At 72.1% G+C, this 57,141-nt stretch carries 51 protein-coding genes, 3 tRNA genes and 1 pseudogene (1 of these 55 only partly in view); 18 read left to right on the top strand and 37 right to left on the bottom strand.

Features of this window, described 5'->3' with window-relative positions:
* Positions 1-836: the 5' portion of a DUF8083 family protein gene (locus TR48_RS26260; RefSeq protein ID WP_042371689.1), read on the bottom strand. Its footprint begins 154 nt before the window's first position; 836 of the gene's 990 nt are visible here — the first part of the coding sequence; it begins with the start codon at positions 834-836; its stop codon lies off the left edge, out of view.
* Between the two features lie 312 nt (positions 837-1,148).
* Here TR48_RS26260 and TR48_RS26255 point away from each other — a divergent pair, with 312 nt between their 5' ends.
* Entirely contained in the window at positions 1,149-2,276 is a 1,128-nt protein-coding gene (locus TR48_RS26255) for a Glu/Leu/Phe/Val dehydrogenase dimerization domain-containing protein (protein ID WP_042371687.1), read from the top strand.
* Positions 2,277-2,640: 364 nt separating this feature from the next.
* Complete coding sequence (locus tag TR48_RS26250; RefSeq protein WP_042371685.1) at positions 2,641-2,889, top strand: DUF3073 domain-containing protein; 249 nt, start codon at positions 2,641-2,643, stop codon at positions 2,887-2,889.
* A 127-nt stretch (positions 2,890-3,016) separates the two neighbouring features.
* Here TR48_RS26250 and purM read toward each other — a convergent pair whose 3' ends face one another.
* From purM to TR48_RS26235, 3 genes are all read right to left on the bottom strand, one after another.
* The gene (purM, locus tag TR48_RS26245) at positions 3,017-4,093 is read right to left on the bottom strand and encodes a phosphoribosylformylglycinamidine cyclo-ligase (protein WP_042371683.1); all 1,077 of its coding nucleotides are present in this window, start codon (positions 4,091-4,093) and stop codon (positions 3,017-3,019) included.
* 118 nt (positions 4,094-4,211) lie between these two features.
* A complete protein-coding gene (purF, locus tag TR48_RS26240; protein ID WP_042371681.1) occupies positions 4,212-5,789 on the bottom strand; it encodes an amidophosphoribosyltransferase in 1,578 nt (525 codons plus the stop codon).
* A gap of 90 nt (positions 5,790-5,879) precedes the next feature.
* Complete coding sequence (locus tag TR48_RS26235; RefSeq protein ID WP_042371679.1) at positions 5,880-6,683, bottom strand: sterol carrier family protein; 804 nt, start codon at positions 6,681-6,683, stop codon at positions 5,880-5,882.
* A gap of 112 nt (positions 6,684-6,795) precedes the next feature.
* On the opposite strand from TR48_RS26235, the gene TR48_RS26230 reads away from it, so the two are divergent.
* Positions 6,796-7,773 carry a DMT family transporter gene (locus TR48_RS26230; RefSeq protein ID WP_084729781.1) on the top strand — a complete coding sequence of 326 codons (978 nt, stop codon included), beginning with the start codon at positions 6,796-6,798 and terminating at the stop codon, positions 7,771-7,773.
* Positions 7,774-7,792: 19 nt separating this feature from the next.
* Here TR48_RS26230 and TR48_RS26225 read toward each other — a convergent pair whose 3' ends face one another.
* The 5 genes from TR48_RS26225 to purS form a co-directional block, all read right to left on the bottom strand.
* Positions 7,793-8,728 carry an RNA polymerase sigma-70 factor gene (locus TR48_RS26225; protein ID WP_042371676.1) on the bottom strand — a complete coding sequence of 312 codons (936 nt, stop codon included), beginning with the start codon at positions 8,726-8,728 and terminating at the stop codon, positions 7,793-7,795.
* Complete coding sequence (locus TR48_RS26220) at positions 8,704-9,261, bottom strand: carboxymuconolactone decarboxylase family protein (protein ID WP_042371674.1); 558 nt, start codon at positions 9,259-9,261, stop codon at positions 8,704-8,706. Before TR48_RS26220 ends, TR48_RS26225 begins: the two co-directional genes overlap by 25 nt.
* Before the next feature lie 600 nt (positions 9,262-9,861).
* Positions 9,862-12,117 (bottom strand): phosphoribosylformylglycinamidine synthase subunit PurL, encoded by a 2,256-nt coding sequence (gene purL / locus TR48_RS26215; protein ID WP_042371672.1) that lies wholly within the window; start codon positions 12,115-12,117, stop codon positions 9,862-9,864.
* Positions 12,117-12,797: a phosphoribosylformylglycinamidine synthase subunit PurQ gene (purQ, locus tag TR48_RS26210; protein WP_042371670.1), complete on the bottom strand. Its 681-nt coding sequence runs from the start codon at positions 12,795-12,797 to the stop codon at positions 12,117-12,119. The genes purL and purQ overlap by 1 nt, the downstream gene beginning before the upstream one ends.
* The gene (gene purS / locus TR48_RS26205) at positions 12,794-13,045 is read right to left on the bottom strand and encodes a phosphoribosylformylglycinamidine synthase subunit PurS (RefSeq protein ID WP_042371668.1); all 252 of its coding nucleotides are present in this window, start codon (positions 13,043-13,045) and stop codon (positions 12,794-12,796) included. The genes purQ and purS overlap by 4 nt, the downstream gene beginning before the upstream one ends.
* A 374-nt stretch (positions 13,046-13,419) precedes the next feature.
* On the opposite strand from purS, the gene TR48_RS26200 reads away from it, so the two are divergent.
* The 4 genes from TR48_RS26200 to TR48_RS26185 all read left to right on the top strand — a co-directional run bounded on the left by TR48_RS26200 (position 13,420) and on the right by TR48_RS26185 (position 14,244).
* Positions 13,420-13,749, top strand: coding sequence for a histone-like nucleoid-structuring protein Lsr2 (locus tag TR48_RS26200; protein ID WP_042371667.1), 330 nt, complete (start codon positions 13,420-13,422; stop codon positions 13,747-13,749).
* A gap of 142 nt (positions 13,750-13,891) precedes the next feature.
* A tRNA-Gly gene (locus tag TR48_RS26195) sits at positions 13,892-13,963 on the top strand.
* 93 nt (positions 13,964-14,056) lie between these two features.
* A tRNA-Gly gene (locus TR48_RS26190) sits at positions 14,057-14,132 on the top strand.
* A 39-nt stretch (positions 14,133-14,171) separates the two neighbouring features.
* Positions 14,172-14,244: transfer RNA gene (locus TR48_RS26185), tRNA-Gly, on the top strand.
* A 136-nt stretch (positions 14,245-14,380) separates the two neighbouring features.
* Here the strand turns inward: TR48_RS26185 and TR48_RS26180 are convergent.
* From TR48_RS26180 to purD, 4 genes are all read right to left on the bottom strand, one after another.
* Positions 14,381-15,286, bottom strand: coding sequence for a phosphoribosylaminoimidazolesuccinocarboxamide synthase (locus TR48_RS26180; protein WP_042371665.1), 906 nt, complete (start codon positions 15,284-15,286; stop codon positions 14,381-14,383).
* A 110-nt stretch (positions 15,287-15,396) separates the two neighbouring features.
* Positions 15,397-16,893 (bottom strand): N,N-dimethylformamidase beta subunit family domain-containing protein, encoded by a 1,497-nt coding sequence (locus TR48_RS26175; protein ID WP_042371663.1) that lies wholly within the window; start codon positions 16,891-16,893, stop codon positions 15,397-15,399.
* Positions 16,894-17,184: 291 nt separating this feature from the next.
* On the bottom strand, positions 17,185-18,723 hold the full coding sequence (locus TR48_RS26170; RefSeq protein ID WP_042371660.1) for a M48 family metalloprotease: 1,539 nt from the start codon (positions 18,721-18,723) through the stop codon (positions 17,185-17,187).
* Between the two features lie 633 nt (positions 18,724-19,356).
* Positions 19,357-20,613: a phosphoribosylamine--glycine ligase gene (purD, locus tag TR48_RS26165; RefSeq protein ID WP_042371659.1), complete on the bottom strand. Its 1,257-nt coding sequence runs from the start codon at positions 20,611-20,613 to the stop codon at positions 19,357-19,359.
* Between the two features lie 400 nt (positions 20,614-21,013).
* On the opposite strand from purD, the gene TR48_RS26160 reads away from it, so the two are divergent.
* Complete coding sequence (locus TR48_RS26160; RefSeq protein WP_042371657.1) at positions 21,014-21,805, top strand: SLATT domain-containing protein; 792 nt, start codon at positions 21,014-21,016, stop codon at positions 21,803-21,805.
* Positions 21,806-21,905: 100 nt separating this feature from the next.
* On the opposite strand, the gene TR48_RS26155 is transcribed toward TR48_RS26160, so the two are convergent.
* The 6 genes from TR48_RS26155 to TR48_RS26130 form a co-directional block, all read right to left on the bottom strand.
* Positions 21,906-22,553, bottom strand: coding sequence for a putative DNA-mimic protein (locus TR48_RS26155; protein ID WP_042371654.1), 648 nt, complete (start codon positions 22,551-22,553; stop codon positions 21,906-21,908).
* A gap of 75 nt (positions 22,554-22,628) precedes the next feature.
* Complete coding sequence (locus TR48_RS26150) at positions 22,629-23,435, bottom strand: GntR family transcriptional regulator (RefSeq protein WP_063771064.1); 807 nt, start codon at positions 23,433-23,435, stop codon at positions 22,629-22,631.
* A gap of 187 nt (positions 23,436-23,622) precedes the next feature.
* The gene (locus TR48_RS26145; protein ID WP_042371652.1) at positions 23,623-24,978 is read right to left on the bottom strand and encodes an aspartate aminotransferase family protein; all 1,356 of its coding nucleotides are present in this window, start codon (positions 24,976-24,978) and stop codon (positions 23,623-23,625) included.
* A gap of 90 nt (positions 24,979-25,068) precedes the next feature.
* Positions 25,069-25,515, bottom strand: a complete 447-nt coding sequence (locus TR48_RS26140; RefSeq protein WP_042371708.1) for a GNAT family N-acetyltransferase — start codon at positions 25,513-25,515, stop codon at positions 25,069-25,071.
* 11 nt (positions 25,516-25,526) lie between these two features.
* Positions 25,527-26,123, bottom strand: coding sequence for a GNAT family N-acetyltransferase (locus TR48_RS26135; RefSeq protein ID WP_042371651.1), 597 nt, complete (start codon positions 26,121-26,123; stop codon positions 25,527-25,529).
* A 130-nt stretch (positions 26,124-26,253) separates the two neighbouring features.
* The gene (locus TR48_RS26130; RefSeq protein ID WP_042371649.1) at positions 26,254-27,537 is read right to left on the bottom strand and encodes an adenylosuccinate synthase; all 1,284 of its coding nucleotides are present in this window, start codon (positions 27,535-27,537) and stop codon (positions 26,254-26,256) included.
* Between the two features lie 132 nt (positions 27,538-27,669).
* Between TR48_RS26130 and TR48_RS26125 the strand changes: the two genes are divergently transcribed.
* Entirely contained in the window at positions 27,670-28,461 is a 792-nt protein-coding gene (locus TR48_RS26125) for a hypothetical protein (protein ID WP_042371647.1), read from the top strand.
* Between the two features lie 460 nt (positions 28,462-28,921).
* Positions 28,922-29,341: a DUF3151 domain-containing protein gene (locus TR48_RS26120; protein WP_042371643.1), complete on the top strand. Its 420-nt coding sequence runs from the start codon at positions 28,922-28,924 to the stop codon at positions 29,339-29,341.
* Positions 29,342-29,440: 99 nt separating this feature from the next.
* Here TR48_RS26120 and fbaA read toward each other — a convergent pair whose 3' ends face one another.
* Complete coding sequence (gene fbaA, locus TR48_RS26115; RefSeq protein WP_042371641.1) at positions 29,441-30,463, bottom strand: class II fructose-bisphosphate aldolase; 1,023 nt, start codon at positions 30,461-30,463, stop codon at positions 29,441-29,443.
* 214 nt (positions 30,464-30,677) lie between these two features.
* Here fbaA and TR48_RS26110 point away from each other — a divergent pair, with 214 nt between their 5' ends.
* Positions 30,678-31,406: a DedA family protein gene (locus TR48_RS26110; protein ID WP_042371639.1), complete on the top strand. Its 729-nt coding sequence runs from the start codon at positions 30,678-30,680 to the stop codon at positions 31,404-31,406.
* A 19-nt stretch (positions 31,407-31,425) separates the two neighbouring features.
* Here the strand turns inward: TR48_RS26110 and pyrE are convergent, their stop codons facing one another.
* The 5 genes from pyrE to TR48_RS26085 form a co-directional block, all read right to left on the bottom strand.
* Positions 31,426-31,962, bottom strand: a complete 537-nt coding sequence (pyrE, locus tag TR48_RS26105; RefSeq protein ID WP_042371637.1) for an orotate phosphoribosyltransferase — start codon at positions 31,960-31,962, stop codon at positions 31,426-31,428.
* Between the two features lie 11 nt (positions 31,963-31,973).
* Positions 31,974-32,819, bottom strand: coding sequence for an aldose epimerase family protein (locus TR48_RS26100; RefSeq protein ID WP_042371635.1), 846 nt, complete (start codon positions 32,817-32,819; stop codon positions 31,974-31,976).
* Between the two features lie 123 nt (positions 32,820-32,942).
* Positions 32,943-33,860, bottom strand: a complete 918-nt coding sequence (locus tag TR48_RS26095; protein WP_152628193.1) for an SRPBCC family protein — start codon at positions 33,858-33,860, stop codon at positions 32,943-32,945.
* Between the two features lie 94 nt (positions 33,861-33,954).
* On the bottom strand, positions 33,955-35,457 hold the full coding sequence (locus TR48_RS26090; protein ID WP_084729778.1) for a polyamine aminopropyltransferase: 1,503 nt from the start codon (positions 35,455-35,457) through the stop codon (positions 33,955-33,957).
* A 124-nt stretch (positions 35,458-35,581) separates the two neighbouring features.
* Positions 35,582-36,100 carry a DUF2617 family protein gene (locus tag TR48_RS26085; RefSeq protein WP_042371629.1) on the bottom strand — a complete coding sequence of 173 codons (519 nt, stop codon included), beginning with the start codon at positions 36,098-36,100 and terminating at the stop codon, positions 35,582-35,584.
* Between the two features lie 537 nt (positions 36,101-36,637).
* On the opposite strand from TR48_RS26085, the gene TR48_RS26080 reads away from it, so the two are divergent.
* Positions 36,638-37,252: an FHA domain-containing protein gene (locus TR48_RS26080; RefSeq protein WP_042371706.1), complete on the top strand. Its 615-nt coding sequence runs from the start codon at positions 36,638-36,640 to the stop codon at positions 37,250-37,252.
* Here the strand turns inward: TR48_RS26080 and TR48_RS26075 are convergent.
* Positions 37,176-38,258, bottom strand: a complete 1,083-nt coding sequence (locus TR48_RS26075) for an Lrp/AsnC family transcriptional regulator (protein WP_042371627.1) — start codon at positions 38,256-38,258, stop codon at positions 37,176-37,178. The two genes, TR48_RS26080 and TR48_RS26075, sit on opposite strands and share 77 nt — an antisense overlap.
* Before the next feature lie 183 nt (positions 38,259-38,441).
* Here TR48_RS26075 and TR48_RS26070 point away from each other — a divergent pair, with 183 nt between their 5' ends.
* A complete protein-coding gene (locus TR48_RS26070) occupies positions 38,442-39,884 on the top strand; it encodes an MFS transporter (RefSeq protein ID WP_052443042.1) in 1,443 nt (480 codons plus the stop codon).
* Between the two features lie 56 nt (positions 39,885-39,940).
* On the opposite strand, the gene TR48_RS40900 is transcribed toward TR48_RS26070, so the two are convergent.
* The 3 genes from TR48_RS40900 to TR48_RS26055 all read right to left on the bottom strand — a co-directional run bounded on the left by TR48_RS40900 (position 39,941) and on the right by TR48_RS26055 (position 42,413).
* On the bottom strand, positions 39,941-40,147 hold the full coding sequence (locus TR48_RS40900) for a hypothetical protein (protein WP_084729777.1): 207 nt from the start codon (positions 40,145-40,147) through the stop codon (positions 39,941-39,943).
* Between the two features lie 28 nt (positions 40,148-40,175).
* A complete protein-coding gene (locus TR48_RS26060) occupies positions 40,176-41,345 on the bottom strand; it encodes a pyridoxal phosphate-dependent aminotransferase (RefSeq protein WP_042371624.1) in 1,170 nt (389 codons plus the stop codon).
* 330 nt (positions 41,346-41,675) lie between these two features.
* On the bottom strand, positions 41,676-42,413 hold the full coding sequence (locus tag TR48_RS26055) for a hypothetical protein (protein WP_042371622.1): 738 nt from the start codon (positions 42,411-42,413) through the stop codon (positions 41,676-41,678).
* A gap of 214 nt (positions 42,414-42,627) precedes the next feature.
* Here TR48_RS26055 and TR48_RS26050 point away from each other — a divergent pair, with 214 nt between their 5' ends.
* The 3 genes and pseudogenes from TR48_RS26050 to TR48_RS26040 all read left to right on the top strand — a co-directional run.
* Positions 42,628-44,601: an N-6 DNA methylase gene (locus TR48_RS26050; RefSeq protein ID WP_063771063.1), complete on the top strand. Its 1,974-nt coding sequence runs from the start codon at positions 42,628-42,630 to the stop codon at positions 44,599-44,601.
* Between the two features lie 141 nt (positions 44,602-44,742).
* The gene (locus tag TR48_RS26045; protein WP_042371620.1) at positions 44,743-45,390 is read left to right on the top strand and encodes a hypothetical protein; all 648 of its coding nucleotides are present in this window, start codon (positions 44,743-44,745) and stop codon (positions 45,388-45,390) included.
* A pseudogene (locus tag TR48_RS26040) lies at positions 45,387-46,616 on the top strand (serine/threonine-protein kinase); the annotation flags it as partial. The gene TR48_RS26045 and the pseudogene TR48_RS26040, both read left to right, overlap by 4 nt.
* Before the next feature lie 92 nt (positions 46,617-46,708).
* Here TR48_RS26040 and TR48_RS26035 read toward each other — a convergent pair.
* The 6 genes from TR48_RS26035 to TR48_RS26010 form a co-directional block, all read right to left on the bottom strand.
* The gene (locus TR48_RS26035) at positions 46,709-47,662 is read right to left on the bottom strand and encodes a L,D-transpeptidase (protein ID WP_439654495.1); all 954 of its coding nucleotides are present in this window, start codon (positions 47,660-47,662) and stop codon (positions 46,709-46,711) included.
* A 168-nt stretch (positions 47,663-47,830) separates the two neighbouring features.
* Positions 47,831-48,394: a type III secretion system chaperone family protein gene (locus tag TR48_RS26030; protein WP_042371616.1), complete on the bottom strand. Its 564-nt coding sequence runs from the start codon at positions 48,392-48,394 to the stop codon at positions 47,831-47,833.
* Positions 48,395-48,653: 259 nt separating this feature from the next.
* Positions 48,654-50,285, bottom strand: a complete 1,632-nt coding sequence (locus tag TR48_RS26025) for an IPT/TIG domain-containing protein (protein ID WP_161789911.1) — start codon at positions 50,283-50,285, stop codon at positions 48,654-48,656.
* Positions 50,286-50,743: 458 nt separating this feature from the next.
* On the bottom strand, positions 50,744-53,341 hold the full coding sequence (gene clpB, locus TR48_RS26020; RefSeq protein ID WP_042371614.1) for an ATP-dependent chaperone ClpB: 2,598 nt from the start codon (positions 53,339-53,341) through the stop codon (positions 50,744-50,746).
* Positions 53,342-53,504: 163 nt separating this feature from the next.
* Positions 53,505-54,011 (bottom strand): LURP-one-related family protein, encoded by a 507-nt coding sequence (locus tag TR48_RS26015; protein ID WP_042371612.1) that lies wholly within the window; start codon positions 54,009-54,011, stop codon positions 53,505-53,507.
* A 62-nt stretch (positions 54,012-54,073) separates the two neighbouring features.
* Positions 54,074-54,529, bottom strand: a complete 456-nt coding sequence (locus TR48_RS26010; RefSeq protein WP_152628192.1) for a hypothetical protein — start codon at positions 54,527-54,529, stop codon at positions 54,074-54,076.
* 84 nt (positions 54,530-54,613) lie between these two features.
* Here TR48_RS26010 and TR48_RS26005 point away from each other — a divergent pair, with 84 nt between their 5' ends.
* The gene (locus tag TR48_RS26005) at positions 54,614-55,207 is read left to right on the top strand and encodes a pyridoxamine 5'-phosphate oxidase family protein (protein ID WP_042371610.1); all 594 of its coding nucleotides are present in this window, start codon (positions 54,614-54,616) and stop codon (positions 55,205-55,207) included.
* 504 nt (positions 55,208-55,711) lie between these two features.
* Here the strand turns inward: TR48_RS26005 and TR48_RS40895 are convergent.
* On the bottom strand, positions 55,712-55,990 hold the full coding sequence (locus TR48_RS40895) for a hypothetical protein (RefSeq protein WP_084729774.1): 279 nt from the start codon (positions 55,988-55,990) through the stop codon (positions 55,712-55,714).
* Between TR48_RS40895 and TR48_RS26000 the strand changes: the two genes are divergently transcribed.
* On the top strand, positions 55,935-56,336 hold the full coding sequence (locus TR48_RS26000) for an NUDIX domain-containing protein (protein ID WP_042371608.1): 402 nt from the start codon (positions 55,935-55,937) through the stop codon (positions 56,334-56,336). The two genes, TR48_RS40895 and TR48_RS26000, sit on opposite strands and share 56 nt — an antisense overlap.
* 176 nt (positions 56,337-56,512) lie before the next feature.
* Here the strand turns inward: TR48_RS26000 and TR48_RS43610 are convergent.
* Positions 56,513-57,141 (bottom strand): tetratricopeptide repeat protein (locus TR48_RS43610; RefSeq protein WP_042371606.1); only part of this gene is annotated, 629 nt, incomplete at its 5' end.

Here is a 57,141-nt window from a genome sequence, read left to right as displayed (position 1 = left end):
ATCGCGTGGACCAGGCCGCCGTAGTCCAGCTCGACCAGCGAGCGCGGGTGGAACTCCTCCAGCCAGCGCCCGACCTCCTCGACGCCGTCGACCAGCGGACCCGCGTCGAGCGTCTCGCGCAGCACCCGGAAGCCGCGAGCCACCCGGCGGCGGGCCTGGGCCATCGGCGTGCGGTAGCGCAGCACCGGCGCGGGGCGCCGCTTCGCGCCGTCGTTCTGCTGCCGAGCATCCGCCTCCTCCCGTCCGTCCGCCGAGGCGTCCTCCCCAGGGCCGTCCTGGCCCTCTCCGCGGCTGTCACGGAGGCCGTCGGGGTGGCCGTCCGTGCCCTCGACGGCAAGCTCGGAGCGGGAGGGGATGTACTCGCGCTCCTCGTCGCCGAAGAGCAGGAACCAGCGCACCGGGATGCTCCAGGTGCTGGTCAGGATCCACGGGCGGCCGTCAGGGTGCCGGGTGCGCCAGCTGTCCCAGTCCGCCTCGGCCTGGGCCCGCACCACCGGCGGCACCGCAGCGTCCAGCAACGGCGCGGGCAGCTCCTCGCGCAGCTCCGCCAGCGCGAGCCAGCTGCGCAGCCGGGTGCGCCAGGGACAGAGATAGAGGACGCCGTCGGCCTCGTGCACGAACGCGTCGCGGCTCTCCTGCTCCGGGACGGCCAGCGGCGGTACGGCGGTCAGGTCGGCCAGCCGCCCCCGGTGCTCGTCGACCGCGGTCAGCCTCGGGCCCTCCGCGGCGTAGCTCTGCCAGTACGAGCGCTCCGGCTCCGCGAACGCGGCCAGCGGCTCGTAGACGCGCAAGTAGGCGGCGTAGGGGGGATGCACCGAGGTCCGCAAGGTAGGCACCTTGGCATCGTCGCACGCCCTGCCCCTCCGGCGCCCCGGAAGCACGGGGTCCGTTCCCGGGCCCGTCCCCGAGGCCGACCGCTGCCTCGCCGGGACCGCCCCGGCGGCGCGGTCGAGCCCGCGCCGACCACCCGCCGACCACCCGCCGACCGCACGAACCGGCCCGCGAGCAGCGCGGCGACCGGGTCGCGACCACGGCACGACTGTCCGCCAGCCGGACCCCGTACCGCACTGCCGGGCGGCCGTCCTACGCTTCAGACAGAACGTCCGCACCACAGCAAGCGGACGCCAGTCGACAATGGAGTCACCACCGTGACTGATGTCAGTGAGCGTTCCGGCGTACTGCGCCGGATCTTCGCGAACGACCCCGATGCGGCGCCCGGCGACAGCCATGAGCAGGTCGTCCTGTGCCACGACCGCGACACCGGCCTGAAGGCCGTCATCGCGATCCACTCCACCGCCCTGGGCCCCGCCCTCGGCGGCACCAGGTTCCACCCCTACGCGACCGAGGAAGAGGCCGTCCAGGACGCCCTCAACCTCTCCCGCGGCATGTCCTACAAGAACGCCATGGCCGGGCTCGACCTCGGCGGCGGCAAGGCCGTCATCATCGGCGACCCGAACAAGATCAAGACCGAGGCGCTGCTGCGCGCCTACGGCCGCTTCGTGCAGTCCCTCGGCGGCCGCTACGTCACCGCCTGCGACGTGGGCACCTTCGTCGCCGACATGGACGTCATCGCCCGCGAGTGCGACTTCGTGACCGGCCGCTCCCCCGAGTACGGCGGCGCGGGCGACTCCTCCGTCCTCACCTCCTTCGGCGTCTTCCAGGGCATGCGCGCCGCCGCGCAGCACAAGTGGGGCTCCCCCTCCCTCGAGGGCCGTCGCGTCGGCGTGGCCGGCATCGGCAAGGTCGGCCACTACCTGGTCGAGCACCTGATCGAGGACGGCGCGCAGGTCGTCGTGACCGACGTGCGCGAGGACGCGGTCAACCGCGTGCGCGCCGCGCACCCGGGCGTCGAGGTCGCCGCCGACACCGACGCCCTGATCCGCGCCGACCTGGACGTCTACGCCCCCTGCGCGCTCGGCGGCGCGCTGAACGACGTGACGGTCCCGGCCCTGACCGCGAAGATCGTCGCCGGCGCCGCGAACAACCAGCTGGCGCACCCCGGCGTCGAGAAGGACCTCGCCGACCGCGGCATCCTCTACGCGCCCGACTACGTGATCAACGCCGGTGGCGTGATTCAGGTGGCGGACGAGATCGAGGGCTTCAACTTCGACCGGGCCAAGGCCAAGGCGTCGAAGATCTTCGACACCACTCTGGAGATCTTCGCCCTCGCCGACTCGGACGGCGTCCCGCCGGCCGTCGCCGCGGACCGGCTCGCCGAGCGCCGGATGGCCGAGGTCGGCCGCCTCCGGACGATCCTGCTGCCGCGTTCGCGCTGACTCACGGCGTCACGAATCCCGGTGAAGGGATACCCCCGGACGGGAACGGCGTTCTCACCTGAAGCCCCCGTCCGGGGGATACCCCTTGCCCGTACGGGGGACAATCGTGTCGGAACGGTCACTTGGGGCACGCGGTCCACACCGCCGCTCATCGCCCTTTTTACGGCTCTGACCTGCATCAATATGGTCACAACCCGGGGTGGCGTGCGCCACGTCGCACAGGCGGCGTACCGTACGGCGCTGTAAGCAGGTACCGTTGTTGCTCTAAGGACCGGCTCTCTCATCTTCGGCGAGGAGCCGTTCCGAATCATGAACGCGTGACAAGACTCGGAGCCAGAGGCTCCGTCGTTGAGGGGGTCGAGCCATGGGGCGCGGCCGGGCCAAGGCCAAGCAGACAAAGGTCGCCCGCCAGCTGAAGTACAACAGCGGCGGCTTCGACGCGTCACGCCTGGCTAATGAGCTGGGCGTGTCGGATACGAACGACACGGTCAATCCGGAGCCGTTCGACGACGAGGACGAGGACGACGATCCGTACGCCTCGTACGCACAGCTATACAACGACGTGGACGACGACGAGGACGTGGACGAGAGTCCCTCGCGCAAACGGGCCTGACGTCACCACACCCTGAAAACGACGAAGCCGATCCGGTCTGACCGGGTCGGCCCTTCGTCGTCACCACGTCGGGTTGTGCCGCCCGTTCCGGGGCACGGAGTGGTCCGCGCCCCGGAGGGGTTGGTTCCTAGGCGTACGCGCCGTACAGGGCGGCGCCGCCCGCCTTCGCGTAGTCGCCGGTGCGCTCGACGATGTCACCGAGGATCCAGGCCTCCACGTCGCGGTCCTCCAGGACGGCGAGGACGGCGTCGACGGACTCCTGCGGCACCACGGCGACCATGCCGACGCCCATGTTGAGCGTCTTCTCGATCTCCAGCGTCTCCATCCGGCCGACCTCGGCCACCGTCTGGAAGACCGGCAGCGGGGTCCACGTGCCGCGGTCCAGGCGGGCGTGGAGGGTGTCCGGGATGACCCGGGCCAGGTTGGCCGCCAGACCGCCGCCGGTGACGTGGGAGAAGGCGTGGATCTCGGTGGCCCGCGTCAGCGCCAGGCAGTCGAGCGAGTAGATGCGGGTGGGCTCCAGCAGCTCCTCGCCCAGCGTGCGGCCGAACTCCGGGACCTCCCGGTCCAGCTGCCAGCCGGCCTGGTTCAGCAGGACGTGCCGGACCAGCGAGTAGCCGTTGGAGTGCAGACCGGAGGCGGCCATCGCGATGACCACGTCGCCCGCGCGGACCCGGTCCGGGCCGAGCAACTGGTCGGCCTCGACGACGCCGGTGCCGGCGCCCGCCACGTCGTACTCGTCCGGGCCGAGCAGGCCCGGGTGCTCCGCGGTCTCGCCGCCGACCAGCGCGCAGCCGGCCAGGACGCAGCCCTCGGCGATGCCCTTGACGATCTGCGCGACCCGCTCCGGGTGGACCTTGCCGACGCAGATGTAGTCCGTCATGAACAGCGGCTCGGCGCCGCAGACCACCAGGTCGTCGACGACCATGCCGACCAGGTCGTGGCCGATGGTGTCGTGCTTGTCCATCGCCGCGGCCAGCGCGACCTTGGTGCCGACGCCGTCCGTGGCCGTCGCGAGCAGCGGGCGCTCGTAGCGCTTGAAGGCGCTGGCGTCGAAGAGGCCGGCGAAACCGCCGAGGCCGCCGACGACCTCGGGGCGCTTGGTCTTGCCGACCCACTTCTTCATCAACTCGACGGCCAGGTCCCCGGCCTCGATGGAGACGCCGGCGGCGGCGTAGGTGGCACCGGTGGACTGGTCAGACACGGGACGGCCCTTTCGGGTCACGGGAGGTGCGGCGCGAAGCGCCTCGAACAAGGGTGGCGGTGGACGGGGGTCCCCCCGGCCGGAGGCTGGGGGAGGGCGGGCACGAAACTCGCGGTGCTCACGGCCGCCGCAGGGCGTCCGCCGCGCCGGGGCCGCCGATCAGCGTCTGCACGCCGTCGACGTCCGAGCGGTTGCCGCCGCGGGTGGCCGGGGGCTGCTTCGCGGCGGAGATCTCCGCCTCCAGCAGGTGCTTGCCCAGCAGCTCGGGGTCGGGCAGCTCGACGGGGTACGCCCCGTCGAAGCAGGCCCGGCAGAGCCGGTCCTTGGGCTGGTCGGTGGCGGCGATCATGCCGTCGATGGAGATGTAGGCGAGCGAGTCCGCGCCCAGCGAGGCGGCGATCTCGTCGACCGACAGGCCGTTGGCGATCAGCTCCGCGCGGGTGGCGAAGTCGATGCCGTAGAAGCAGGGCCACTTGACCGGCGGCGAGGAGATCCGGATGTGGACCTCGGCCGCGCCCGCCTCGCGCAGCATCCGGACCAGGGCGCGCTGGGTGTTGCCGCGGACGATCGAGTCGTCCACGACCACGAGGCGCTTGCCCCGGATGACGTCCTTGAGCGGGTTCAGCTTGAGCCGGATGCCGAGCTGACGGATGGTCTGGTTGGGCTGGATGAAGGTCCGGCCCACGTAGGCGTTCTTGACCAGGCCGGAGCCGAACGGGATGCCGCTGGCCTCGGCGTAGCCGATGGCGGCCGGGGTGCCGGACTCCGGGGTCGCTATCACCAGGTCGGCCTCGACCGGGGCCTCCTTGGCCAGCGTGCGGCCCATCTCCACGCGGGAGAGGTGCACGTTGCGGCCGGCGATGGTGGTGTCCGGCCGGGCCAGGTAGACGTACTCGAAGACACAGCCCTTGGGCGCGGCCTCGGCGAAGTGCGAGGTGCGCAGGCCGTTCTCGTCGATGGCGATGAGCTCGCCGGGCTCGACCTCACGGATGAAGGAGGCGCCGACGATGTCGAGGGCGGCCGTCTCCGAGGCCACGACCCAGCCGCGCTCGAGGCGGCCGAGGACGAGCGGACGGATGCCCTGCGGGTCGCGGGCCGCGTAGAGGGTCTGCTCGTCCATGAAGACGAGCGAGAAGGCGCCCTTGACCTTCGGCAGGACCTCGCGCGCGGTCTCCTCGACGGAGAGGTCCGGCTGCCCCGCGACGAGCGCGGTGAGCAGGTCCGTGTCGTTGGTGACGACCGGGCGGCCGGAGCGGGAGACGTGCTCCTCGCCGGGCAGCTCGGCGACCAGCTTCGCCAGCTCGGCGGTGTTGACCAGGTTGCCGTTGTGGCCGAGCGCGAGGCTGCCGTGGGCGGTCGCGCGGAAGGTCGGCTGGGCGTTCTCCCAGACCGAGGAGCCGGTCGTGGAGTAGCGGCAGTGGCCGACCGCGATGTGGCCCTGGAGGGAGTTGAGCGAGGTCTCGTCGAACACCTGGGAGACGAGGCCCATGTCCTTGTAGACCAGGATCTGCGAGCCGTTGCTCACCGCGATGCCCGCGGACTCCTGTCCGCGGTGCTGCAGAGCGTAAAGGGCGAAGTAAGAGAGCTTGGCTACCTCTTCACCGGGGGCCCAGACTCCGAAGACTCCGCAGGCGTCCTGCGGGCCCTTCTCGCCGGGGAGGAGGTCATGGCTGAGTCGTCCGTCACCGCGTGGCACGACACCGAGTCTAGGGCAGGTCGACACGCCGGGCCGCCGGGCGGTGATCGCCGCGAACCCGGAGCCCCCGCGGACGCGCGTAGACCGGCCTCAGGTCATCACAGGCAGTAGCGAGGACAGATCGCTGCGCTCACCACTGGCCGTGAGTTCCGCCACGTCCAACGCGTCCGCCCAGGTCAGACGCCCGGTCGCGAGCCGGATCCAGGGCAGCGGCGCGGTCTCCACGACATTGGGCGGCGTGCCCCTGGTGTGACGCGGGCCCTCGACGCACTGCACGACCGCGAAGGGCGGCACCCGCAGCTCCACAGCCCCGCCGGGCGCCTTCGTCGCGAGGGCGTCGGCGAGGACCCGGCAGGCGGACGCGAGGGCGTGCCGGTCGTGCGGGAAGGCGGCCAGCGCGAGCGCGTCGGCGAGGTCGTCGGCGTGGACGACCGTCTCGACGAGGCGGGTGACCAGGTAGTCGTCGAGCAGCATGGCGCCGCGGCGGTGGACGATCCGCCGCTCCGGCGCGTGCTCGGCGTCCACGACGGCCAGCGCGGCGTCGACGGCCCCCGCGAACCCCTCCCGCGGGTCCCCCGAGGCGGCGGCCCGTTCGAACGCGTCCGCCTCGATCGCGGCGGCCCCCGCGCGGGTGCCCGCGGCCCAGTCCGCGACCGTGGACGCGGGCCCCCCGTCGTCGGGCGCGGCGAGGAACCGCGGCAGCGCGTCCAGCGCGCCGGCCAGGTGCACCACGAGCTCCCGCACCCGCCAGCCTCCGAGGCGGGTCGGCAGATCCAACTGCGCGTCGTCCAGGCCCGCCACGACGGAAGCGATCGCCCCCGCCTGCGCGCGCAGCGCGGCGCGGGACTTGAGCCGGTCGTAGGTCCGGGCACGGGAACGCGAGGATGGCGGCATGGTCGGCACTCTAGTGACCCGCACCGACACCGGAGCCGGTTGGCGGGATGTCAGTAGTGTCATGGCGGTTTACCGCTTGCCGCATCCCGGCCCCCGCCGGAACCCTTGAGGCGTGAGCACCGAAAGCACCGCCCCATCACCCGCCGTCGCCGCATCCGCCGTCGCCGAATCCGCTGTCGCCGATTCCCCAGTCGCCGAATCCGCCGCAGCGTCCGCAGCCTCCGCCCAGCCGGCGCGCCTCGCCGCCGCCGCGGCCGGCGTGACCGTCGTGCTATGGGCCTCCGCCTTCGTCGGGATCCGGTCCGCCGGTCACGACCTTTCCGCCGGGCCCCTGGCCCTGCTGCGGCTCGCTGTCGGGACGGTCCTGCTCGGCGCGATGGTGCTGGCCCGCCGCGAGGCGTGGCCCGCGCGACGCGACCTGCCGCGGATCGTGATCGTCGGCGTGCTGTGGTTCGGCGCGTACAACGTGATGCTCAACGCCGCCGAGCAGCGCGTCGACGCGGGCACCGCCTCGATGCTGGTGAATGTGAGCCCGATCCTGATCGCGGTGATCGCCGGCCTGGTGCTGAAGGAGGGCCTGCCCAGGTCGCTGCTGCTCGGGATGCTGGTCTCGTTCACCGGCGTCCTGGTCATCGGGTTCGGGTCCTCGCACCACGGCCGAGCGGACTTCCTCGGCGCGCTGCTCTGCTTCGCCTCAGCCGTGGCCTACGCCACCGCGACGATCATCCAGAAGCCGGTGCTGAGCCGGGTGTCCGCGCTGCAGATGACGTTTCTCGCCTGCGCCGTCGGCATGATCGCGTGCCTGCCCTTCGCGCCGCAGCTGGCGCACGAGATGCCGAAGGCGCACGCCTCGGCGATCGCCTGGGCGGTCTACCTCGGCGCCGCGCCGACCGCGATCGCCTTCACCACCTGGGCCTACGCGCTGGCCCGCACCAAGGCGGGCAAGCTCGGCGTGACGACCTACCTGGTGCCCCCGATCTCGATCCTGCTCGGCTGGCTGATCCTCGGCGAGGCGCCGACGTGGGTCGCCGTCGGCGGCGGTGCGCTGTGCCTCGGCGGCGTGGCGGTGGCCCGCTTCACGCGGCGCTGAGCTCACCCGGCGCTGCACCTCACCCGGCGCCCGGCTCCGCGTGGTCCGAGTGGCTCTCCTCCGGCACGGTGACGTGCCGGAGCTTGTCCGGGTTGCGGACCAGGCGGACCTCCGCGATCAGGCCGTTCTCGTCCAACTCGACGGTGAACACGTCGTCGGGGACGCCCGCGGTGGTGAGCAACAGGCCGAACCTGCCGTTGACGTCCACCGGGTGGACGCCGAGGTCCTCCGGCAGGTGGCGCTCGATGATGCCCAGGATCCAGCGGGAGACCTTGTCCGCGCCGTGCAGCGGACGCAGCGCCGCACGGATCTTGCCGCCGCCGTCGGACCAGACCGTGACGTCGGGGGCGAGCAGCTCCATCATCCGGTTCAGGTCCCCGCCGAGGCAGGCGGCGAGGAACTCCTCCGTCGCCTTCCGCCGCGTCTCCGCCGGGGCGTCGTAACGAGGCCGCCTCGCCCGCACATGGGAGCGGGCGCGGCTGCCGACCTGTCGGACCGCGGTCTCGGAGCGGTCCGTCATCTCCCCGATCTCGGCGTAGGAGAAGCCGAAGACCTCCTTGAGCAGGAAGACCGCCCGCTCCAGCGGCGAGAGCGTCTCCAGCACGACGAGCATGGCCAGCGAGACGGTCTCCTCCTGCTCGACGCCGCCGCCTGCGTCGGGCGCGGTCACCAGGGGCTCCGGCAGCCACGGACCGACGTAGGACTCGCGCTGCACGGCCGCGGACTGCAGCCGGTTGAGGGAGAGGTTGGTGACGGTCCGCGCCAGATAGGCGCGCGGCTGGGCGATCTTCTCAACATCGACGGCGCTCCACTTCAGCCACGCGTCCTGCACGATGTCCTCGGCGTCCGCCACGCTGCTGAGCATGCGGTAGGCGATGCCGAAGAGCGTGGGACGGTGCTCCTCGAAGGTCGTGAGAACCGCGCTGTCGGTCACGCCTTCGACGGTACCGCGCATCGGTCCTTGAACCCCTGCCCCACGAGCCCGACAGCGGAATTGACGCGGGATCGGAGGTTCTCCACGGCCACCATCGCGGTCAGCTCGACGAACGCCGCCTCCCCCAGCAGCTTGAGCAGCGCCGCGGCCATCTCGTCGGTGACGGTCGGCTCGGTCTCGGTCATCGCCTCCGCGTACTCCAGCACGGACAGCTCCAGCGGCGTGAACACCTCCCGCCGCTCCCGCCACACCGGCACGGCCCGCAGCTTCTCCTGCGGGAGGCCCAGCTTGTGCGCCTCCCAGTAACCGAAGTCCATGCACCACGAGCACCCGATCCGCGCGGCGGCCGCCATCACGGCCAGCTCCTTGAGCTGCGGGTCGAGCGCCCTCCACTTCGCGACCTTCCGCTCGAACCCGGCGTAGGCCAGCAACACCCTGGTGTTGTGCCCGTACACCTTCCCGGGGTCGAGCACGTCACCGTAAACGCGCTTGGAGTACCATTCCGCGATCCGGTAGACGATCGTCCGGGGCGGGGTGAGCGAGATGCGGGCCATGGTCGTTTCCGCCTTCCTGCGAGCCGGTTTTCGGCTTCCAGAGAGGAGACAGCCGGTCCGCCGAGAACGTGACATCAATACGCTCCGCAATCGAACTGCCACACTCGGTTGGCATCGGGCGCCGCGCGCCAACCCGAACGAGCGCGAGGCCGTCGCCTCGCGCAGTGGGCCCGGCAGCCATCCGGACGGTTGGCGAGCCGGGTTTCACGCTTTGTGGGAGCTTCCACACCTCCTCGGTCCCGAGCTGGATTCTCGCCCGCCAGTCGCCGCCCTTCGCCCAGCGCCAAGCGAAGACGTCCGGGATCGCCGGCAGATTCTCTTCGCGGGCCCGCATCAGGTCGTAGCGCGACACATGACCTCCACGACGAGACGCAGAGCCCTGGAGTCCACCACCGATGCGAAGACGGCTCGCATGCAGGCCTCTCGGGCCCTCAGCTCAGGCCGCATCCCGGACGCGTCTTAGACCGATACAGCCAGACCGCATCCGCCGGTGCGTCACACCCGTTCAACATGCTGGCGTGACGAAAAGTCACCCCCTCGGGCAACGACTGCGGCCCTTGGCGACAAGGTGTCACCAAGGGCCGCAGCAAAGGCTCTCGACTACGCGAGCAGCGCCTCGATCACGCCGGTGTTCGCCTCGCGGAGCTCGGCGAGCGGCAGGGTGAACTGGCCCTGGAGCTCGATGACGTCGCCGTCGACGACGCCGATGCGGGTGGCCGGGAGACCCCGGACGCCGCACATCTCGGTGAAGCGGAGCTCCTCGCTGCGCGGCACGGAGACGATCGCGCGGCCGGCCGACTCGGAGAACAGGAACACGAAGGGGTCCAGACCGTCCGGGACGATCAGGCGCAGGCCCTGGCCGCCCTTGAGGGCGCTCTCCACCGCGGCCTGGATCAGGCCGCCGTCGGAGAGGTCGTGCGCCGCGTCGATCATGCCGTCGCGCGAGGCGGCGATCAGGATCTCGGCGAGCAGCTTCTCGCGCTCGAGGTCCAGCTTCGGCGGCAGACCGCCGAGGTGGTCGTGGGCCACCTGCGCCCACGCCGAGCCGCCGAGCTCGTCCCGGGTGTCGCCGAGGAGGTAGACCAGCTGGCCCTCCTCCGTGAACGCCATCGGGGTGCGGCGGGTGACGTCGTCGATCACGCCGAGCACGGCGACGACGGGCGTCGGGTGGATCGCCTCGGAGCCGGTCTGGTTGTAGAGCGAGACGTTGCCGCCGGTGACCGGGGTGCCGAGCTCGAGGCAGCCGTCCGCGAGACCACGGGTGGCCTCGGCGAACTGCCACATGACCTCCGGGTCCTCCGGGGAGCCGAAGTTGAGGCAGTCGGAGACGGCCAGCGGCTTGGCGCCGGTCGCGGCGACGTTGCGGTAGGCCTCGGCCAGCGCCAGCTGCGAACCGGTGTACGGGTCGAGCTTGGTGTAGCGGCCGTTGCCGTCCGTGGCGATGGCGACGCCCAGGTTCGTGGACTCGTCGACGCGGATCATGCCGGAGTCCTCCGGCATGGCCAGCACCGTGTTGCCGAGCACGAAGCGGTCGTACTGCGAGGTGATCCAGCTCTTGTCGGCCTGGTTGACCGAGCCGACCAGCTGGAGCACGGCCGCGCGCAGCGCGTCCCCGTCGGCCGGGCGCGCCAGGCGCTCCGCGGTCGGGGCGTCGGCCTGCAGGGCGTCCTGCCAGCTCGGGCGGTGGTACGGGCGCTCGTAGACCGGGCCGTCGTGGGCGACGGTGCGCGGGTCCACGTCGACGATCTTCTCGCCGTGCCAGAAGATCTCCAGACGGTCCCCGTCGGTGACCTCGCCGATGACGGTCGCGGTGACGTCCCACTTCTCGCAGATCGCGAGGAAGGCGTCGATCTTCTCGGGCTCGACGACCGCGCACATGCGCTCCTGCGACTCGCTCATGAGGATCTCCTCAGGAGTGAGCGTCGCGTCGCGCAGCGGCACGTCGTCCAGGTCGCAGCGCATGCCGCCGGAGCCGTTGGAGGCCAGCTCGCTGGTGGCGCAGGAGAGCCCGGCCGCGCCGAGGTCCTGGATGCCGACGACGAGCTGCGCCCGGAAGGCCTCCAGGGTGCACTCGATCAGCAGCTTCTCCTGGAACGGGTCTCCGACCTGGACCGCGGGACGCTTGGTGGGCGTGCCGCCCTCGAAGGTCTCCGAGGCCAGGATGGAGGCGCCGCCGATGCCGTCGCCGCCGGTGCGGGCGCCGTAGAGGACGACCTTGTTGCCGGCGCCGGACGCCTTGGCCAGGTGGATGTCCTCGTGCTTCATGACGCCCACGGCGAGGGCGTTCACCAGCGGGTTGCCCTGGTAGCAGGAGTCGAAGACGACCTCGCCGCCGATGTTCGGCAGGCCCAGGCAGTTGCCGTAGCCGCCGATGCCGGCGACGACGCCGGGCAGGACGCGCTTGGTGTCCGGGTGGTCCGGCGCGCCGAAGCGCAGCGGGTCCATCACGGCGACCGGGCGGGCGCCCATGGAGATGATGTCGCGCACGATGCCGCCGACACCGGTGGCCGCGCCCTGGTAGGGCTCGACGTACGACGGGTGGTTGTGGGACTCGATCTTGAAGGTGACCGCGTAGCCCTGGCCCACGTCGACGACGCCGGCGTTCTCGCCGATGCCGACGAGCATGGCGTCGGACTGCGGGGCCTTCTCGCCGAACTGGCGCAGGTGCACCTTGCTCGACTTGTAGGAGCAGTGCTCGGACCACATCACCGAGTACATGGCCAGCTCGGCGCCGGTGGGACGGCGGCCCAGGATCTCGCGGATCTTGAGGTACTCGTCCTCCTTGAGACCGAGCGCGGCCCAGGGGAGCTCGACGTCGGGGGTCTCCGAGGCGTTCTTAACCGTGTCCAGCGTCATTACGCATTCACCAGCCGCTTGATGATCGAGGTGAAGAAGCCGGTGCCGTCCGTGCCGCCGGTGCCGATCATCGGCTCGACCGCGTGCTCCGGGTGCGGCATCAGGCCGACGACGTTGCCGGCGGCGTTGGTGATGCCGGCGATGTCGTCGATCGAGCCGTTGGGGTTGCCGTCCAGGTAACGGAAGACGACCCGGCCCTCGGCCTCCAGCTCGTCGATGGTGCGGCGGTCCGCGGTGAACCGGCCGTCCATGTTCTTGAGCGGGATCATGATCTCCTGGCCCTGCGCGTAGTCGCTGGTCCAGGCGGTCGTGTTGTTCTCGACCCGCAGCTTCTGGTCCTTGCAGACGAAGTGCAGGTGGTTGTTGCGGAGCATCGCGCCCGGCAGCAGGTGCGACTCGGTCAGCACCTGGAAGCCGTTGCAGATGCCGAGGACCGGCATGCCGGCCTTGGCCTGCTCGATGATCGTCTCCATCACCGGCGAGAAGCGGGAGATGGCGCCGGCCCGCAGGTAGTCACCGTAGGAGAAGCCGCCCGGCAGAACCACGGCGTCGACCTGGTGCAGGTCCTTGTCGCGGTGCCAGAGCGCGACCGGCTCCGCGCCGGCCAGCTTCACCGCGCGCAGTGCGTCACGGTCGTCGAGACTGCCGGGGAAGGTGACGACGCCGACGCGGGCGGTCACTGGCCCTCCTCGACGCGGACCACGAAGTCCTCGATCACGGTGTTGGCGAGGAAGGTCTCGGCTGCCTGGTGAATGCGGGCGAGCGCGGCGTCGTCGACCGGACCCTCCACCTCGAGCTCGAAACGCTTGCCCTGCCGAACATCGGCGATGCCCTCGAAGCCCAGGCGCGGCAGTGCGCGCTGCACCGCCTGGCCCTGCGGGTCGAGGATCTCGGGCTTGAGCATGACGTCGACCACGACGCGTGCCACGGGTACTCCCGGTGATAAGTGGTGCGGGGAGTTCCCAGCCTACCGGGGCGAAAATGCGATCTTGGAGACTCATCCAGCGTGACGCGCGTAGATCCAGGCATCGTGCGGAGGTTCACACAAACACCCCGCCCCCGGCCCGGCATCCGCCCACGACCGACCGGCCTCCCCGGAGCCCCCGAACTGCGGCGACACGCCTGCCGAAAATGCACGATTCTGAGGTTTCGCACCGGTATCGGCGCGGTACCGAAACGACACGGAAATAGAGACCTAAAAACCTGCCTCTTCGATTCCGGGGCTCCCGGAGGGCAGAATGGCAACGCCGGTCGCGGCCAGCACCTGCGGTCGCACGGCAAAGCCCGAGAGGATTGGCTTCCATGGCTCAGCGCGTTGTGGTCACGCTCTCCGACGATCTGGACGGAGGCGTCGCCGAGGAAACGGTCCAGTTCGGTCTGGACGGAAAGTCGTACGAGATCGACCTGTCCGCCGAGAACGCGGAAAAACTCCGCGCCGCGCTCGCTCCGTATGTACAGGCGGGCCGGAAGCAGGCCCGCGCCGCGGCGGCCCTGAAGGCCCACCCGCGCCGGACCGAGATCGCGCCAGACCCCGCGACGGTCCGCGCCTGGGCCCAGTCGCGCGGAATCGACCTGCCGGCCCGCGGGCGCCTGCCCAAGCACGTCTACGAGGCCTTCGCACAGGCGAGCTGAGGCGCTTCCTCGGCGACTTTCCGGACAATACGGACATACCGCCCCGCCGTGGTGATCACGGCCCGCGAGATGGGCTAATGTTCTTCTCAGCGGAACGCACCGCAGACAGAAGCCGAAAGGCCAGGTCAGCGGGGCGGCTCTCGCAGGTGTAGCTCAGTAGTAGAGCGTCCCTCTTCCAGAGGGAAGGCACAGTGTGCGATCCCTGTCACCTGCTCTGTTCACCCGGCCTTGCCGAGGGTTGCGAAAGCACTCCTGGCGATGAGGTAGAGTGGATTGCACGCCGAGGCCCAAGGGTCCCGGAGTACCTGCGGACGTGGCTCAGTTGGTAGAGCATCACCTTGCCAAGGTGAGGGTCGCGAGTTCGAATCTCGTCGTCCGCTCCAGTCGGAGCATCTCTTTTGCTGTTTCCGATCACCAAGCGTGCGGACGTGGCTCAGTTGGTAGAGCATCACCTTGCCAAGGTGAGGGTCGCGAGTTCGAATCTCGTCGTCCGCTCTTGCGAGAAGGGCGCCTCTTCGGAGGTGCCCTTCGGCGTTTCCGGGCAGCGCCGCGCCGCCGAGTCCTCCGGGGGCGCGGAATCCCGCACCCCCGGGCGGCTGCGCCGGTTCCGGGCCGACGGCTCCCGCCAGGCCTAGCCCCAGGCCAGACCGGCGAGGCGCTCGTAGGCCTCGACGTAGCGGGCGCGGCTCTGCTCGATGATCGCCTCGGGCAGCGCCGGCGGCGGAGTCTCGGACTTCGGGTCCCAGCCGGATTCCGGGGACTTCAGCCAGTCCCGGATGAACTGCTTGTCGAACGAGGCCTGCGCCCGGCCCGGCTCCCACTCGTCGGCGGGCCAGAAGCGGGAGGAGTCCGGGGTCAGCACCTCGTCGCCGATGACCAGGGTCTCGCCGTCCTCGTCCAGACCGAACTCGAACTTGGTGTCCGCGAGGATGATCCCGCGCTCGCGCGCGATGTCACGGGCGCGGCCGTAGACGGCCAGCGTCGTCTGCCGCAGCTGGGCGGCGGTCTCCGCGCCGACGCGGCGGGCGACCTCCTCGTAGGGGACGTTCTCGTCGTGCTCGCCGACCTCGGCCTTCAGGGCGGGCGTGAAGATCGGTGCGGGCAGCTCGGAGCCGTCGACCAGGCCCTCGGGGAGGGTGATGCCGCAGACCGTGCGCTGCTGGTCGTACTCCACCAGGCCGGACCCGGTCAGGTAGCCGCGGGCGACGCACTCGACGGGCAGCATCCGCAGGTTACGGCAGATGAGCGTGCGGCCCTCCCAGTCGGCGGGGGCGCCGGCCGGGACCTCGGTGGAGACGACGTGGTTGGGCACCAGGTCGGCCAGACGCTCGAACCACCACAGCGAGAGCTGGGTGAGGATCTTGCCCTTGCCGGGGATGTCCGTCGGCAGCACCCAGTCGAAGGCGGACGTGCGGTCACTGGCGACCATCACCAGCCGACCGGCCTCGTCCCGATAAAGGTCGCGCACCTTTCCGGTGTGCAGGTGGATCAGGCCGGGCACCTGCACCGGCTGGGGCTTCTCGACAAATCCGCTCAAGATGGTTCCCTCGGACTTCGCGACGTGGCCGTCATGGGGGCGCCCCCGGCCGAAGGCTGGGGGAAGTTGGATGACCGCACCGAGTCTTTCATGTCGTCGTCCCGACGGATTCAGTGCACCTTGCAGATACGATCCAGCAGGTTGGCCGTGGCGCGTTGAATGCGCTCGTCGGTATGGCCCGGACGGTCCAGCGCCGGGGACCACGCGAAGGTGCCGCTGGCGAAAACGTAGGCGCCGCTGGCCGCCCGGTAGAGCGAGGTCTCCTGGTGCCGCGGCGCGCCCTTCGCGTCCCGGTAGGGCGAGTGGGCGAGGAGGACGCGCTCCGTCGACTCCGGCAGCGGGACGCGCGGGTAGTAGCGGTCCGACTCCCCCGCCACCAGGCCCGGCACCGGATCGCCGTCGCGCAGGCCGGTGCCCTCCCACAGCCAGTGGTCGGTGTTGTGGACGACCATCGGCACCGGCTCGGGGACCCGGCCCGCGTACTGGATGCCCAGCAACTGCTGCTCGGGTTCGCCGAGCTCGCGCCAGAGCACGCTGGGCGGGGTGTCGGCCTGGCGCTTGGCGCAGGTGAGGAGCCGGTCGGGCTGGCCGTCGGGGCCGGGGTAGAGCTGGACCTGCCAGTACATGGTGTTGGCGGAGAGGAAGACCAGGGAGGTGCCGCCGTCGCGGGCCCGCTCGACGGCCCGGCGCATGGGCACGGACCAGTACTCGTCGTGGCCGGGGAAGACGATGCCCCGGTAGCGGGTCGGGTCGATCCGGCCCGCGTGCAGGTCGGTGGCGTTGGCGTAGGCGATGTCGTAGCCGTAGCGCTCGGCCCAGCGGATGAAGTCGTAGGCGTGGCCGATGTGCAGGGGCAGCCCGGCGCCGGCGTAAGGGCGGTCGAAGGAGACGGTGGTGGCCGCCGCCTCCTCGCCGAGCAGCTCGCCCTTCTCGTTCCAGGCGTGGTAGAGGCTGGCGCCGGTGCGGCCGTCCTCGGGGTAGAGGTTGTAGGCCTGCCAGGTCACGTCCGGCAGGAGCAGCAGCAGGTCGGCGGTGCGCCCGGCGCGGACGGTGAACGGGATGTGGCTGCGGTAGCGGTGGTCGGCCGTGGTCAGCACGGCGACGTGCGCGCCGGGCGTCCAGTGCGCGGGGATCTGCAGCCGCCAGGACATCCACCAGTGGTGGCAGGAGACCGTCCGCCCGGCGACGAGCGGGGACTGCTGAACCAGCCCGGAGACGCGCGGGCTCGCCGCGACGTGCCGAGCGCCGGCCCCGCCGTAGTGGCCGATGCGGTAGACGTCGACGGTGAACTCCTGCGGCGGATTGACGCTGACCCGCAGGTCCAGCGAGCCGCCGAGGTCGGTGGCGCCCGCCGCGAAGCCCTTGATCTGGCCGCCCACGTCCTCGGAGGTGCGCGGCCGCCCGAGTGCGGGCCTGGGGTCCTGTTCCGGTGGCCGCCGGGCGCCGGGCAGCAGTGCCGGGTCGACGTACCAGGGCACCATCAGACCAGTGTCGTCGAAGTACTGGTCGGTGCCGCGCAGCCACGGCAGCGGGCCGAGCCCGAACGGATCGGTCACCCCGTGTGCGAGCGCGCCGGACTCCCAACGGCGGGTCTGCTCTGCACCCAATGCCCCCGACCCCCTCCTGGGACCTGCCTGCTGACGAACCGTCACGGTGCGGGCGGGCGGCTCGGCGACCGAACTGCCGTCCCGTGTTCCGTCACGGTACGCGTCCAGGATCTCACCGGACGTGCATCACCATCGTAGGCACTGGCACGTCATCGCATCAGGGGTCGGCCCTGCTGTTGACGCTCCGTCATGCTCGTTCTCGTCGCACTCGCCGTCGCACTCGCCGCCGCGGATCGGCGCCGCGCCGTCGTGGATCGGCGACCGCGCCGATCCGTCGCCGTCGTCGGGCCGTCACCGCAGGCGGGCCGGTCGGTCAAGGCGGTCCACAGGGATGCCCAGCTCCTCCAGCCAGGCGCGCAGCGGCTTCTCGTCGCCGTGCTCGACCGCGAGCGCGATCGGCGCCCCGAGGTCCGTGCGGCGGACCCCGTCGACAAGCAGCACCGGGCCGTCCAGCCAGTCCAGCCCCGGCTCGGCGTGCCCCGAGGCGACCGCGGCGCGGCAGGCCAGCGCGTGGAGGCCGTCGCTGAGCGCGTCCTTGCCCGTGCGCAGGGCGGGAACCCCGCGCTGCGCCTGGGCCTGAGCCTCCAGCCGGGCCGCCAGCGTCTCGGCACCGAGCCGGGCGCCGGGCTCGCGCAGCGTCCGCAGGGCCACCCCCAGGGCGGCGAGCGGCGCCGTCTCCAGCGAGAGCCGCAGCACGGCGAGCAGCGCCGAGGACTGGTGACGCCACTGGCCCACCACGACCTCGTCCGGGTAGGCGGACCAGTCCAGCGCCGTGTCGCCGCCGGCCGACTGGGGCGCGACGGGCGGCCCGGCGTAGAAGAGACGGGCGGCCAGCCGCGAGGCGGCCTCGTCAATCCGGCCCGGCTCCTCCAGCAGGTCGCAGGCCGGGCGCTCACCGAGACGGGTCTCGAAGCCCTCGGCGGCGAGCCGGTCGCGCCGGGAGAGCTCGGTGAGCGCGGAGACCACGCCCGCGTTGAGCCTCGTCGGCGTCCGGCCGAGCCGCCAGGCGGGCAGGGCGACCCTGGTCAGCAGCCGGTCCCACCCCGCGTAGGCGAGGCCGACCTGCTCCTGCGCGACGATCCGCTGCCCGTAGTCGACCTGTCGTGCGCGCTCGGACGCCCACGCGGCGACGGCGCGCTCCATCTCCGCCGCGTGGCCGCGCGAGCGGCGCAGCAGCGAACCCGCGGGTATGGAGGCCCAGGCGCCGCCCCGACCGGGGTGCGCGGCGATGACGGCGTCGAGGCCGTGCGTGAAACGCCGGGCCGCGGAGATCTCCGGATCCATCGCGCAGGCCGCCCCAGCCGCGACGGGGGCGAGCAGGGCCCGCAGCTCGGCCACGCGCATCCACCACAGGAACGGGGAGCCGACCACCAGCGTCGGCGGCGCGGGCTCGCGCCCGGAGGTCGTGCTCTCGTCCTCGAGCCAGCTGTCGCAGTCCGGCGTCAGCGCGATGGCGCCGGGCGGCGGCACCTCCATCCGCCCCGCGAGATCCCGCACCAGCCGGTACAGCTCGGGGGCGTCCCGCTCGGCGAGCGGGACGTTGGGCGTCCGGTACGGGCGCGCGCGGCGCAGCGCGACGGCGAAGGCGGCGGCCCAGGCGAGCGTCAGCAGCGCGACGGCGGTGACGGCCCAGCGGGCCGCGTCCCAGACCCCCGCGTCCGGCGCTCCGGACGCGCCCAGGCGACCGGTGAACCGGCCCGCCCACAGCACGGCCCCGACGGCCGCCGGCACGGCGGCCACGGCGAGCGCGAACCCGCGCAGCCGCAGGATCGCTCCGGCGCGGGTGCCGGCGGCGTCCGCGATCGCGTTGTTCGCCGAGTCTCCTCGCATGGATCGGTTCACCCCCTGTCGCCTACCGAAACCGACCGCTGTCGCACTTCCGCACTTCTTCAGCCCCTGTCCGGTCCGACGCACGAGCCCCGTCCGGTGTTCCTGCCGAGGTCCGGAACCACTCGGATCGGTGATTCCCCGTGGACCGCAGCTTCCCCCTTGGCAGGTGGCCGCACCTGCGCAGCGTCTGCGCGCTCCCGGGACGAGTGCGCCGGTCCTGGGCACGATACGGCCGGAGGCCGGGATACGTCAGGCGGATGCCCCCGCCATCACCCGAAGGAATGTGCGGGTACGGCAAACGCTGCGGAACAGCGGCGAATCTGCTTGGGTCGTGGCGATTGAGCCGTGCGGGGCCGGGCCCCTCCGCACGGGGGACGGTTGCAATTGCCCAACGGCAGGCGACCGAAAGCCGGGCCCATGCCGGCTCCGTGCTGGCCCCCATGCCGGCTCCGTGCTGGCCCCCACGCCGGCTCCCTGCCAGCTCCGCGCCGGCCGAACTTCGACCGGGCTTCGACCGAACGCCGAGGGGCGCGGGCGCCGGGCGAGCGGCCACCTGGTGATGGCCGGTCGCCCGGTCCCGCGCCCCTCGAACGGCGCTGCAACGGTTCTGCGCGCCCCGGGTCGGTGCGCGCGCTACTCCGCGTCGGCCGCCTTCAGGGCGATGTCGCCCCGGTGGTGGCTGCCGCGAAGGGTGATCTTGTCGACGGCCGCGTACGCGCGGTTCCGGGCCTGCGTGAGGTCATTGCCGGTGGCCGTGACGGACAGGACGCGGCCGCCCGCACTGAGCACGGTCTCGCCGTCGTCCGCGAGACGGGTGCCCGCGTGGAGCACGTAGGCCGTGCCGTCCTCGGCCTCGGCCTCGGCGAGGCCCAGGATCGGGTCGCCGGAGACCGGCGCGGCCGGGTAGCCCTCGGAGGCGACCACGACGGTGACGGCCGCGCCGTCGTGCCACCTCAGCTCGGGGAAGTCCGCCAGGTGGCCCGTGGCCGCGGCGTGGAGCAGGCCGCAGAGAGGGGTCCGCAGGCGGGCAAGCACGACCTGCGTCTCCGGGTCGCCGAACCGCGCGTTGAACTCGATCACCCGCACGCCGCGCGAGGTGATCGCCAGGCCGGCGTAGAGCAGGCCCGAGAACGGCGTGCCGCGGCGCCGCAGCTCGTCGACGGTGGGCTGGAGGACGGAGTCGAGGACCTCCTCGACCAGCTTGGGGTCGGCCCAGGGCAGCGGCGAGTACGCGCCCATGCCGCCGGTGTTCGGGCCGGCGTCGTCGTCGCCGACGCGCTTGAAGTCCTGCGCGGGCTGCAGCGGCACGACCGTCGTGCCGTCGGTGACCGCGAAGAGGGAGACCTCGGGTCCGTCGAGGTACTCCTCGATGACCACGCGGTCGCAGGCCGCGGCGTGGTCGACGGCGGCCTGGAGGTCGTCGGTCACGACGACGCCCTTGCCGGCCGCGAGGCCGTCGTCCTTGACGACGTAGGGCGCGCCGAAGGCGTCCAGGGCCTCGGCGACCTCCTCGGCGGTCGTGCAGACGTAGGAGCGCGCGGTCGGGACGCCGGCGGCCGCCATGACGTCCTTGGCGAACGCCTTGCTGCCCTCCAGTTGCGCGGCCTCCGCGCTCGGGCCGAAGACGGGGATGCCGCGCTCGCGCACGGCGTCCGCGACGCCGGCGACGAGGGGGGCCTCCGGGCCGACGACGACGAACTCCGCGCCGAGCTCGACCGCCAGGTCGGCCACGGCCCGGCCGTCGAGCTGATCGACGGGGTGGAGTTGGGCGACCGACGCGATGCCGGCGTTGCCGGGCGCGCAGTGCAGAGAGGTGACTTCGGGATCGAGCGAGAGCGCTCGGCACAGGGCGTGTTCGCGGGCGCCGCCGCCGATGACAAGGACCTTCACGGTTCTAGAGCCTAGTGCCTGCCCCGGGAGAGGGCTTCCGCGGACCACAGGACGGACCACTGGGCGCGCCCCGGGACGGACCGCGGGACGGACCACAGGGCGGCCCCCGGGACGGACGGCGGGACGGGCAGGGCTCCCGAACCGGATCAGTAACGACGAATGGCATATTTGGCAACAATTCGACCACGGGTCAGATCGGCTCCCCGGAAGCACCCACTCGTAGGAGTGAGATTTGAATCGGTGACGGAGGGCCGGAAACAGCTGCCCACTTGCGAAACCCTCACCGTTTCGCACAACAATCCGGCTCGAACCGCCACCACGGTCAGCCATTTGGCGGTAAGAAGTAGCTCTTGGAAGCCAGCGAGGCCGAAGGACCGGCCGAAGGACAGGGAGTTCCACGGTGAGCCAGCCGGAGATGCAGCCCGAGGAGACACCCTGGGGCAAGGAGCCCGGGGCTGAGGACACGTCAGCCCCGGCCGCTCCGGCGGTGCCCGCGCCCCGCGAGTCGCGCCCGGGGCGCGACCTGAGTGTGCGGCAGTTCCCGCTGGGCGACTGGGGCGAGCCGGCCGAGCGGCTGGAGGAGCTCTACCGCTGGTCCGAGGAGCGCGCCGTCGAGGCCATCGACTGGTACCACCGCGACCGCCGCTGGAAGCGCCGCGGTGCGCGGTTCCTGCGCGTGCTGGCCACCCTGCTCGGCATGGGCGGCGCGGTGCTGCCGCTGGTCGCCCTGACCGGCACCTGGAAGGCCGGCCAGGACTGGGGCTACGTGCTGCTGGTGCTCTCCGGGTGCTGCCTGCTGGCCGACCGGGTCTTCGGCCTCACCAGCGGCTGGATGCGGGACGTCTCCACCGCCCAGGCCCTGCAGCGCCGGCTCGAGGCGTTCCAGTTCGACTGGGCCTCGGAGTGCGTGCGCGAGGTGCTGGGCCCCACGGAGGGCACCGCGAGCGAGGCCGCCGAGCGCTGCCTCGGCGTCCTGCGCCGCTTCTGCGAGGACGTCTCGGACATGGTCCGCACCGAGACCTCGGAGTGGATGCTCGCCTTCCGCGCGTCCATGACCCAGCTCCCCACCCAGGCGGCGGGTACCTGGGGCGGCCGGGCCGAGGGCACCGGCGCGCAGGTCCGCGTGCTCCCCTCTGTCGGCAGCCGCCCCACCATGCCCCGCCAGCGGCCGCCGGAGTCCCCGCTGCGCTGAGCGCGGGCGGAACCGTGGAACATCTACTGGGCGCTGTACTGACCGAGCAGGCACGAGGGGGTGCGGGGCCGAGCCCCGCACCCCCTCGTCGTACGACGGCTCAGGCGAAGACGATCATCGATCCCTGGGCCAGGGCCCTCGTTGCCGCCGCGTAGAGGCCGACCCAGGCGTGGCGCTCGCGGGCGTACGGTCCGTCCTGGCCGGGAGGCGGGTACGCCGGGCCCTCCAGAGTCGTCGGGGCGACCGGGCGGACCGGGACCGGGGGCAGCTGGTAGTCGATGCCGATGTGCGGCGCGACGGCCTCCAGTTCCTTGAGGAGCCGCTGCACCGAGCCCAGCGGGCCGCCGGTCGCCAACAGGGCGTCGTCGACGACGGGGGTCTCGAAGTCCAGGGGGACGTACGCGCCGGCGTGGTCGAAGTGCCACACCAGGTGGCTCTGCTCCGCCGTGGCCTCGAACATCTCCAGCAACTGCTCGTAGTCGCCGCCCAGTTCGTCGACGGGCGTGACGTCCAGGCCGGTCAGCTGCAGCAGGTAGGCGCGGCGCAGGAAGTGCAGCGAGTCGTAGTCGAAGGCCGCGACCGGCTCGACGTCCCCGCTCAGGCCGGGCATGTACGGAAAGACCGGGAGCTGCGGCAGACCGGCGGCGTGCAGGGAGGCGTTGTAGATCGCCAGGTCCTCGGCGAAGGGGTTGTCCGGGCTGAGCACCAGCAGGTCGACCAAGGGGACGAGCCAGATGTCACAAGCCAAGACACTCTCCAGACCAGTGGTGTGCGCGGCAGGACGCGCGGCGGCGGTGCGCGGTGGTGTTCCGGGTGATCCACCCTACTGCGTCGCCGCAGGCCGCGGGTCGGCTTCCCGCGGGGGCGGGACCTGGCCGGGCTGCTGCCGGGACGCCTTGTCCGCGCCGGTCGGCGGCTCCGGCAGGGGGCGCCCGCACAGGGCGGACATCTGTTCCAGGGACTCTTGGTTGTAGGCGAGCAGCATGGCGTGCACGCCGGACTGGTCGCGGGCCTCGATCAGCTCGACCAGCTCCAGGTGACGGGACCAGCAGAACCTCGCCACGTCGTCGCGGCCGCGCAGATAGCCGGCGGCGAAGATCCAGTACTGGACCCGGAGCCAGTCCAGGTAGTCGCTGATGCGGTGGTTGCCCGCGAACGCGCCGAGTTCCGCCCAGAAGCGGCGGTCGCAGCCGACCAGCACGTCGAGCCGGCCCGCGCGGGCGGCACGGACGGCGGCGTCGGCGCGGAGCCGCAGGGAGGCGGCGACCGCGGGGGCGAGCGCGGCGGGGCGTCCGGTGAGACGGCGGAAGATGCCGTCGATGACGAGCGAGCGGGCCTCGACGATGTCGACGAAGTCGTCCCAGGTGAACTGGGGCACGGAGAAGCCCCGGCCAGGTTCGACGACGAGCATGCCCTGCGCAGCCAGGTCCACCAGGGCCTCGCGCACCGGCGTCGCGGAGACGCCGTACAGCTCGGCGATCTCCTTGACGGTGAAGTGACGGCCCGCGCCCAGGCGGCCGGCCATCAGCTCGTCGCGCAGCGCCGCCGCGACCTGCTCGCGCAGAGAGCTGCGCTGGACGACCGGGGGACCGGTGAGGTGACGGCCGGAGGCGGCGGCCCCGAACGGCATGGCGGCTCCTCCACTCCGGATTCGTCGGGATTGATCAATGACGTCCCGACTGTCGGGATTTCATCCGCATACTGCCGGTCCGAGCCCCCCAATGGTACGGCCCCGCACCCCCCGATCGGAGGGGGCGCGGGGCCGAAAAGGTATAGACCAGGTGACGGGCCGATAACGCGGGCCGTCCGACGCGCTCTCAGACGGTGTGCTGGTCGGTGAGGGTCAGCACCTCGTCGAGGATGGCGAGGCCTTCCTTGACCTCGGCCTCCGAGACCGTGCACGGCGGCACGACGTGGAACCGGTTCATGTTGGTGAACGGCCACAGACCGCGCTTCTTGCACTCCGCCGCCAGCTCGGCCATCGGCGCGTTGGCGGCGCCGACCGCGTTGTAGGGGGTGAGCGGCTCGCGCGTCTCGCGGTTCCTGACCAGCTCGACGGCCCAGAAGACACCGAGCCCGCGGACCTCGCCGATGGACGGGTGGCGCTCGGCCATGGCGCGCAGCTCGGGGCCGATCAGCGTCTCGCCGATGTGCTTGGCGTTCTCGACGATGCCCTCCTCGGCCATGGCGTTGATCGTCGCCACGGCGGAGGCGCAGGCCAGCGGGTGGCCCGAGTAGGTCAGGCCGCCGGGGAAGGGGCGCTCGGCGAAGGTCGCGGCGATCTCGCCGCTGATCGCGACGCCGCCCAGCGGCACGTAGCCGGAGTTGACGCCCTTGGCGAAGGTCAGCAGGTCCGGGGTGACGCCCCAGTGGTCGGCGGCGAACCACTCGCCGGTGCGGCCGAAGCCGGCCATGACCTCGTCCAGGATGAAGACGATCCCGTGGCGGTCACAGATCTCGCGGACACCCGCGAGGTAACCGGCCGGCGGGATCAGGATGCCGGCGGTGCCGACGACGGTCTCCAGGATGATCGCGGCGACGGTCTGCGGACCCTCGAACGCGAGGGTGGCCTCGAGGTGCGCCAGCGCGCGCTCGCACTCCTGCGCCTCGTTCTCGGCGTGGAAGTTGGAGCGGTAGGGGTACGGGCCCCAGAAGTGCACGATGCCGGAGACCCCGGTCTCGTTCGGCCAGCGGCGCGGGTCGCCGGTCAGGGCGATCGCGTTGGCGGTGGCGCCGTGGTACGAGCGGTAGGTGGAGAGCACCTTCTGGCGGCCGGTGTGCAGACGCGCCATGCGGATGGCGTTCTCGTTGGCCTCGGCACCGCCGTTGGTGAAGAAGATCTTGTCGAGGTCGCCAGGAGTGCGCTCGGCGATCAGGCGCGCGGCCTCGGAGCGGGCCTCGATGGCGAAGGCCGGCGCGAAGGTGCAGAGCTTGGCGGCCTGCTCCTGGATCGCGGCGACGACCTTGGGGTGCTGGTGCCCGATGTTGGTGTTGACCAGCTGGGAGGAGAAGTCGAGGTAGCGCTTGCCCTCGTAGTCCCAGAAGTACGAGCCCTCGGCCCCGGCGACGGCGAGGGGATCGATCAGGGACTGCGCGGACCACGAGTGGAAGACGTGGGCTCGGTCGGCAGCCTTGACCGCCTGGCCGGCAACGGGGTCTGGGGAGATCGTCATGCCCGCCAGCGTATTTTCGGACGCGGCACCCCCGGAACCGACAGCCTGTCTGGCGATCCGGGGGTGGGGCGACAGCCTGTCAGTCGCCCCTCAGCAGGGCATGGCGTAGAGCAGGAACGGTGTCTTCTCGCCGTTGCGGTCGTAGACGGCGCGGGCGCGGTAGTTGTCGTCGGCCGTGTTCCAGCGGATCTGGTACCAGCCGCGCTCCCGGCCGAGCCGGCGCAGCTCGGCGAGGATCGCGTCGACGGTGCCGCCGCCGCGACGAGCGGGGTCGACGAAGAGGTCGTGCAGGAAGCCGCGGGTGCCGCGCAGCGGCGAGTGGTCCGGGCTGAAGTGGGCCAGCCCGATGGGCGTTCCGTCAACGTCGCGCGCGAGAAGGCACTCCACAGGGTGGTTTGCGTCGTGGATCCAGGCCCAGGACTCCGCGAAGCGCTCCTCCGTCAGTTCCACGTGGTAGAACTCGGCATAGCCGGTGAACAGCTCCCGCCAGCGGGGGTAGTCGGCTTCCGTCGGGGCGGAGATGGTGATGTCAGCCATGGTGATGACCTTCAGCCCTTCCTGAGTCGCTCGGTGAGCCGCGCCTTCGCCGCCGGCCACTCCTCGATGTTCATGCCGAAGTAGACGCTGTCGCGCCAGCTCCCGTCGCCGCGCCGCACCTGGCGGCGGAGCACACCCTCCCGCTGGGCGCCCAGGCGGGCGATGGCGGTCTGCGAGCGCTCGTTGTTGACGTCCGTCTTCCACTGGACCCGGCCGTAGCCGAGCTCCTCGAAGGCGTGCGTGAGCAGCAGCAGCTTGGCCTCGGTGTTGGCGGCGGTGCGCCAGTGGGAGCGGGCATACCAGGTCCACCCGATCTCCAGGCGCTCGTGCTCCTCCTGGATGTCCAGGTAGGTGGTCCAGCCGAAGGGCCGGCCGGACGCCAGGTCGACGACGGCGAAGGCGAGGTAGCGCGTCGGCCCGTGCAGCAGGTCGTCGGCGAGCCCGGCCAGGTCCCCGGCGCTGCGCGGCGTCGGCCGGATCCAGCGGAAGACCTCGTCGGCGGCCGGCTCCAGCGCCTCCCACAGGGCCGGCACGTGGTCGAGGGTGAGCGGCTCCAGACGGACGTGGTGTCCGGTGAGCACGACGGGGAGAGGGGTCTTCGCGGTCATGCTCGAAACATAGCCGCGCTTTGCACTAGAAGCAATCAATATTTGTCTTAGTACAAACCGGGAGGGAAGGTTGCGCGAGCATGAAAAAGCCCCCGCCCGAATGGGGCGAGGGCCTGATCAGAAGTCACTACTACAGCAGCGAGTGCACCTGGATCGTCTCGGTGCGGCCCGGGCCGACGCCGATGGCGGAGATGCGGCAGCGGGAGAGCTCCTCCAGCGCCTTCACGTAGTCCTGCGCGTTCTTCGGCAGGTCCTCGAAGGTCTGGGCCTTGGTGATGTCCTCGGACCAGCCGGGGAGCATCTCGTAGATCGGCTTCGCGTGGTGGAAGTCGCTCTGCGAGTGCGGCACCTCGTCGACGCGGGTGCCGTCGACGTCGTAGGCGACGCAGACCGGGATCTGCTCCCAGCCGGTCAGCACGTCCAGCTTGGTGAGGAAGATGTCGGTCAGGCCGTTGATCCGGGTCGCATAGCGGGCGATCGGGGCGTCGAACCAGCCGCAGCGGCGGTCGCGGCCGGTGGTCACACCGCGCTCGCCGCCGATGCGCCGCAGCGCCTCGCCGTCCTCGTCGAACAGCTCGGTCGGGAACGGGCCCGAGCCGACGCGGGTGGTGTAGGCCTTGAGGATGCCGATCACGCGGTCGATCTTGGTGGGACCGATGCCGGTGCCGGTGCAGGCGCCGCCCGAGGTCGGGTTGGACGAGGTGACGAACGGATAGGTGCCGTGGTCGACGTCGAGCAGGGTGCCCTGGCCGCCCTCCATCAACACGACCTTGCCGTCCTCCAGCGCCTGGTTGAGGAGCAGCGCGGTGTCGGCGACGAACGGGCGCAGCTTGTCGGCGTAGCCCAGGTACTCCTCGACGACCAGCTCGGCCGGCATGGCCCGGCGGTTGTAGAGCTTGACCAGAATCTGGTTCTTGTCGTTGAGCGCCGCCTCGACCTTCTGCCGCAGGATGCTCTCGTCGAAGAGGTCCTGCACCCGGATGCCGATGCGGTTGATCTTGTCGGCGTAGGAGGGGCCGATGCCGCGGCCCGTGGTGCCGATCTTGCGCTTGCCCAGGAACCGCTCGGAGACCTTGTCCATGGTCCGGTGGTAGGGGGTGATCAGGTGCGCGTTGCCCGAGATCAGCAGCTTGGACGTGTCGACGCCCCGGTCCTGCAGACCGGCCAGCTCGGAGAGGAGCACGGCCGGGTCGATGACCACGCCGTTGCCGATCACCGGAACGCAGTTCGGGCTGAGAATGCCGGAGGGGAGCAGGTGAAGCGCGTACTTCTGGTCGCCTACGACCACCGTGTGACCGGCGTTGTTGCCGCCCTGATAGCGGACCACGTAGTCGACCGAGCCGCCGAGAAGGTCGGTCGCCTTCCCCTTGCCCTCGTCTCCCCACTGAGCGCCGACCAGCACGAGTGCGGGCACAGGCGTACACCCCTTTCGGGCGGGGCAAAACTCACGGCGGAAGGCCGCCGCACTGGCCCCGGATAGACCAAGCCCCTGGCGCAAAAGCGCAAGGGGCTCTTACACCGAGAGATTACCCGAGGAAGGACCACGGTGTCGGCAGAGCGTTCGGGGGGCGAGCCCGTGTTGGTCCTGGTCTCCCCTGCGGCGCTGGCCCTGGACGGCGAGTCGGTGCGGGTCGCCAAGGACGTGCTCGGCGCCGCTCTGACGGTGAAGACGGCCGTCCCGGAGAGCCTGTCTGATCTCGATCGGCTGCTGGCGCGCCGCGGCCGCAGGCGGCCTGTCGTGATCGGCGATGACAGATATCTGCAACTCGTCGTTCAACTTCTCCATCAGCAGGCCACGCTGGCCGCAGCCCCCGTCGCCGTCATCCCCGTCGGCCGCGGACCGCGCACCGAGCTGGCCCGAGCGCTCGGAGCGGACGTCCGTCCGGTGCAGGCGGCACGCGCCGTTGTCAGCGGCGCGGACCGGCTGCTCGACCTGCTCGTCGACGACGGCGGAGGGGTCGTGATCGGCGGCGTCCGGATCCCCGGGCAGCGTTCGCCCAGGGCGAACAGGACTCAGTCCACCTGGTGGACAGATCTCGCCGGACGGGTCGCCATGGCCCTTACGACCCGGGCGCTCCCCGAACCGCAGCCACTCCGGGTCGAGGCGGACGGCCAGATTCTGGCCGATCTCACGCACCCCATCCGGGCACTGGCCCTCTCCAGCCACGACGGCGCGGCCGAACTGCGCATCGACGCCGCCGTCCCGGTCCAGGCCCGCCGCGTCACCGTCGGCGGCTCCGTCTTCACCTACGAGGCGGACCACGCGCTGAGCGCGCCCGTGCGCGAGCGCACCTGGACGGTGGAGCCGTCCGCCTGGTCCCTGCGGGTGCCGGGGTAGCAGCCCGGCCGCTCCCCGGACACGGTCCTCAGGCCGGGCCGGGCCGGGCCGGGCCACGGACACGGTCCTCGGGCCGGCCATCGGCCCGTGCTGCTCGGGTTTCGCCGCCACCTTCAGCACGCCTCCCGACTGCGTCACCGCGTGCCGCGGCAGCGTGGACGAGGGCGTCGGCGCGGGCGTCCTGGTCGTTGGCGCGGCGACAGGAGCCGCGGCATCGGCCGCGGCACTCGACCACGTCGTCGTCGCGACGGCCCAGTCCCCGCCCACGAACGCGCAGAACGCGACGACGAACGCCGCCGGCCAGCGCGGTCCTCCCGCCCACGGTCGTCCCTCAAGACGTGCGGTGACGTGGCGGCGGAACGGAGGATGCCGCCCCGGACCGACGTGTTCCCATCGCATGCGAACCGTCGTTGAGCCGTGACATCGATCCGCCCAGCGCCGAAGTGGCAGACTGGCAGCCATGTCCATTCACGAGAACCTGCTCGGCGGGCCGGAGCCGACCTTGCTGCCCGAGGACGAGCAGCCGTACCAGCAGATGGCAGAGCAGTCCGCCTCCCCCGCGCAGATCGCGGCGGCGCACCCGACCTTCTCCCTGGCCTGGGCGCAGCTCGCGGACGAGTCCTTCGCCGCGGGCCGGGTGGTCGAGTCCTACGCCTACGCCCGCACCGGCTACCACCGCGGCCTCGACCAGCTGCGTCGCGCCGGGTGGAAGGGCCATGGGCCGGTCCCGTGGGAGCACCGCGGCAACCGCGGCTTCCTGCGCTGCCTGGCCGCGCTGGCCCGCGCGGCGGACTCCATCGGCGAGACCGACGAGGCGGCGCGCTGCTGGCAGTTCCTGAAGGACAGCAGCCCCGAGGCCTACACCGAGCTCAAGCAGTAGCCGACAGCGATAGCCGGCCGACAGCAAGGACGAGGGCCCCGGAACCGACTGGCGGTTCCGTGGGCCCTCGTCGTGCACGCGGGGTGCGCGCTGCCGGGCCTACTTCAGCTTGTTGCCCGCCGAGCGCAGCTGCTTCGCGGCCTCGAGCACGCGGGCGGCCATGCCGGCCTCGGCCAGCTTGCCCCAGGTGCGCGGGTCGTAGGTGGACTTCTTGCCGACCTCGCCGTCGACCTTCAGGACGCCGTCGTAGTTGCGGAACATGTGGTCCACCACGGGGCGGGTGAAGGCGTACTGGGTGTCGGTGTCCAGGTTCATCTTGACCACGCCGTTCTCCAGCGCCGTCTCGATCTCCTCGACGGTCGAGCCGGAGCCGCCGTGGAAGACGAAGTCGAACGGATCGGTCTTGCCGTACTGCTTGCCGATCGCGTCCTGCAGCTCGCGCAGCAGCTCCGGCTTGAGCACGACGTTGCCCGGCTTGTAGACGCCGTGGACGTTGCCGAACGAGGCGGCCAGCAGGTAGCGGCCCTTCTCGCCCAGGCCCAGGGCCTCGGCGGTGCGGACGGCGTCGTTGACCGTGGTGTAAAGGGAGTCGTTGATCTCGTGGGAGACGCCGTCCTCCTCGCCGCCGGTCGGGGTGATCTCGACCTCGAGGATGATCTTGGCGGCGCGGGCCTGGGCCAGCAGCTCCTCGGCGATGGCGAGGTTGTCGTTCAGGGTCTCGGCCGAGCCGTCCCACATGTGCGACTGGAAGAGCGGGTTCTCGCCGCGGGCCACGCGCTCGGCGGAGATCGCCAGCAACGGGCGGACGTAGCCGTCCAGCTTGTCCTTGGGGCAGTGGTCGGTGTGCAGCGCGATGTTGACGTCGTACTTCGTCGCGACGATGTAGGCGAACTCGGCGAGGGCCACCGCGCCCGTCACCATGTCCTTGCTGTACTGGCCGCCCAGGAACTCGGCGCCGCCGGTCGAGATCTGGATGATGCCGTCGCTCTCGGCCTCCGCGAAGCCGCGCAGGGCCGCGTGCAGGGTCTGCGAGGAGGTGACGTTGATGGCGGGGTAGGCGAACTTGCCTGCCTTGGCCCGGTCCAGCATCTCGTTGTAGACCTCGGGCGTTGCGATAGGCATTCGAATCCGCTCCTGTCGTGGGCGTCTACGCATGGGAAAAGGTGCTGACGCCGGACGTCGTCGACCGGGCACCGTGCGCCATTCTCGCACTGCGGCGCAAGCCCCTCATCCCGCCGGGCGGCAGGTCACGGGGCAGGCCGGGCGGGATCGGGAGGTCCTCGCGGGGCGGCGGGCGGCACAGCGGCCGTACACCTGCGCCCGCTACTCTGCGCGGGTGACCCAGAATCTCGCGCTCAACCTGAGCACCCTGCTGGACGCCAAGGCGCTGATCGCGCAGGTCGGCGTCTACGGGTTGCTGGCGATCGTCTTCGCCGAGACGGGCCTGTTGATCGGCTTCTTCCTGCCCGGCGACTCGCTGCTGATCCTGGGCGGCGTGGCCGCCTCCGGAGCGGGCAAGGCGCTGCTCGGCACGCAGATGCCGATCGGGACGCTGCTGGTCGGCGCGCCGATCTGCGCGATCGCGGGCGCGCAGCTGGGTCACCTGCTGGGCGCGAAGGTCGGCTCGCGGATGTTCGACCGGCCGAATTCGAAGCTGTTCAAGCGGGACCACGTGGTCAAGGCCGAGCAGTACTTCAACCGCTTCGGCCCCGCCAAGGCCGTGGTGATGGCGCGCTTCGTGCCGGTGGTGCGCACGTTCCTGAACCCGGTGGCCGGGACGCTGGAGATGCCCGCCCGCACCTTCCTGCTGTGGAACGCGGTCGGAGGCCTGGTCTGGACCGAGATCATGCTGCTGATCGGCTACAAGTTCGGTGACTCGATGGCCCCCGTGATCGACAAGTACCTGATCCCGGCGGTGCTGCTGATCGTGCTGCTTTCGGTGATCCCGATCGTCATCGAGATGGTGCGCGGTCGCCGCGAGGGCGCGGCGGCGCTCGCGGAGGGCCCGTCCGCGGTCACGGCCGGGCAGGGCTCGGGCCGCGGTGGGCGTCACCGCAGGCGGTGACGCCCCGCGCGTCGGCGCGTCAGAGCCCCAGGTCGCTCAGCTGGTAGGCGAAGAGGTAGGGCAGGCCCGCGTCCGCGATCGCCTGGGCGGCGCTGCGCTCGACGATGGTGGCCACGGCCACGACCTCTCCGCCGGCCTCGCGCACGGCCTCGACCGCGGTCAGCGGGGAGCCACCGGTGGTCGAGGTGTCCTCGACCACCAGGACGCGACGGCCCTTGACGTCCGCACCCTCGATCCGGCGCTGCATGCCGTGGGCCTTCTGTGCCTTGCGTACGACGAAGGCGTCCAGCCGCTGACCACGCGCGGCGGAGGCGTGCAGCATCGCGGTGGCGACCGGGTCGGCCCCGAGGGTGAGCCCGCCGACGGCGTCGAAGTCCAGGTCCTTGGCGAGGTCGAGCATCACCTGGCCGACGAGCGGCGCGGCCACGCCGTCCAGCGTCACGCGCCGAAGGTCGATGTAGTAGTCCGACTCCAGGCCGGAGGAGAGGGTCACTTTGCCGTGCACGACGGCCTTGGTCTTGATCTCTTCGAGAAGCGCGTCACGTGAGGTGCTCATGAGGCTCCAGCCTAACCGGTGTGAGCCCAGCTCCAGGTGGTCGTGACCTCGAGCGGCTCGATCGGGGTGACCAGGTGCGGGGCGGTGTTCAGTCCGTTGGGCGGGCCGGACTGGGGCTCGACGCACAGCGCGTCGGCCTGCTCGTCGAAGACGACAGCCCAGCCGCAGTCGCTGGAGATGCGCAGCGCCAGCTCGTCGCCCCAGCGGAGGGTCGCCTCCACGCCGTCGGGGAAGCCGAAGCAGTCGTCCCAGGGGCCGGGCGTCGGCTCGATGCGCCGCCCGGTGGGCAGATGGTCCGCGCCGCGCTCCTCCTGCCAGGCGGGCTCGAAGTCCAGCACGGCGTGCGGCCCGTCCTCGCGCAGCCGCTTGCGGAACCACGGATGCCAGCCGGCCTGCGCCGGGAACGAGTCCCGCGTCGCCTCCACCACGAGGGTCATCCGCAGCCGGTCCGGGGAGAGCTCGAACAGCTGGGAGACCCGGCCCGGATAGGGCCACGGCTCGGCGAGCTCGTGGACGAAGGCCGCGGTCATCCCCGTGTCGGTGACGGCCGGCGCGGCGGCGACGCGCCAGCGGCTGCGCAGCGAGGTGCCGTGCGCGGCGTGCGGGACGAGGTCCAGGGGCAGCTGGTGCCGGACCGGGCCGTTGTTGAACCGCCCCCGGTCCACCCGGCCCGCCCACGGCGTCATCGGGAAGGAGCCGTACCCGAACACGTCGCCAGCCGGGTCCGCGATGTCCTGCGCGGTGCGCAGCAGTTCCACCGCCCCGACGCGCAGACTGCCGAGGCGGCAGCCCGCCTCGGGCAGGACGGTCACGGCGGCGTCGCCCGCGGAGAGCAGGACGGGGGCGAGGTCGAGCACGGGTGGTTCTTCCTTCCGGAGGTTCGGGCGTTCGGACGCGTGCACGCGCCTTCAGGTGCGCTCGGAGCGCGTTCACGCGCGTGGCGTGCCCACGCGTTCAGGTGCGCGAGGGGCGGTGCCGCGTCAGCGGGAGCGGCGCAGGGCACGGACCAGCACGACGGCCCCGCCGAGCAGCACCACCCCGCCGCCGACCAGCCACGGCGTGGGGATGCGCTCCGGCGCGACGTGGGGCGGCTCCCCCATCCGCGGCTCCGGGCCGCCCCAGCGCGCCGACGCGCGGGAGCGCGCGCTACGCGCGGGCAGGGCCGGCGCGTAGCGGCCGCGGGGCGGGGCGTGGTCCACCTCCTCGGCGGAGCGGCCCACGATGTGGCGCCGGGCCGGATCGGCCGTCGCTCCCGTGGACGCGTCCGCGGTCGCCCCCGCGGGCGCGGCGAGGTCGTCCAGCTCGGAGAACTCGGGCAGCCCCGCGAGGTCCTGCAGCTCGTCCTCGAGCGGGCCGAGGTCGTTGAGGTCGCCCAGGCCCTCGACCAGGAAGAACTCGGAGGTGTCTGTGAGGCCCTCGGTCCCCTCCCGCGCGCCGTCCAGGGTGACCTCGTCGTCCCCGCGCTCGGCGAGTTCGAGGCAGAAGCGGTCCAGCAGACGGCGGATCGCGGTGTGCACGGCCCCGGCGGACAGTTCCTCGATCCTGCCGGTCCCCTGCAGGGACGTCAGGAACGTCACCCGCGTCTCCAGCCCCGGCTCGTCGGTGTCGGCGTCCAGGCGCAGGCGCACCGTCCCCGCGACGCTCCCGGTGCCGACGGCCTGGCGGCCGTCCAGCGCGAAGAGGAACTCCTCCGGGTCGTCGCCCGCGTCGAGCCGGTGCAGCTCGCCGCGGTAGGTGATGGAGGTGCTGCCGATCCGCAGCTTCAGCCGCCCTGCGAGGGGGCTCTCCCCGCCCTCGTCGGCCGTGAAGCCGGGCAGGCACACACCCAGCAGCTCGGGCCGGTCCATGGACCGCCGGAATGCCTGCGGCGAGAGTGGTACCAGAACCTCATGCTCCATGCCTGGTGAGCCTACCGAGCCCTCGGGCCGTAGGAGCCGATTCGCACGCGGGGATTCGCACCCGTGGTGCGCGCGGTTGCCGGGCGGGCCGGCCTCAGAGCGGCCCCAGCAGGGTCGCGACGCGCGCCGGAGCGCCCACGGGCTCCCGCAGGCGCTGCATGCCGCCGAAGGAGCCCGGGGCCAGGGGTGCCGCCGAGGCCAGGACGAAGTGCCACGACGCGTCCCCCGTCGCCGGTTCGCCGCACCCCGCGGCGTCCCGGCCGGTCGCCGCGTAGCCGTACGGGGTGAGGCCCGCGGCGCGCAGGGTGTCCGCGACGGACCAGAGGCGGTCCCCGGCGTGAACGGCCAGGCGTCCGCCGGGCGCCAGCATCCGGCGGACGAGGCCGTAGAACTCGCGGGTGTACAGCTTGTCGGCGGCGTCGAGCCCGGCGGCGGGCAGGTCGGCGACGATCACGTCGTAGGGGTGCTCCTGAAGAGGCGCGGTGCGGAGCCAGCCGAAGGCGTCCGAGGTGACGGTCCGGACGCGCGGGTCGTGCAGCGCGTCGCCGTTCAGGGCCCGCAGCACCGGGTCCTCGGTGGCGAGGTGGAGCAGCACCGGGTCCTGTTCCACGACGGTGACGCGCCGGACGCCGGGCGTCTTGAGGATGTGACGAGCGGCCAGGCCGTCGCCGCCGCCGAGGACGAGCACCCGGGCGCGGCCTCCCCCGTGCAGCGCGGGGTCGGTGAGGGCCGCGTGGTACGCGGCCTGGTCGCGGCCGCAGACGGCGAGGCGTCCGCCGAGGTAGAGCCGCGCCGTGCCCTCGCCACCGCCGGGGCCGCCAGGCCCGCCCGGCGGCCCACCGGTGAGGACGATCTGCTGGAACCTGCTCTGCGCGCTGACCCGGACCGGCGCCCCGTACAGCCGTCGCTGCGCGGCGCGCTCGAACGCGCCGCTGCCGGCCCAGGCGGCGCCGAGCACCAGCACCACGGCGCCGCTGCACAAGCCGAGCAGCAGCCGTTCCCGCGGCGCGGGCTCGGCGCGGAAGAGCCAGAAGGCGATCAGCCCGCCGGCGACGGTGTTGACGACGCCGGTCAGCAGCGCTCCGGTCAGCTGACCGAGGGTCGGCAGCAGCAGGAACGGGAAGGCGAGCCCGCCGACCAGCGCGCCGACGTAATCCGCGGCGAACAGGTCGGCGACGGCGCAGCCCGCCTCCTGCCGTCGGATGCGCTGCATCAGCGTCATCAGCAGCGGGATCTCGGCGCCGATCAGCAGACCGATCAGGGAGGCGAAGCCGGCGAGGGCGGCCTGGTAGTGGCCGAGCCAGACGAAGCAGCCGTAGAGGGCGATCACGGAGAGGCCGCCGACGAGCGCGAGCAGGCTCTCCACCAGGGCGAAGGAGGCGGCCGGTCGCAGGGTGAACCGCTTGGCCAACAGGGAGCCGACGCCCATGGCGCACACCATCACGGAGAGGACGACGGAGGCCTCGGTGACGGAGTCGCCCAGCAGGTAGCTGCCCAGGGCGACCAGTTCCAACTCGTAGACCAACCCGCAGGCGGCGCAGACGAAGGCCGCGAGCAGCACCAGTAAGCGGGCGGCCCGAGGGGTGGGGTTGATCACGCAGAAACGCTAGGCGAAGGACCCGTCCGGGTTCTGCGCCCGGACGGGTGATCCGCAGATCGTCACATTGACGTGGCGGACAACTGACCCAATCATCCGACGAGCCGTCCGGACTACCAGCGGACTACCAGTCACGGCGGCGCAGAGTCGATCGCGTGCAGACCAATCTGCCCTCCTGCGGATAGGCGTGCCAGGTACGCCACAAGATGCCTTCCTCGTCACCGCCGGCGAGCAGCGCGGTGAACGCATTCGGGTCACCGGGGAAGACTCCGGCCAGCCCGTGCGGGTGGTTCTCGACCAAGGCCAGCAACTCCTGGGCCCGACAGTCGAAATCATGTTTCGTCAGTTTTTCGATGCGTGCAGCGAATTCGTACTCCCACCCGCGTACGCGCTCCGCGGCGCGGGCCGGAAGCGGGGTGCGGCGGCCCGGCATGCAGGCGACCGTCTCCACGCAGGCGTCCTGCCCCTCCTCGCTGTGGTCCAGGACGACCTGGTGGGAGGCGCCGAGAAGGCGCAGTTGGAGGCTGCCCGGGCCGAGTTCGAGGTCCAGCACGGCGAGGGCCGGGAGCAGGCCGCTCCCGAGGCACCAAGCCAGATCGCCGGCACGGGTGTCGGTGTAGGTCGTGTTGAGAGTGGTGAGCATTCTCGGCTCCGCGTACTCGGGTCACTCGACAACGCCGGGGCGCGGCCCCGGCATGCCGTGTCACGGCGCGACACGGCAAAGAAGTGACATGTCAACGGCATGAATGGCATGAACGGACCGAAGGGCACCGCGGCGGAGAGACATTCGGGGACTCAGGAAGCAGCGAAGCACGAATGCTCCGTGTCCGTAGGGGATTTACCCATTTTCGCCACCGGTCCCCCATCCGGCGCGCAAATGGAACGAGTTTCCTGGCATCCTGGTGAAGACGGCTTTGACGTGCCGCGATTCCCGGTGAACTCACCCGCGGTCTCGGTGACATGTGCCGGGCGATCATTCGGTGGGCATATCCGGCATATTCCGGCTCCTGAGGATCACCCGTCCGTGTGCCACCCGAACGGGGCCACGCGTCGTCAGCCGGACCACGGCCGCTCGCTCCTTCGACGGATCTGGACGGCCCCGGCGGCAGAGATGACAATCTGCTTCATGAGCGACCCCGCCGCGCGACCGCAACCGGAACAGCGCACCGCCGTACTCCGCATGGACGAACTCCTCTCGGAGAGCCTGCCGGAGGAGCACCTTCCCGGCGAGCGCCTCTCCGACGCGGACCGGGAGCGGGTGGTCGAGCGCCTGCGCGAGCACGCGGTGCAGGGTCGGCTCTCCCAGGACACCTTCCTGCGGCGGATGGAGCTGGCCTTCGCCGCCCGCGCCAGGCACGAACTCGACGCCCTCACCGCCGACCTGCCCACCGACGGGCGGGTCGTGCGCGCGCTGACGAAGGCCGTCGCGGCCGTCGCCACCCTCAAAGTGCGGCTCGACAACGCGTGGCGCACACCGCAGTTGCCCGCGCTTCCGCTGCCGCGCAACCCGTCCGGGCCGGTGAAGATCGGACGGCTGCCCGGGTGCGACCTCAAGCTCGGCGACGAGTCGGTCTCCCGCGTCCACGCCGAACTGCGGCTGGAGGGCGGCGTCTGGCTGCTGCGCGACCTCGGCTCGACCAACGGCACGCAGGTCAACGGCTGGCGGGTGATCGGCACCGTCCCGGTCCGAGCGGGCGACCGGGTCAGCTTCGGGTCCGTCAGCTTTCGGCTCGCCGTGACGGGTGTGCCGCGCGGGGGCGCACCGTTCGCGGACGGCTCGGCCGCGTCGGCGTGACGATCGGCCCCGGGCCCTTCACGGTGCGCATCACCGGCGCCGACTCGATCCGCCGCACGGCCGGCAACGCGGCGATCCTGGTGGTCAGATAGGTGTAGAGGGCCTGCACGTCCGCGCCGAGCACGACTGCGTTGAGGTTGCTCGGCCCGGTGACCGCCGCGACGTAGCCGATCTCGGGGTGGGCTGCCAAAGCCTCACCCGTGGCGGCCAGTTCGGCCGGGGCGACGTCGAGCCAGAGCTCCGTCACCGCCTGCACGCCGAAGCGCCGCCAGTCGAGGTCCAGGTCGAAGTAGAGCGCGCCGCAGCGGTACAGCTCGTCCATCCGGCGGCGCACCGTGCTGGCCGACCAGCCCGTGGCGGCCGCGAGCTCGGGGAAGCCCGCACGGCCGTCGGCGGCCAGAGCGGCGAACAACCGGCGGTCACCGGCGTCCAGCGTCACGCGCGGCCCGAGGGCGGACGGGGCCGGCACGACATCCGGCACGTCGGACCGCGCACGCAGCCAGGCGACCTGCTCGGCGCCCAGGGCGCCGGACTTGAGCGCGAGACTCTGCGCCCCGCCGAAGTAGGTGTGCAGGACGCAGTGCGCCACGATGCCCACCACGGCCGACGTCCGCGGCAGCCGCTGCAGCAGCAGGTCGTCCTGCCGGTCCGGGTGCGCGCGGGTGGAGCAGTTGATCTCCGCGCCCCCGGAGCAGACGTTGACCCAGGCCGTGTCCGGGCGCCGGGCCAGCGCCTCCGCCAGGTCCATGGCCGCCGCAGGCGCGCACTGCACCCGCACCATCCAGCGCACCTCGCCGAGGGCCTCAGGAGAGCTGAGGCCCAGCACCCGCAGCCCGGTGGCCCGCAGCCGGGCGTAGCGCCGGGCGACGGTCTGGTCGGAGACGCCGAGCAGCTCGGCGAGACGGCTGAAGGGCGCCCGCGCGTCGAGCTGCAGCGCCTGGATCAACTGGCGGTCGAGCGGGTCGAAGGCGCCCGGGCGTACCGTCGTCGCGTTGTCGGATTCCACCCTTTCCAGCCTAGACAATGTCGAGATCCACCGCAGTAGTGGGCGATGACGAGGCCGGCAGCCCCGGCCGGGCGCACGCTGAGACCCGGGGCCGGTCGTACGGACCAGACGGGTCCGACCAGATCCTCGTGACCGATCCCCAGCCCAGTCCCGCCAGCCCCAGTCCGTCAACCGGAGCCCAACGTGCGTAAGTGGATACCACTCGCGGCCATCTGCCTCGGCGCCTTCATGCTGCTCGTCGACGTCAGCATCGTGAACGTCGCGCTGCCCAAGATGTCCGCCGACCTGAACTCGTCGTTCACCTCCCTGCAGTGGGTGGTGGACATCTACGCCCTGACCCTGGCTGCGCTGCTGATGGTCTGCGGCTCGTTCGGCGACCGGCTCGGCCACCGCCGGCTCTACCTCTGCGGTCTGGTGCTCTTCGCGGCCGCCTCGCTGGTGTGCGCGCTCGCCCCGGACGCAGCCACGCTGATCACCGCCCGCGCCGCCCAGGGTGTCGGCGGCGCAACCATGATGACGTCCACCACCGCGCTGATCGCCGGCGCCTACCAGGGCCGCGACCGGGGCGCCGCGTTCGGCGTCTGGGGCGCCGTCAACGGTGCGGCGGCCGCGATCGGCCCGGTTCTCGGCGGGCTGCTCACCGACCAGTTCGGCTGGCGTTCCATCTTCCTGGTCAACCTGCCGATCGCGGCCGTCGCGCTCGCCATGACGCTGGGCAAGGGCCTGCGGCTGCCGCGACCGCACGCCGTCGAGGGCCGCGTGGACGCCGCCGGCGCGCTCGCCTTCACCGTCTTCGCCGCCGCGCTGACCTACGGGCTGATCGAGAGCGGCTCGCACGGCTGGGGCAGCACCGTGGTCCAGGTCCCGCTGAGCGGCGCCGCCGCGGCGCTGATCGTCTTCGCCGTGGTCGAACTGCGGGTCCGCCGCCCGCTGCTGGACCTCTCGCTGCTGCGCAACCGCAGCTTCACGGGCCTGCTGGTCGGCGGTCTGCTGATGAACGCGGCGGCGTTCGCCGAGCTCACCTACACCTCGCTCTGGCTCCAGCAGGCCCTGGGCCTCTCGCCGTTGGACGCGGGCCTGGCCGTCTCGCCGATGGCCGCGACAGCCTTCGTCGTCGCCCTGGGCACCGGCCGCTCCCTGCACCGGTTCCCGCCGCAACTCCCCATCGGCGTGGGCCTGCTGTTCATCGGCACCGGCACGCTGCTGCTCACCGCCGTCTCCGCGACGTCCGGCTGGTCCGCGCTGCTGCCCGGCATGCTCGTCACCGGGGTCGGCGTCGGCCTGTCCACGCCGACGCTGATGGCGACCGCCCTGGGCTCCGTCGCGCCGCAGCGCGCGGGCATGGCCTCCGGCGCTCTCAACACCTCCCGGCAGCTCGGCTACGCCCTCGGCATCGCGGTTCTCGGCACGATCTTCCAGCAGCACGCCCACGGCCACTCCGCGCGCGCGGCCTTCGCCGCCGGGCTCCACCCGGTCTTCCTGACGGCGGGCGTCACCGGCCTCGTCGCGGGCGTCCTGGTCCTCACCGCGGTGCGTCGCCCCCACACCACCGCCCTGGCCCACCCGGTGGCGACCTCCTCGGCGGCCGGCGCGCCCGCGGGCCAGGCGGACAACATCGCCCGCTGACGCGGCCGGGGCCCGGGGCCCCGGGGCCCGGACTCGCGTCGCCAGCCACGACGCGCCTACTGCCGGCGGATTCCAGAATCCGGCACGCAGGTCAGATGATGTGCCACAAGCTCGCGACAGCGAGTGATCTCCTCGTCGAATTCCGCGTTGCCTCGGTCCAGACCCGCCGCCGGGTGGTGGACGTGCAGTTCGATTTCCGTGTGGTCACTGGCCTTGCGGCCACAGATCACGCACCGGAAGGCGTCGCGCTTCAGCACGTGCATCCGCAGCTTTCTGCTGGCCGTCGGCGCGTCAGGGCGTGAGGCTCTGCAGACGGCTGACGGCCTCTTGAAGGACGGAGTCCCGCTTGCAGAAAGTGAAGCGGACCTGCGTCGCGCCCGCCTCCTTGTCGTCGTAGAAGACGGAGTTGGGGATGGCCACCACGCCGCAGCGTGCCGGGAGCTCGCGACAGAACGCGTAGGCGTCCGTTTCGCCGAAGGGGGCGATGTCGGTGGTGATGAAGTACGTGCCCTGCGGCTCGTACACCTCGAAGCCGGCGGCGCGCAGGCCGCTCGCGAGGAGGTCGCGCTTGCGCTGGAGGTCGGCGCGGAAGTCGGCGAAGTAGGAGTCCGGCAGGCGGAGCGCGTCCGCGACGGCGTACTGGAAGGGACCGGCGCTGACGTAGGTGAGGTACTGCTTGGCCGCGCGGACCGCGGTTACCAGTTCGGGGGTCCCGGTGACCCAGCCGACCTTCCAGCCGGTGAACGAGAAGGTCTTGCCGGCCGAGGAGACGCACACCGTGCGCTCGCGCATGCCGGGGAACGAGGCAAGCGGCCGGTGCGTGGACGGGGCGAACACCAGGTGCTCGTAGACCTCGTCCGTGACGACCAGCAGGTCGTGCTCGACGGCGAGTTCGGCGATGACGGCGAGTTCCTCGCCGGTCAGCACCATGCCGGTCGGGTTGTGCGGGGAGTTGAGCAGCAGCAGCCGGGTGCGCGGGGTGATCAGCGCGCGGAGCCGGTCCAGGTCCGGACGGAAGGACGGCGCGCGCAGCGTCAAGGGGACGCGGGTGGCGCCGGCCATGGCGATGCAGGCGGCGTACGAGTCGTAGAAGGGCTCGAAGGCGATCACCTCGTCGCCCGGCTCCAGCAGGGCCAGCAGCGCGGCGGCGAGGGCCTCGGTCGCGCCGGCGGTGACCAGCACCTCGGTGTCGGGGTCGTAGCCGAGGCCGTGGAAGCGCTGCTGGTGCTCGGCGACGGCGGCGCGCAGCTCCGGGATGCCGGGCCCCGGCGGGTACTGGTTGCCCCGCCCCGACAGCACCGCGTCCGCGGCGGCCTGGGCGATCTCCCGCGGACCGTCGGTGTCCGGGAAGCCCTGGCCCAGGTTGATCGAGCCCGTCGCGGTGGCGAGCGCGGACATCTCCGCGAAGATCGTCGTCCCCATGCCCGCCAGTCGGCGGTTCAACAGCGGCCTGTCGCTCATGACCGCAGCATAGGCGGTCGGTTCGCGCCGGTGATCGGTTTCGGCTGACGCGGACCCGGGCACGGACGCGGGCCGGGCCGGGCCGGGCCGGGCCGGGCCGGGCCGGAACGGAACGGGCCGGAACGGCAGGCGGGACGGACCGGCAGGCGGGACGGCCCGGAACAGGGGGCGACGAGCCGGACGGTGACCGATGTGGTGACGGCGGTCGGGGCGGGCGCGGACCGCGCGTCGCTCGGAAGCCTGGTCGCTGGGCAGACCCCGTGCGGGCGGCTCCGCGGACCCGCCGTCCTGAGCGCAACCCCCGCGCGCTCAGGACGGCTGCCCGGCCCGTCAGCCGGCCTCGGCCGGTGCCGCCGGGACGTTCTTCAGCAGACGGCGTGCGAGCGTCAGGGCCTGGGCGCCGGAGCCGCTCTGGTCGTCGTACATGGTCGTGACCAGGATCCGGCCTGAGCGGATCATCACCAGCGTTTCGCCGCCGCGGATGTCGGGCGAGGACAGGGTCGCGGCCACGGCCTCATCGCCCAGGCCGGCGACGGGCTTGGCCTTGACGTGCATCGTGTAGGTCGCACCGCTGATCTTGGTCGGGTAGGCCTTGCACTCGGCGAACACCTTCTCCAGGGCGGCGAACTCCTGGGCGGCGCGAGTGGTCTGGTAGGCGTTGACCTGCTGGTAGTACTCGTTGCCGTAGGCGTCGGCGAAGTCGTCGCCCGCCGCGGCGGAGGGGCCGATGCCGCCCGCGTCCATCCAGTCGGTCTGGCCCAGCTGATCGCAGGCCTGCGCCTTGGGGATCGTCTTGTCGGCCGGCTGCAGGTAGACGTCGCCGGAGTTGTCCACGGCCTGGCTGTCGGCCTTGAGCTTCGGGACCACGCCCGCCGGCAGCAGCCAGCCGGTCATCTTCGTGCCGTTGGGCAGCCCCGCGTTGGGGTCGGCGGGGGAAGGCGTGGCGACGGCCGATCCGGCCGCTGCGGCGGTCGTCGGGCTGCCGTCGGCGGAGGAGCAGGCCGTCAGGGCCAGGGCCGCTCCGGCGCAGAGGGCGGCGGCGAACGCGCGACGGAGGTGGGGGGTCATGGTGGGACGCCTCTTCCGAGCTGGGGGATGGCAGACGAGGACGCAGAACACACGCCGTGGACACCACTTCGCGCGGCCTCGGCTGTGCAGCGGGAGAATCACAGCATGGCCTGTTAAGTCAGTCAACATGTCTTGCGTGTGTGAAGCCCAAACTCAAGGTGCGCTGTGTATGATCGCCGCGGATCCACGGGGGGATCCCGAAGGAGGCGCGAGGATGGCCCGACAGCGCAAGGCCCGTCTGCCCGCACACGAGACGCCGCGACAGGCCGAGGTGACCGCGACGGCGATCGCCCGCCTCGCGGGCGTGGGCCCGGCCGCGGTCAGCAACTGGCGCCGCCGCCACGCCGACTTTCCCAAGCCCGTCGGCGGCACGCCCAGCAGCCCGACCTTCGCCCTGGTCGAGGTGGAGGGATGGCTGCGCGCGCAGGGCAAGCTCACCGAGGTCCCCCTGCGCGAACGGGCCTGGCAGGAGGTCGAGCAGTACCCGATCGGCCCCTCCGCCGCCCTGATCCGCCTCGGCTCCGCGCTCACCCTCGGCCCCGACCCGGCCGCGGCGGACAACCCGCTGCTGACGACCGGCCTGGAGCTGGCGGAGGAGCTCGGCCCCGCCGAGGCGTTCGCCTTCCTGCTCGGCCGTCAACTCGACTCCGTGTCGCGCCAGTACGCCTCCACCCCGCCCGAGTTGGCGGCGCTGATGGCCGAGCTCGGCGGACCGGCGGCCGAGGTGCTCGACCCGGCGTGCGGCTTCGGCGGTCTCCTCGAAGCCGCCCGCGCGCAGAACCCCGACGCGCGCCTGTGCGGCCAGGACGCGGAAGCGGAGCTGGCCGCCCTCGCCGAACTCCGTCTGACGCTCGCCGCAGAGGGCTCCGGGCGGGGCCCCGAGGGGCGCTCCCGGCGGGGCTCCGGAGGCACGGCCGTTCCGCGCGGCTCGGTGGACGTCCGAACGGGCGACAGCCTGCGGGCGGACGCGTTCGACCGCCCGCCGCACGCCCCCGGCGCCGACCTGGTGCTGTGCCATCCGCCGTTCAACGAACGGAACTGGGGCCACGAGGAACTCGCCTACGACTCCCGGTGGGAGTACGGCCTGCCGCCGCGCACCGAGTCCGAACTCGCGTGGGTGCAGCACGCGCTGGCCCACGCCCGCGAGGGCGGCACGGTCGTGGTGCTGATGCCCCCGGCCACGGCGTCCCGGCGTTCCGGCCGCCGCGTCCGCGCCGACCTGCTGCGTCGCGGCGCGCTGCGCGCCGTCGTCGCCCTCCCCGCGGGAGTCGCCCCGCCGTACGGGATCCCGTTGCACATCTGGATCCTGCGCCGCCCGCTCACCGCGAGCGCCCCGACCGGGCAGGGCCTGCTCCTCGTCGAGACGGGCGCCCTGCCCTGGCCCGAGGCCCGCGACGCCGCTCTCACGGCGTGGCAGGCGACACGGGACGAGGCGGCGGGCGCCGCGCTCGGGACCGCGGCGCAGGAGAGCGTCGAGCGGCCGGGGCTGAGCCGGATCGTGCCCGTCGTCGAGCTGCTGGACGACGAGGTGGACCTCACCCCGGCGCGCCACCTGCCGCCGACCGCCGTGGACGGCGGCGCCGTCGGGCTGGACGACCTGCGCGAACAGCTCGTCGACGCGCTCGGGCGGGCGTCGCGGCTGCCCGCGACCGGCGAGACCGTCGAAGCCGCCGTCGGCGCCCCCCGGCCCGGCGGATGGCCCGTCACCAGCGTCGGAGAGCTCACCCGCGCGGGCGCACTCACCCTGCTCACCGTCGCCGCCTCGGGCACCGCCACGTCAGGGGACGCGCCACTGACCCGCGCCGGCGACGTGATCGTGCCGGTGCACGGCCAGGAGGGCGCCGCCGTCCACGTCGTGGGCGCGGCGGACGCCGGAGTGCCGCTGGAGCGCGGCCACCAGCTGCTGCGCCCGTCGCCCGATGCGGTCGACCCGTGGTTCCTCGCCGGCTTCCTGCGCTCCACCGCCAACAGCCGCCAGGCGTCCACGTTCACCGGCACCTCCACCCGCCTCGACGCTCGTCGCCTTCACCTTCCGCGGCTGCCCCTGGCCGAGCAGCAGCGCTACGGCGCACGCTTCCGCGCGGTGGCCGAGTTCGAGCAGGCGCTGCGCCAAGCCGCCCGGCTGGGCGAGCAGTTCGCGCAGGGCCTCTACGACGGCCTGGCGGAGGGCGGACCGGGCGGGGTGTGAGGGGTACCGCCGACGGCTCGGATCGGGCCGTTTGACCTGGCCGTTTGACCTGGCCGAAGAGAGCCGCCGAAGGGACCTGCCGGGCGTGGCCCGGGCGACGGTACGCTACCGACGACCCGAGCCCGATCCCAGGAGCTGCGCATGTACGGCCCCGCCACCGGACCGACGCCGCCGTACACGCCGCCCGCCGCCCCGCAGCCGGATCCGTACGCGTACCCGCACATGGATCCGGGCTTCTACGCCACCGCCGGGCCGGCCGCCGCGCCCTTCCCGTCCCGGCCGGACGACTGGTTCGGCTACGGTCACCCCGTCGCGCCGCAGCGGCAGGGGTACACCGCCGCCCGCGCCGGACTCTTCCTCCTCCGGGTCCTGCTCACCTGCATCCCGATCGTCTCGATCGGGGTCCTCGCCTGGGTCCCGCTGGTGCGCACCGCGCTCGTCCGACGCCGTACGGCCGACTGGATCGTGCTCGCGGCGACCGTGGTGCTGTGCACCCTGGGCTTCTTCCTGGTCGGCTCGGCTCCGGACGACAGGGACACCGACGCGTCCGACATCGGAGGGTTGTTCCTGCTCCTCATGATGGCGACGTCCACCGTCTACTACGTCGTCGGGGAGGTACGGAAGCCGTTCTCGCCGCCCGCGCCGTACCCGATGGCCCACCCGTACTGGTCCGTGCCGCCGTCAGGACCCGCGGCGCAGCCGACGCCGCTCGTCCCGCTCGGCCAACTGCAGGCGGAGCTCGACGAGCTGAGCGCGCTGCTGCACCAGCACGAGCGGCCCGCCCCGTGACCGCCCCGGCCCGCGCCACGAACGCAGGCACCGGCGGCAGCGCCGGCCGCCGCACCGTCGGCGGCCGCTACGAGCTGGCCGCGCTCGTCGGCCAGGGCGGCATGGGCCAGGTCTGGACGGCGCGCGACCTGCTGCTCGGCCGCGAGGTCGCGGTCAAGCTGCTGCGCGCCGCCGCGCCGGGCGGCACGCACACCGACGAGCTGCGCCGCCGCTTCGAACGCGAGTCACGGGTCACCGCGCGGGTCGACCACCCCGGGCTGGTCACCGTGCACGACGCCGGGACCGACGGGGACGAGCTCTACCTGGTCATGCAGTACGTGCGCGGCACCGACCTGGCCGACCACCTCGCCGAGAACGACCCGTACCCGTGGCCGTGGGCGGTGGCCGTGGCGGCGCAGCTGTGCGCCGTCCTCGCCGCCGTGCACGAGGCGGGCGTCGTCCACCGGGACCTGAAGCCGCGCAACCTGATGCTGCGTCACGACGGCACCCTGGTCGTGCTGGACCTCGGCGTCGCGGCGGTGCTGGGCACGGACACGACCCGGGTCACCGCGACCGGCTCCCCCGTCGGCAGCCCGGCCTACATGTCGCCGGAACAGGCGATGGGCAGCCCGGTCGGTCGGGCGAGCGACCTCTACTCGCTCGGCGTCGTGCTGCACGAACTGCTCAGCGGCGCCATCCCGTTCGAGGGATCCTCGGCGCTGGGCACGCTCCACAGGCACCTGCACGAGCCGCCGACCCCGCTGCGGCGGCTGCGGCCGGAACTGCCGCCCGCGCTGGAGGCTCTGGTGCTGCGGCTGCTGGCGAAGGATCCGGCACAGCGGCCCGCGGACGCCCACGCCGTCCACCAGGCGCTGGCGCCGCTGCTTCCGCTGCCGCCCGCGTACTCCCCGGCCGGGCCGGGCCTGTGCGATCCGACGCGTCCCTTCCGGCTGCCCTTCGCGCCCTGGCCGGACCGGGCCACCGCGCCCGCACCCCCGGTCGTGCCGGCGCCGGCGGCGGTGTTCGCTCCCGGGCCGCCGCCTCCGCCCGCGCCCGTGAGCGGGACTCCCCTGCCCGGTCCCGAGGCCGACCTGCTCGCCGCGACCGTCGACGAGGCCCGCCGTCTGCTCGCCGTCGGGCGGATCAGCCAGGCCCTGGGGCTGCTCGGCAGCGCTCTGCGCACGGCCGAGGCGCGGCACGGCGTCGACTCCCCCGTCGCCGCCGCGCTGCGCCGCCAGTACGCGGCACTCCAGCCGCACGCCCAGGCACACGGAACGGCCGGTGCGACTCCGCACCGGCCGTCCTGAATGCTGCCGAATCCTGCCGCTGATGCGACCGCTCAGCCGACGTTCGTCGGCAGCGCGCCCGCCGCGCTGCCCGACAGCCAGTCGGACCAGCTCAGCGTGAAGGCGGCGTAGCCGTTGTCGCCGGAGACGGTGGCCCGCGAGGAGCCGGTGATGGTGACCGGGTCGCCGGGCTGCGTGAGGTTGTAGAACCACTTCGAGTCGTCCAGCGACAGGTGCACGCAGCCGTGCGAGCCGTAGCTGTGGCCCGGGTACGGGTCGCCGGTGGAGTAGTGCACGTAGGTGCCCGACTGGGTCAGGTGGACGTCCCAGGGCAGGGTGATGTCGTAGTAGTTGGGGCTGCTCTTGTCGCAGCTGATGCCGACGCTGCAGGAGGTCATGCGGACCTCGGCCTGCTTGTCCATCACGGCCATGGTGCCGTTCCAGGACGGGAAGGTCGGGCTGCCGGCGTCGATCGACATCGTCTTGATCAGCGAGCCGTTCTTGTAGACCTTCATCCAGTGGCCGGGAACGCTGACCTTGGACTCGATGTCGGCGCCGATGGTGAAGCTGTGGTGATAGTCGTGCGTGCCCCAGCGGCCGTTGCCGTCGGTGACGTTGTTCAGGTCGGCGTCGACGGAGACCTTGGTCCCGGACGCCCAGTAGTTCTGCGGACGCCAGTCGACGCGGCGGTCCCCGAACCAGTGCCACGCGCCGGTCATCGGCACGGAGGTGGTCACCTTCAGGGCCTGCTCGACGGCCTTGCGCGCCGAGCCGGCGACGGAGTGGGTGAAGACGATGGATATGGGCTGCGCCACGCCCACGGTCTCGCCGCTGAGGGGATAGATCGAGTCCAGCTGGACCGGGGGGCCTGCCGGATGCGTAGGCGAGGGGCTCGCCGAAGGGCTTGCGCTCGCTGACGAGCTGCCGCCGGTCGCGACCGGTGAGTCCGACGCCTTGGCCGAGGTCGCCGAGGCCGTGCCCCCGCAGCCGCTCGCCCCGAAGGCCACCGCACCCGCCAGCAGTGCTATCCCGATTCCGTTCCTGATCCGCCCCACGCGCCCCACGCCACCTGCTCCGCTCGCGTCACTTCGTCATCACTGGACGATTTCAACAAGTCCAGAGAGTCGGAACCCTACGCAAGCGGTTGCAGGCGTCATGTAAAGCCAAGGTCAAGATTAGGACTCGGCGGAGTCGCCGCCCTCGGCGCCGCCGTCGGTCTCGTCGTCGGCCTGCTTGTCGTCGACGTCCTTGACCAGGCCAAGTCGCTCGTTGATCCACTGGTTGAAGGTCACGGCGGCCTGAACCCAGTTCACGACCATGGCCGCGAAGTAGTTGATGTTCACGCCCATGCCGACGATCATCTGCGTCTCACCGACGATGCGGAGCTCGCCCTCGTCGGTGGTCTGCGTGTAGACCTTCGGCCACAGGGTCTCGCGGTTCCACTCGTCCAGCGCCTCGAGCAGCGCGGTCTTGGCGGCGAGCTCGTGCGCGTGCGCGTAGAAGGCACGCACCGCGAAGAGCTCCTTCTGCTCACCGCGGAACATGAAGTAGACCTGGAACTCCTCCCACGGTGCGACGACGTCGCCCTCGGCGTCCTCACCGTGCTTCAGCTGCATCTGGTCCAGCAGCTGCTTGACGAGCTCCGCGTCCGGGATGATCACCGGCGGCGGCCCCTGCGGCTGCGGAGGCTGCGGGGACTGCCCGCCGAAGTTGGGGATGGCGGACGGGTCGATGCTCACGACAGGGGTTCCCTTCGGGGATTACGGCTTGCCATCACTCATCCTGCCTCACCCGGGGGCGCCGCGCCCAGTGTCGCCGCCTCGGGCGTGCACTCACAGGCCGCCTGGCGCACGGGCCGGGGCCGGGGCGACGGACGGGCTCCCGGGACGGCCGCACGCCGCCCGGAAGCCGCTCCGGAAGCCGCCCGGGAACCCATCCGAAAGGCGCCCGGGAAGCCACCGAGAAGGCCATCGGGGAAGCCCCCCGGGAGCCGCTCGCCTACGGGCAGTCGACCAGCAGCGAGGTGACCACGGTGCAGGCCCGGCTCGCCGTGTCGTTCGCCGGGTTCAGGTCCACGGGGCTGCTGGCCGAGCGGCCGACCGTCACCGTGTAGGGCAGCCCCAGGGTGAGCAGGCCTACCGGGACGGTGAACTGCCGGGTCGCGCTCGCGCCGACGGCCAACGCGCCGACGGAACAGGTGACGGACCGCCCGCTGACCGTGCAGTTCCCGGACGCGGCCGCCATCGGGCTGGGCAGCAGCGCGTCGACCGTGGCCGAGGTCAGCGCGGAGGGGCCGTGGTCGGTGACCTTCACCGTGTAGACGATCGAGCCGCCGAGGAGCGCCGGGCGGGGCGTGGCCACGAGGGTGACGCCCACATCGGCTGCGGCGTAGGCGAACTGGTCCGCCGGACTCGAGGCGCTGGTCCCGCCGGGGGTGGTGACCTGGACGTCCACCGTCCCCACCACGCCGGGCGGGGAGACGGCGGTGCAGCTCTGGTCGCCGCAGCTGAAGGAGGTGGCGGGCTTGCCCGGACCGAAGTCGACCCCGGTCGCGCCGGAGAGGTGGCTGCCGGAGACGGTGACGGCCGTGCCGCCTCCGGGCGGCCCCGAGGCCGGGCTGACTCCCGTCACCACGGGCGCGGGCGCGGTCAGGGCGACGGCCACTCCGGCCGGGTCCGCCCCGACCGAGGTGGCGCCCACCACCTGGTCGTCGCCGGTGTCGACGGTGGAGACCGAGGCCGCACCGAGGTCGGTGACCAGCAACCGGGAGCCGTCCGGCGTCACCGCCACACCCTGCGGGTCGCCGCCCACCGGGATCGTCGTGGTCGTCCCGGACGCGGTGTCCAGCACGGCCACACTGTTCGCGGGCCCGTCCGCCAGGTAGAGCCGCGACCCGTCCGGGGAGAGCGCGAGGGCGTAGGGGGCGGCGGGCACGGCGACCGTGCCGACGACCGCGTCGCCCACGGCGTCCACCATGTCGAGCGCGGCCGAGCCGTGGTCCGCGACGTAGAGGCGGGAGCCGTCCGGCGTCAGCGCGAGGGCCACCGGCACGCCGCCGGTCGGCAGCGTCGTGGTCACCGCGTCCGTGGCCGTGTCGATCACCGACAGCGCGCCGCCCGCGCCGCTGTCCGCGACGAAGACCCGGCTGCCGTCAGGGCTGACCGCGAGGGCGTCCGGACCTGCGCCGACCGTCACCGTGCCCACCACCGAGTCGCGCGCGGTGTCGATCACGGAGACCGTGTCGGTCCCCTGGTTCGCCACGTAGACGCGGGTGCCGTCCGGAGCGACCACGGCGGCGGTGGGGCTCGCGCCCACGGCGACGTCCGCGACCAGGGAGTTGCTGCGGGTGTCGACGACGGCGACGTTGTTGGAGCCGATGTTCGGCACGTAGACGTGCCCGCCGTCGGGGGCCGCGGCCGCGCCCTGCGGGCCGTAGCCCACGTTCGCGACGGTGGCCTTGAGCGCGCCCGTGGCCACGTCGACCACGGAGACGGAGTTGCTCCCGGCGTCGGCGACGTAGGCGGTGGTCACACCGCCCGGGCCGGAAGGGGACGCGGCGGCGGCCTGCGCGGCGGGCACGTTGCCGCCGAGCGCTCCGGCCAACGCGAGGCCGACGACCGCCGACAGCACGCCCGTCGTCCGCCGGCCCGACGGCACGGCTCCGGCGGCGCTGCTCCTCCTCCGGAGCGGCCGCTGACCGGATAACGCCCGCGCGGCGGAGCCGGAGGGCGGCAGCAAGGGATACGACGAGGACATGAAGAGGACTCCCCCCTCGGCGCGCCCGCCGCGGCGGGCACCGGTCGGAGCCCTGGGACCTCGGCGGTGCGGCATGCTCCGGGCGCCGACGGGCCCTCGTTCCCCCCGCGACGCCGCCGGGCACCAGGATCCCTGAGGACCCCATGGGCCACAAGGGAAAGGGAGATGACCACGCGTCACCGGCCCGGCAGCGGCATACTTCGCCCGGCCGGAGCGAGGGGGGGTGGGCGCGAGCGGGCCTGAGCGAGTCTGAGCGGGCTGCGGCGGTGGCGACGACGCGAAGGGCCCCGCGCGCCGGAGCGTGCGGGGCCCTCGGATGGACGCCGGTGGCGTCAGGCGCCCTTGCGGGCGACGGTGAGCTGGTCGGCGCCCTCGTCGGCGTCGACGAGGACCTGGTCGCCGTCGCGGACGTCGCCCGCGAGGATCGCGCGGGCGAGCTGGTCGCCGATGGCCGACTGGACCAGGCGGCGCAGCGGCCGCGCGCCGTAGGCCGGGTCGTAGCCGGTGATCGCGAGCCAGTCGCGGGCGGCCTCGGTGACGTCCAGGGTGATCCGGCGGTCCGCGAGGCGGCGGTCCAGCGCGGCGACCTGGAGGTCCACGATGCGGCCCAGCTCGGCCGTGGACAGCGGGTCGAAGACCACGATGTCGTCGAGGCGGTTGAGGAACTCCGGCTTGAACGAGGCCCGGACGACCTCCAGCACGCGCCCCTTCTTGGCCGAGTCCTCGATCGTCGGGTCGACGAGGAACTGCGAACCGAGGTTGGAGGTGAGGATGAGGATGGTGTTGCGGAAGTCCACCGTCCGGCCCTGGCCGTCCGTCAGCCGGCCGTCGTCCAGCACCTGGAGCAGGACGTCGAAGACCTCCGGGTGCGCCTTCTCGACCTCGTCCAGCAGCACCACCGTGTACGGGCGGCGGCGGACGGCCTCGGTGAGCTGGCCGCCCTCCTCGTAGCCGACGTAGCCGGGAGGCGCGCCCACCAGCCGCGCCACGCTGTGCTTCTCGCTGTACTCGCTCATGTCGATGCGGACCATGGCCCGCTCGTCGTCGAAGAGGAAGTCCGCGAGCGCCTTGGCCAGCTCGGTCTTGCCGACGCCGGTCGGGCCGAGGAAGAGGAACGAGCCGGTCGGACGGTCCGGGTCGGCGATGCCGGAGCGGGCGCGCCGCACCGCGTCGGAGACGGCCTGGACGGCGGCGAGCTGACCGACCAGACGGCGCCCGAGCTCGTCCTCCATCCGCAGCAGCTTCGCCGTCTCCCCCTCCAGCAGCCGCCCGGCCGGGATGCCGGTCCAGGCTGCCACGACGTCCGCGACATCGTCCGGGCCGACCTCCTCCTTGACCATGGACGAGGTGGTGGACTCGGTCCGCGCCGCGTCCTGGGCCTCGGCGAGCTCCTGTTCGGCGGCCGGGATGTCCGCGTACATCAGCCGGGAGGCGGAGGCGAAGTCGCCGTCGCGCTGGGCGCGTTCGGCCTGGCCGCGCAGGCCGTCGAGGCGCTCCTTGAGCTCGCCGACCTTGTTGAGGCTGCTCTTCTCCTGCTGCCAGCGCGCCGTCAGCGCGCCCAACTGCTCCTGCTTGTCCGCGAGATCGCGGCGCAGCCGGGACAGGCGCTCGACGCTGGCCGCGTCGGACTCCTTCGACAGCGCCATCTCCTCCATCCGCAGCCGGTCGACGGAGCGCTGCAGCTCGTCGATCTCGACCGGGGAGGAGTCGATCTCCATGCGCAGCCGGGACGCGGCCTCGTCGACCAGGTCGATCGCCTTGTCCGGCAGGAAGCGGGAGGTGATGTAGCGGTTGGACAGGGTGGCGGCCGCGACCAGCGCCGCGTCCGCGATCTGCACCTTGTGGTGGGCCTCGTAGCGGCCCTTGAGGCCGCGCAGGATCGCGATGGTGTCCTCGACGCTGGGCTCGCCGACCAGCACCTGCTGGAAGCGGCGCTCCAGCGCCGCGTCCTTCTCGATCCGCTCGCGGTACTCGTCGAGGGTGGTCGCGCCGACCATGCGCAGCTCGCCGCGGGCCAGCATGGGCTTGAGCATGTTGCCCGCGTCCATCGCCGAGTCGCCGCCGGCGCCCGCGCCGACGAGCGTGTGCAGCTCGTCGATGAAGGTGATGACCTGGCCCTCGCTGGACTTGATGTCGTTCAGGACGGCCTTGAGGCGCTCCTCGAACTCGCCGCGGTACTTCGCGCCCGCGACCATCGCGCCGAGGTCGAGCGCGACCAGGCGCTTGCCGCGCAGCGACTCCGGCACGTCGCCGGCGACGATGCGCTGGGCGAGGCCCTCGACGACGGCGGTCTTGCCGACGCCGGGCTCGCCGATCAGGACGGGGTTGTTCTTGGTGCGGCGGGAGAGCACCTGCACGACGCGGCGGATCTCGTGGTCGCGGCCGATGACCGGGTCGAGCTTGCCGTCGCGGGCGGCCTGGGTCAGATCGGTGCCGTACTTCTCCAGCGCCTTGTAGCTGCCCTCGGGGTCCGGGGAGGTGACCCGGGCACTGCCGCGCACCTCCTTGAAGGCGTCGAGCAGCGCCTTGGCCGTGGCGCCCTCGGCCTTGAGCGCCTCTGCGGCCGGGCCGCCCTCCGCGGCGAGGCCGACCATCAGGTGCTCGGTGGAGACGTACTGGTCGTCCAGCTCGGCCGCGCGGGCGGCGGCCTCGTTGAGGACGGCGACGGTCTGCCGCGCCAGCTGCGGCGCGGCGACCGTCGAGCCCTGGGCGCTGGGCAGCGCGAGGGCGAGCCGCTCGGCCGCACCGCGCAGGCGCGACGGGTCGGCGCCGACGGCCTCCAGCAGCGGCCGGGCGATGCCCTCGGGCTGCTCCAGCAGAGCAAGGAGGACGTGCACGGGCGTCACGTCCGGGTTGCCCGCGCCCGACGCCTGCCGGATCGCCGCGGACAGGGCCTCCTGGGCCTTGGTGGTGAGCTTGCTGGCATCCACGTGTGTTCGGTCCTCCTCCGGTCGCGCCCGGGCTCGCCTGTGCCTGCGCTATGTCTGCTCTGTCAAGCATGACATAAGTTGAGTCTATTCCACTCAACCTTCCGCGCAGCCGTCGGTGCGAATCGGCTCACACCTCGTGTCACAGCTCGTGTCACACCTCGTGTCACACCTCGTGCGGGTGTTCCTCCGCGTGCAGGTGGTCGACGCAGACGGCGATCGAGAGCAGCAGCGGCACGTCCTGGTCGTCGGCCACGTCGATCGCGTAGGTGTCGCGGACCGAGAACCACTTCTTGCTGACCTGGGCGATCCGGCGCCCGTCCTGCTCCATGGTGAACTCGTGGTCGGTGAAGTTGCCGTGGATCTCGATCTCGCCGCCGCCGACGGCGCCCCCCAGCTCCGCGAGGTACTTGTCGCGGAAGACGGTGATCAGCTTCTTCTTGACGGTGGCGATGCGCTCGTCGTCCCGCTCGACCATCATCGTGTCGCGGACCGCGATCATCTTCTTCTTGATCACGGCGACGATCTCGCCGGTGTGGTGGTCCTTCAGCTCGAACGTCTCCCGGATGCGCAGGGCCTTGCCGTCGACGAGGAACGCCTTGTCGCCGTGCTCGGTGGTGATCCAGTGGTCGTCGCCGATACCGAAGACCCGCTCGCGCATCAGAAACTTCATCGTGCTTTCCCTCTTTCGCATGTGCCGGGGCGTCATCGCACATGCTGCCACCCGAAGAGAGCTCAGCCCATGTGCGACGGCACACCGGATGGCGTCTGGGGAAGGATCGTCCGGCCGGTGGCGGTGTCGACGAGACGGCGGTCGCCGAGGGGCGCATGGAGGGTCGTGGTCACCTCGACGAGCGTGACGTAGGGCGGGCAGATCCCGGGCGGACGGGTCACCGTCAGGGTCAACCGGACCTCCGCGGAGGACTCCTGAGCCTGGAGAGCGAGTCGGCGGCAGCCGCCGCCGAGGGCCTGGACGGCGAGCCCGAGGCCGCCGTCCGTCACAGCGACGGCGTCGATCGGGACATGCACCGCCGCAGGCGCGCTCGCCGTCGGCGCGCCCGGCACGGGCGTGCTCGGCGTGGGCGGCGTCGGCGTCCGCGTCGGCGAGTCGGAGGGTCCGGAACCGCAGGAGGCCAGTAGCAGGCCCGCGAGAACGGCCCCCGCCACACACGTCGTCCGCTCACGTCGCATGTCCCTTGGATGCCGGCGGGCGCGTCCCGGTTCCGCGGTCGAAAAACCCGGACGGAAGATCCCTGTCCTGCGCATCATGACCCCATGGGAAAGACGTATGAACGCATCGACGGCCGGCTGCGGGACTTCATCGAGGCGCAGCACATGTTCTTCACCGCCACCGCGCCGCTCTCGGGCGACGGTACCGTGAACCTCTCCCCCAAGGGCCTCACCGGCTCGTTCGCCGTGCTCGACGAGCGGACCGTGGCCTATCTCGACTTCGCGGGCAGCAATGCCGAGACCATCGCCCACCTGCGGGAGAACGGCCGCATCACGCTCATGTGGTGCGCCTTCGACGGCCCGCCGAACATCGTGCGCGTGCACGGGCGTGGCGAGCCCGTCTTCCGTGACGACCCGCGCTGGCCGGAGCTGGTCTCCCACTTCCCCGCGATCGACCCCGCCCCGCACGGCCCGCGCGCGATCATCGTGGTGACCGCGGAGCTGGTCCGCGACACCTGCGGGTACGCCGTGCCGTTCATGACCTACGACGAGGACCGGCCGCTGCACCGGTCCCGCTTCGAACGCGAGACGGACGAGAGCCTGGACACGTACTTCCACAAGAAGGAGCACATCGAGCACAGCATCGACGGCCTGCCCGGCCTCCCGCTCCCGCTGCCGCCGCTGCCCACCACCGCGTAGGCGGGCGGCCAGCCCTCGGCTAGCCCAGATCCCAGAGCAGGCGGTAGTAGCCGATCCGCTCTGCGTCGGGGGATCCACGTCCCGGCCTCGTCCCCGCCCTCGCCGAGCACCTCCGGCGCCGTCACGAACCCGCGCGCCCAGCGCAGCCGCAGGCAGAGCGGGCCTTCGGGGCGTTCGTCGGCCTCACCGTTCTCGTTTTCCTCAGCGTGGTCCACGGCGCCAGCGCCGGCAGTCTTGCGGACACCACAGCGGCATGGGCGATCGGCGGCACCCTCGGCCTGTCCACGGCCGAGATCTTGAGGCGCGGGAAGCGGCTACGGACGGCCCAGACGGACCGAGATCCGGACCAGCCACGGACCAAGTAGAAGCCGACTAGCCACGGATCTCCTGTTCGTGTAGCACCGCGGGGTCTTGCCAATGGGCGAGTCGACCGCCGCAAATGCCCAGCGCCCCGACACCAGTTCGGCGCGGGGCAATGGGGCTAGGCGATCAGGAAGCCAAGCATCAGGCGAAGGACGGCACAGGGTTGCTCCGGTCGGCCAGCCAGGGCCGCAACTCGCCCTCGGACGACACCGAGAGCCCGAAGCAATCCAACGGCGGGCGCTGCTGGTCGGCCCACCAGCCGAGCGCGCGTTCCACCTCGTCCCACAACCGTCTAGGACCGTCCTGGTAGACGACCGTTTCTCCATCGTCAGGGAACTCGGCGCAGGCCCAGGCGCGTTCGGTCGTGCTGAACAGCCACACCGAGGAGCCGTCGCCGGTCGGGGCGTTCGCCCAGGGCATGTGGGACCTCCCCGTCGGCAAGAGCGAGCCGGGAGAGCCGATCACGGAGACCGCAGTCCGCGAACTGAAGGAAGAGACCGGTCTCGTCGTCTCCCCTGAGGATCTCCGACTCGTCCACGTGATCCACGGAGCCCGGGGCGTCGAAGCTCCCAACGGCTTTCTCACCATCGTGTTCGCGGCGCACCGCTGGTCGGGTGAACTGACCAACGGGGAACCGGACAAGCACTCCGAGGTAGCGTGGGTCAACACCGATCGCATCCCTCGCAATTTTGTGTCCACGACTGATGCTGCCTTGCTCAGCTACCTCACCGGCGGACCAAGCGTCTCACTGGATTCATGGGGGTAAGTCCCATTCCCTGGGCATCGCACAACTCCTGGCTCCGTTGATGAGGCGCTGCGCTCGCCGCGCCTGGGAAGATCACGGTGCCGGCCGCAACACGCGCAGCTGTCCTTCCTTGCTAAACCGGCTTGCCGACACGATGGAGCTGACACCAATCCCAGTTGCGTTGCGTGGTCGAAAACTCAGCTGCCGACAGCGGAGACCGGTGTGGACCGCCCATCGGGCACCACAACTGCGGCAACGAAGGCGATGCGCGCATTGTCGGAGCCTTGGCTCATCGCAAGGCGAAGCGCCTTCTGGGCCTGCTCTCTGCGTCCAGCGCCCATGAGGGCCATAGCCAGGGTGCAGTAAGCCATGGAACGCCGGAGAGGCGCGCTTCCGACGCGGGCGGCGGTCCTGGCCTCGTCCACGGCCAACTCCGCATCACCCGTGATCTGGTAGTACAGGCTTCGCAGATCACTGCCGGAGGTCAACTGAGGCGGGGCGTCGCGTAGTTCCCGGCACAGTTCGAGGAACCGCTCGCGCTCGCCCGGCCCAGCCGGCGTCGACTCCATCGCGTAGGCGAGCGCCCGCGCAAGCTGGAGCCAGGCGCCCATGCGTTCCGCCGCGGAGACCCCAGGCGCCTGGGCCAAGCTCTCTGCGACCGTCGCCGCCTCGCGGTAGCGGCCTTCCCCCATGAGCACCGGCAGTTCGGCCTTCATACCCGCCGCGGAGCCGCGCCACTCCGGGTCGGGGCAGTCGTCGATCAGGCGCCGCGCCTCCGTGGCGCTTCGCTGAAGAGCAGCCAGCACCTGCAAGCCGTGGTCGTCCT

It is taken from the genome of Streptacidiphilus neutrinimicus (assembly GCF_000787815.1).
Lineage (GTDB): Bacteria > Actinomycetota > Actinomycetes > Streptomycetales > Streptomycetaceae > Streptacidiphilus > Streptacidiphilus neutrinimicus.
The sequence above is the reverse complement of the archived record's forward strand: the minus strand, read 5'-3'. Positions and strand labels throughout refer to the sequence as shown.

Coding starts and splice junctions, on each gene's coding strand:
- TR48_RS26250 (WP_042371685.1), top strand. CDS start 2,641: ATGGGGCGCGGCCGGGCCAAGGCCAAGCAGACAAAGGTCGCCCGCCAG.
- TR48_RS26235 (WP_042371679.1), bottom strand. CDS start 6,683: ATGCCGCCATCCTCGCGTTCCCGTGCCCGGACCTACGACCGGCTCAAG.
- TR48_RS26225 (WP_042371676.1), bottom strand. CDS start 8,728: ATGCGCGGTACCGTCGAAGGCGTGACCGACAGCGCGGTTCTCACGACC.
- TR48_RS26220 (WP_042371674.1), bottom strand. CDS start 9,261: ATGGCCCGCATCTCGCTCACCCCGCCCCGGACGATCGTCTACCGGATC.
- purL (WP_042371672.1), bottom strand. CDS start 12,117: ATGACGCTGGACACGGTTAAGAACGCCTCGGAGACCCCCGACGTCGAG.
- TR48_RS26200 (WP_042371667.1), top strand. CDS start 13,420: ATGGCTCAGCGCGTTGTGGTCACGCTCTCCGACGATCTGGACGGAGGC.
- TR48_RS26170 (WP_042371660.1), bottom strand. CDS start 18,723: ATGCGAGGAGACTCGGCGAACAACGCGATCGCGGACGCCGCCGGCACC.
- TR48_RS26150 (WP_063771064.1), bottom strand. CDS start 23,435: ATGCCGTTCGGGGCCGCCGCCTCCGGCCGTCACCTCACCGGTCCCCCG.
- TR48_RS26145 (WP_042371652.1), bottom strand. CDS start 24,978: ATGACGATCTCCCCAGACCCCGTTGCCGGCCAGGCGGTCAAGGCTGCC.
- TR48_RS26140 (WP_042371708.1), bottom strand. CDS start 25,515: ATGGCTGACATCACCATCTCCGCCCCGACGGAAGCCGACTACCCCCGC.
- TR48_RS26135 (WP_042371651.1), bottom strand. CDS start 26,123: ATGACCGCGAAGACCCCTCTCCCCGTCGTGCTCACCGGACACCACGTC.
- TR48_RS26120 (WP_042371643.1), top strand. CDS start 28,922: ATGTCCATTCACGAGAACCTGCTCGGCGGGCCGGAGCCGACCTTGCTG.
- fbaA (WP_042371641.1), bottom strand. CDS start 30,463: ATGCCTATCGCAACGCCCGAGGTCTACAACGAGATGCTGGACCGGGCC.
- pyrE (WP_042371637.1), bottom strand. CDS start 31,962: ATGAGCACCTCACGTGACGCGCTTCTCGAAGAGATCAAGACCAAGGCC.
- TR48_RS26095 (WP_152628193.1), bottom strand. CDS start 33,860: ATGGAGCATGAGGTTCTGGTACCACTCTCGCCGCAGGCATTCCGGCGG.
- TR48_RS26085 (WP_042371629.1), bottom strand. CDS start 36,100: ATGCTCACCACTCTCAACACGACCTACACCGACACCCGTGCCGGCGAT.
- TR48_RS26080 (WP_042371706.1), top strand. CDS start 36,638: ATGGACGAACTCCTCTCGGAGAGCCTGCCGGAGGAGCACCTTCCCGGC.
- TR48_RS40900 (WP_084729777.1), bottom strand. CDS start 40,147: ATGCACGTGCTGAAGCGCGACGCCTTCCGGTGCGTGATCTGTGGCCGC.
- TR48_RS26060 (WP_042371624.1), bottom strand. CDS start 41,345: ATGAGCGACAGGCCGCTGTTGAACCGCCGACTGGCGGGCATGGGGACG.
- TR48_RS26055 (WP_042371622.1), bottom strand. CDS start 42,413: ATGACCCCCCACCTCCGTCGCGCGTTCGCCGCCGCCCTCTGCGCCGGA.
- TR48_RS26050 (WP_063771063.1), top strand. CDS start 42,628: ATGGCCCGACAGCGCAAGGCCCGTCTGCCCGCACACGAGACGCCGCGA.
- TR48_RS26045 (WP_042371620.1), top strand. CDS start 44,743: ATGTACGGCCCCGCCACCGGACCGACGCCGCCGTACACGCCGCCCGCC.
- TR48_RS26015 (WP_042371612.1), bottom strand. CDS start 54,011: ATGAAGTTTCTGATGCGCGAGCGGGTCTTCGGTATCGGCGACGACCAC.
- TR48_RS26010 (WP_152628192.1), bottom strand. CDS start 54,529: ATGCGACGTGAGCGGACGACGTGTGTGGCGGGGGCCGTTCTCGCGGGC.
- TR48_RS26005 (WP_042371610.1), top strand. CDS start 54,614: ATGGGAAAGACGTATGAACGCATCGACGGCCGGCTGCGGGACTTCATC.
- TR48_RS40895 (WP_084729774.1), bottom strand. CDS start 55,990: ATGCCCTGGGCGAACGCCCCGACCGGCGACGGCTCCTCGGTGTGGCTG.